This window comes from Streptomyces sp. SID13031, assembly GCF_010548305.1.
GTDB lineage: Bacteria > Actinomycetota > Actinomycetes > Propionibacteriales > Kribbellaceae > Kribbella.
Genome location: NZ_JAAGLV010000016.1, coordinates 115344 through 172011 on the forward strand (window position 1 = coordinate 115344; position 56668 = coordinate 172011).

Below are 56668 nucleotides of genomic sequence, written 5' to 3' on the forward strand. Positions count from 1 at the left end.
GGCGCCGTAGACAGCAGCGGCGATCACCAGGCCGGTGTAGACGGCCGACTCGAAGCCGACCGAGATACCGGACAGGATGACGGTCGCGGCACCGGTCAGCGAGGTACGGCCGACGTCCTGGACCGGCTTGTCCTCGGTACCGGTGAAGTAACCGGTCAGCGCCAGGATGATCGCGGCCAGCACGATGCCGATGATGACCGAGACGGTCGCGATGACCCGGGGGTCACCATCCTGCGCGGCGATCTTCTCGGTTGCGCCGGTCAGGTCGCCGAACTTGCTCGGCAGGTAGGCGAACGCCGCGACGGCACACAGCACCGCGGAGATCGCCGCGGAGATGTAGAACGCCCGGTTGATCGTCCGCAGACCGTTCTCGCCGGCCCGCGGCTTGGTCAGGAAGACGCCGATGACCGCGGTGACGGCGCCGATGGCCGGCACGATCAGCGGGAAGACCAGGCCCTGCTCGCCGAAGGCGGCCTTGCCCAGGATCAGCGAGGCGACCAGCATGACGGCGTACGACTCGAACAGGTCGGCGGCCATACCGGCGCAGTCACCGACGTTGTCGCCCACGTTGTCGGCGATCGTCGCCGCGTTGCGCGGGTCGTCCTCGGGGATGTTCTGCTCGACCTTGCCGACCAGGTCCGCGCCGACGTCGGCGGCCTTGGTGAAGATGCCACCGCCGACCCGCATGAACATGGCGAGCATGGCGGCACCGAAGCCGAAGCCCTCCAGCACGGTCGGGGCGTCACCCTCGAAGAGCAGCACCACCAGGGCCGCACCGAACAGGCCGAGGCCCACGGTCGCCATACCGACGGTTCCACCGGTACGGAACGCGACCCGCATGGCGGGCTCGCGGCCTTCGTCCCGAGCGGCCGCGGCGACGCGGACGTTGGCCCGGGTCGCGAGCCACATGCCCAGGTAGCCGATGGCGGCGGAGAAGCCCGCGCCGATCAGGAAGAAGACCGACCGGAAGATCTTCAGCGTGGTGTCGTTGTCGCCGTCACTGTGCACAGGCAGCAGGAACAGCAGCAGGAACGCCACCACGGCAAAGATCGACAGGGTCTTGAACTGGCGGGACAGATAGGCCGAAGCGCCTTCCTGGACCGCCTGAGCGATGATCTTCATACTCTCGGTGCCATCGTTCGCGGCAAGCACCTGACGACGGAACACCATCGCGATGGCGACCGCGAGGATCGCGATCACTCCAACGACGGCGACCAGCGTGGTGTTGCTCGACGAAAGATCCACCGCTTGTACAGCAAGCGACGCGGACATCCGTCCTCCTTGTAGGCAACCCCTCAGGGCTGAACGGCCCCCGTACTGCCGCACACCGAAGGGTTGAGAATTACGACACACGCGCCAATGGCCTGGCGCGGTGGGTCACTCTAACGGGTAAACGACCAGACCTGATGACAGGGTGGTCTACGCCATACCCGCGGTCGTCAGCCGGTACTTCACCGTCTGTGATCGCGGGGACACCTTTTCCCTTACCTCGCGATCGGTCCCGGACCGCCTCAGATGGCCGAGGCGACGTCCGGATGGATCTCGAACACCTTGGTCAGGCCGGTGATCCGGAAAATCTTCAGCAACCGCTCCTGGGTACAGACCAGCGACAGCGAACCGTCGTGGGTCCGGACCCGTTTCAGCCCGCCGACCAGGACGCCGAGGCCGGTGGAGTCCAGGAACTCCACCCGTTCCAGGTCGACGACGAGGTCGTAGGACCCGCCGTCCACCAGCGTGACGATGGTTTCGCGGAGCTTCGGCGCGCTGTAGACATCGATCTCCCCACCCACTTCGACGACGGTGCGCCCACCCTCTGTGCGCGTCGTCAGCGACAGATCCACTTCGGCCTCCGATCCCGTGAACTGTTGCATTCAACCATGTACGGACCGTGAGTAGGGCCGTGTGCGAAAACTCTTTCATTTCGGTGCATCCCGCGTCGAGCCAGCCGTCCAAACTGACGTGTGCATCCGCATTTGCACACGCTTTCCGCATCCGCGCGTGCACGCTGTGGTGAGTTCTGTCCACGGGCCTGACTAGGGTCGAGACATGAGTGGGGCAGCGGAGGTACTGAAGCGGCTCGCTGCCGGTCCCGGTCGCGCCGAGCGACTGACGCACGTCGAATCAGTGCCGCCACGATTGGGTCAAACGGGTGATTGGCCGCGCTGGGCTCCGCCCGAGGTGATCAGCCAGCTGGCCGATGCCGGCATCACCGCACCTTGGACCCATCAGGTCGCAACCGCCGAGGCTGCCTACAGCGGCAAGCATGTGGTGGTCGCCACCGGCACTGCGTCCGGCAAGTCCCTCGGCTACTTGCTGCCCGCCTTCGCCACCTTGAGCATCGCGCACACGGCGTCACCACATCGGCGTACTGCCTCTGTTCTGTACCTGTCCCCGACGAAGGCCTTGGCCCACGACCAGCTGCGCGCGGTGTCGGCCTACACGGTGCCGGGGTTGCGCGCGACGACGCTCGACGGCGACTCCGAGCGGACCGAGCGGGACTGGGCTCGCGACCACGCCACCTATGTCCTGAGCAACCCGGACATGCTGCACCGGTCAGTCCTGCCGAACCACCAGCGCTGGGCCAGGTTCCTGGGTTCCCTGCAGTACGTGGTCGTCGACGAGTGCCATCACTACCGAGGCGTCTTCGGCGCACACGTCGCCGGAGTACTGCGCAGGCTGCGCCGGGTCTGTGCGCAGTACGGGTCGCATCCGATCTTCGTCTGCGCTTCGGCGACCGTGGCGGAGCCTGCGGTCTCCGGCGAACGCCTGACCGGCCTGCCGATGGTGGAGGTCGTGGAGGACGGTTCGCCCCGAGGCGGCATCTCGTTCGGCCTCTGGGAGCCGCCCCTCACCTCACTCCGCGGTGAGAACGGCGCCCCGGTACGCCGGTCCGCCCCGGCCGAGGTCGCCGACCTGTTGACCGACCTGGTCGTGTCGGGAGTGCGGACGGTGGCGTTCATCAGGTCGCGCCGGGGCGCCGAGTCGGTCGCGATGACCGCTCGGGAGAAGCTCGCGGAGATCGACCCGGCCTTGAGCGAGCAGGTCTCGGCGTACCGGGCCGGCTACTTGCCGGAGGAGCGCCGACGGCTCGAGCGCATGCTGCAGAGCGGCGAGCTGACCGGAGTCGCCGCGACCAATGCGCTGGAGCTCGGCATAGATATAGCCGGACTCGACGCTGTACTATTGTCCGGCTGGCCCGGGACGCGCGCCTCTCTCTGGCAGCAGGCTGGACGGGCAGGCCGATCGGGTGGCGACGCACTGGCTCTTCTGGTCGCTCGAGACGATCCACTCGACACCTACCTGGTCCGGCACCCGGCGGCGATCTTCGGCCGACCGGTCGAGGCAACTGTCTTCAACCCGGAGAACCCATACATCCTCGGCCCGCAGCTCTGCGCCGCGGCGCAGGAGGTGCCGCTGACTCCGGACGACTACGAGATCTTCGGCGCCACCACCGAGACCGTCATCAAGCAACTCGTCAAGCAGGGCCTGCTCCGGGAGCGGCCGCATGGCTGGTTCTGGACCCGCCGCGACCGGGCGGTCGACGCGATCGACATCCGGTCGGCCGGTGGCAAGACAGTGCAGATCGTCGAGGACCAGACCGGGCGACTGCTCGGCACGGTCGACGGCGGCTCGGCGCACGCCAGCGTGCACGCCGGCGCGGTCTACGTGCACGCGGGCGAGTCGTATCTGGTCCGCACACTGGATCTGGAGAACCACGCGGCGATCGTCGAGCCGGCGTCGCCGGACTACACCACGTTCGCCCGCGACGTCACCGAGATCAGCATCCTGACCACCGAGGACACCCAGCAGTGGGGGGCGGCCGAGTTGTCCCGCGGTTGGGTCCAGGTGACCAACCAAGTGATCTCGTTCCAGCGCAAACAGCTCGTCACCGGTGACGTGCTCGACGAGCAGCCGCTGGATCTGCCCGAGCGGACGCTGCGCACCAAGGCGGTTTGGTGGACGATGCCCGACTCGCTGGTCGAGGAGCTCGGGCTGAGCGACGTACCGGGGGCCGCCCATGCGGCCGAGCACGCCTCGATCGGGCTACTACCGCTGTTCGCCACTTGCGACCGCTGGGACATCGGCGGCGTCTCCACCGCCAAGCACGCCGACACCGGCCGGCTCACCGTCTTCGTGTACGACGGGCACCCGGGCGGGGCCGGATTCGCCGAACACGGGTACGCCGCGGCGCGCGAGTGGTTGACCGCGACACGGGAGGCGATTGCACACTGTGAGTGCGTGGACGGCTGCCCGTCGTGCGTACAGTCACCCAAATGTGGGAACGGGAACAACCCGCTCGACAAAGGCGGCGCCGTCGCGCTGCTTACCGCACTCCTTCGCAGTGAGGCCTGAAACCTCCAGCACCAGGCTGCTGGAAGAAAGGCAGCGACCATGCTGGCTCTCGGAATCGTCTTGATCGTCCTTGCCGTCCTCTTCGGCCTGGGCGTCTCCGTCTCCTCCGGCGACTCGACCACGATGTCGGTGTTCGGCGTCGACTTCGGACTCTCGGTCCCCACCTTGTTCTTCCTCGGCGCCGCCGCCGGGATCGCCATCACCCTGGGCCTGTGGTTGACGAAGAAGGGACTGGGTCGCGGCTACCGCCGGCACAAGGAGGTCCGCCAGCTCCGCCAGCAGGTGGCCTCCGTCGACACCCCGGACTCCTCCACCTCCACCTCTGACGACACCGTCGGTGACCGCGAGCTCGAGGGCACGGCGCCGGTCGGCCGGCATGCCGCCGACCCGGATCTCGACGAGCCCGACAGCCGGACTGTTGACCTGTCGGCCGCCGATCGGCTCGCGGACGGGCGGCACACTGTTGCCGACGGCACCGATTCGAAGCAGCCGCACTGATCCCGGCCTGAATTGAAGTGGTTTCACCTTCCAGGGAAGGTGAAACCACTTCATCGGGGAACGTGCCCTGAAACGAAAATCGTAGTAACATCTCGATCCAGGCACAGCCGCCACTCAGCCGCGGCACGGCGACCACGCAGCCACATATCGATGCCTTGCGCAACAATTCCTCGCTGGCAGTTAGTTGCCATTGGCATCAAGTTCCCCCGGATCTCGATAGCCACCTCCGCCGGACCTGTGCACTACTGGTCGTGGCGTCAACGTCGCGTTGAGTCACCGCCGGCCTTCCGGGCCACACCGCCTCCTCATCGGGGGATCGACCCGCAACTCGCCCCACGCGCAAGTGGGCATCGTCGCGGTTCCCGGAGCCAGGTCCGGCCGCTCTCGCCTCGGGGTCCCGACGACCTGACGCCGCGAGATAGCACGACCTCTGGAGGTTGTCTTGATCATCCGTAGAATGTTGAGTCGCACCGGCGTGGCAGTCCTCGCCGTCAGCGTCGCTCTGGCCACTGCCATCCCCGCTCAGGCGGCGGCACCGGCACCGGCCGACCCCCCGGGCGTCGAGGTCGGCGTGGTGAAGCAGATCGCCAACCGCGCGGACACGCGCTACTGCCTCACCTTCGTCACGTCCAACAAGGTCCCGATGGCGGTGATGATGGCTTGCGCTCCCGGCAAGGAGGGCAAGACCCAGCAATGGGTCGTCACCGACAAGGGCCAGCTGCAGGTGGCGATGAGCAAGAGCGTCGGTGGCGCCCTTGCGAAGACAGGCGCCTGCCTGGACACCGGTGCGGACCTGGTCACCACGCCCAAGGGAGCGCCGGTCCTGGTGCTGCCCTGCCGCGACGGTGACGGCCAGAAGTGGAACTACGACCAGTCGTCCGGGTCCTTCGTCAACGCAGCGAACGGAATGGCACTCAGCTCGCTGCTCGGCAAGGGCGTCAAGAAGCAGGCTCAGCCGACCGGCGTTCAGTCGGCCAGCGGAGCGACGTACCAGGGCTGGAGCGCACTGCCGCTGCCGGGCCTGGACATCCTCGGCGCGGTGCTGGCACTCGTGAACGCACTGCTGGCATCGCTGGGCCTGGCCCTGCCGCTGCCGATCGCGAACGCCGCGGGAAGCCTGTTCAGCCTGCTTCAGGCGAAGACCCCGGTACCGGCGCAGATGACGACGCTGCCCAAGCAGATGATGCAGCTGGCTCAGAGGTAACGAGGAGGATCCTCAGCCACACAGAGGAGGGCCGGCCCCGACATGTTGTCGGAGCCGGCCCCTTCCTTTCGGTTCATGAACCGCGGTGGTCAGATTCTCAGTGGTAGGCGATCCGCTGCTTGCGCGTCAGCGGAGCAGCCCGGTCAGCGGCTCACCACCAGCAGTGGTGGTGCCAGTGGTGCCAATGGCCGTAGCCAAGAAGGTCGTCAAGCAGTCCGAGCAGCATGTCCGTCACCTCCGATCCGATGATCCGATCGGCACTGACGCTACCTCGCGCCTTCACGGTCTGTATCTACTCCACTACCCTTTGTGACTCAACCGCGAGCGGGCTTTAACTTTTCCGCAATGCTCTCCGCCCGGATCGGACTTGACAGCTACCGGTGGCCTCTGATGTATGCCGAGGGCAACCAGTTGAGGTTGGAAATTAACAACGTCTTCCTCTGCGCGTTCAAAAGTCTTCACAAAGTTCTCGCCGAGTGCCAAGGTGAACCGGCACTGGCTGAACTGACCCCGCAAGGAGCCCCCGTGATGCGACGTATCCCGCGCTTGTTCCGGCTGGCCCTGCTCGGCTCGGCCGCCTCCGTCTCGAGCCCGGCACGCGGGGCGTCGCGATGGTCTTCCAGGACTACGCGCTCTTCCCGCACATGACCGTCGCGGAGAACATCACCTATCCGTTGAAGGTACGCGACGGCGTGCTCATCGGCGTGACCGTGCCGGAGGAGGACGAGCCTTCCCCGGGAACCCCTGTCGTGCTGACTGCACCTGAGCAGCGGGTTCTCTTGTATGACAGGGAGAGCGGCGAACTGCTGGCCCGGCAACCCACCGTCGTCGGCTGATGGCGGTCACGACGTACCGGCAGCGGTGGACGCTGGACGACCGGGCTTCGTCGGTCTGGCACTCAATACCGGTCGACATCCCTGCTGGCTGCCCTGGGTTGTCGGTGACATTGACAATGCCTGACATCGAGGGCGCCGTGATCGATCTCGGCTGCGAGGGCGCCGGTGGCTGGCGCGGGTGGTCTGGTGGTGCACGGCAGTCCTTTGCGATCACCCCCACCGCGGCCACACCTGGCTATCTGGCCGGCGAGTTGGAGGCGGGCACCTGGTTCGTGGTGATCGGGTTGCATCGCGTACCGGTCGAGGGCGTCGAGCTGGTGGTCGAGGCGGTCACCGGGCCGGTCTCGGTGATCCCGGGACTGGACGAGTACGCCGCGTTGACGGGTGCTGTCGGCGTACCGGCTCGGCCGCCTCGCCGGGTGTTGCCTGCTGCCGACGGGCTGCGGTGGGTGGCGGGCGACTTCCATGCGCACTCGCTGCACTCGGACGGCTCGACACCGATCGCCAACCTCGCTTCGCTCGGGGTGTCGGCCGGGTTGGACGTCATAGCGATCACCGACCACAACACCGAGGCGCATCATGCTGAGCTCGGTGGGCTTGGCCGACAGTTCGGCATCGGGTTGATCCCCGGCCAAGAGGTGACCACCGACATCGGCCATGCGAACGCCTTCGGAGCCATCGGCGTCATCGACTTCCGCCAGCCGGCCTCGACCTGGGTCACCGAGGTAGCCCGCCGCGGTGGGCTGCTCTCGATCAACCACCCCCTGGGCGGCGACTGCTCCTGGCGCCACCCCCTGCCGGAACACCCACCACTGGCCGAGGTCTGGCACTCCTCCTGGCTCGACCACAGCTGGGGCGGCCCGGTCGCATGGTGGCAAGCCTGGGGCCTCGGATCGACGACCCCCATCGGCGGCAGCGACTACCACAACCCGACGTCCCTGACGACGCCCGGCATCCCCACCACCTGGATAGCCATCGACGCCGCCGCCGAGGGCCCTGACGAACTGGTCCCCGCCGTCCTGGAGGGCCTGGCCGTCGGCCGCACCGCCATCTCGGCCGGCTACGACGCCCCCGTAGTACTCCGCAACGGCAACGAACTGGTTGTCATCGACGCCCCCAACACTTTGCTGGTCACCGCCGATGGCGCGCACCACGCCATCCGCTCGTCCTACGAGACCCTCCCGGCCCCGATCGAGACCGGCACAGCCCTCATCACCCACGACAACCGCTTCCTCTCCCTCACCAACTGACATCACCCCGGCGTACTACCGAGGCAGGCGCGGGCTTGAGGTTCTTGGGCGCGGATTCTGTCTGGTCGCGATCGGGTCGCAATCTGGTAGAGATGTCGCGTTGATGTGGACGGAACGAGTTTCGGGCCTCCATGATCTGGAACCGAAAGCTGCTCATCTCCTCCCGGACGCACTTCCCCGGCGCCCGGACGGAACCCCCGGAGGCTCGTTTGCCCTACCGCATCCGGCTGCTGCTGGTCGACGACCAGATCCTCAGCCGAGGCGTGCTCAGAAGCGGTCTGGAACGCGAACAGGATCTGGAGATCGTTGCCGAGCTCAACCGCACCGACGACGTGGTCGGCGCGGCGAAACACCACCGCGCCAACGTCGCGCTACTCGACACCGCCGGCCCTGGCGCCAACAGCCTCAGCGTGACCACCGAACTCCGCAACTCGATGCCGGAGTGCCGCGTCGTCATGCTCACCACCTACGGCCGGCCCGGTCATCTCCGCCGCGGCCTCGAAGCCGGCGCCAAGGGTTTCGCCCTCAAAGGCAGCCCCACGCCGCAACTGGCCGACGCAGTGCGCCGGGTCCACCTCGGCCTGCGCGTAGTGGACGCCAACCTCGCGGCGGAGACCCTCCAGTACGCCGAGACTCCGCTCAACGACGGCGAGACCCAAACCCTTCGGGCTGCCCGCGAAGGCGGCTCGGTCGCGCTGATAGCCCGCAACCTCCAGGTCTCCGAACGCGTCGTCCGCACCCGCCTGTGGTCCGCCATCGGCAAAACCGGCGCCCGCACCCGAGCCGACGCAATCCAAACAGCCGAACGCAACGGCTGGCTCCTCGACTGACCCGCCACCCGGGCTCGCCTCAAGCAAGAGCCTTCTCCGGCTGGTAGCTGATAGCCCAGCCGGTGTTGCGCTGGGCAGGAGACTCGCGCTATCGCCGGTAGTCGCCGGCCTCGGCTCCGAGGACGCGAGGCCCAGGAGGGCAGGGCAGTCACCCCTAAAGCCAACGCAAGGCTCAGGGCGATAGCTGTCTCCAGAGCCAACGCCGGATCCGGGACGATAGTTGAACCCAGCAAACGCCGGGTTCAAGGCGGCAGTTGGTTCCGGGGCAATCCGAGGTCCAGGAAGGCGATTGGTCTCGGGGTGGTTCCGGGGTTCAGGAGGGTAATTGGTCCCGGAGCCAGTTGGGGCCTGTGGTTTGGGCGCCCAGGGGTTCTACTCGGGCGCGGAGGCCACGGTCTGCGGTCACCACGGTGATGGATCGGTCGTTGTCTTCGGCAACGGCCGCGGTGACTACGTCGACGATCGCGTCATCGCCCGAACCCTTCGCGAGGACGATCCGGAGATCACCGAAGGCCGGGTCTGCGTCACTCTCGACAGCGGCTTTCGCGGCACCCTCCAGTACGACGGCGATCTCGGTCGGGGCTTCGAGTTGAGACGCGAGAGTTTGGAGCTTGGCGAGGAGGCGGCGGGCTGCGCCGGGGCGATCGCGCCACCAGCCGTCGGGGCGTGAACCGACTACGTTCGCCGCATCCACCACCAGGAGGTGAGTCGAGTCATCCGTCACCCGGCCAGTCTCCTCCTCCGATCGGTCCGGCGCGGGCTTCGCCGGTCAGTAGCGGCGTGCCGAGCACGCCCAGGTGGAGTCTTAGGGTGACTGCCACGGAGACGGCTTCTCCTTCCGTTCGACAGGTCTTCAGCTCGACGCGATGAGTGTCGGCGATTCGTGCGGCCGTGGGGCAGGCATCAGCGGGGTTGGATTGCTGGGCCTGGGCCGCGCTGAGAGCCACCAGGTCTGCGGCAGCGTCTACCCGGTGGTGGCCGACCGAGACCGCTGCCCAGAGCACTCCTACCAGGCAACCGCCCAGCAAGACTGCTGCGATACCGAGCGCGAGCAGGGTCGCGCTGCCGCGGTCTGTTCGGTCAGCCATCGCTCGAGTCCGGTTCGGCTTGGATGGTTGCGGTGGCTCTTGGGCTCGACTGAGGTAACGCCGCCAGCAGGCCCGAGCGCTGGGGTGCAACGGCGACTACCTCGACCTGGATCGTCTGGTCTCGGCGAGTGACGGTGATAGTGGCGCCCAACGGTGCCGTACGTTGGCCGACTTGTTTGGCGCTTTCGACCGACTCACCGCGGGCGACGGCCCGCGCGGTGTCGCGGGCCGCGTCGATACAACGGATGTTGGTGATGACCGTTCCCACCAGCCAGAGGCCGACCGCCAAGACGGCCAGCAGAACCGGCAGTACGAAAGCGACCTCGGCAGTGACCGCACCCCGATCCGATCGTCGTGCCGTGACCGCGCGCCCGTCCGGACGTCGTTGATTGCGCATGCGTCAGGTCCTCCGCTCCAAGAGTGGCCGGCCGCGGCGACGAGGGGACACGCCGCGGCCGGAAAGCTGCATCGGTCAGAGCTGCACGCCGTCCACACCGGCGGCCTTCAGTGCATAGTTGACGATTGCCTTGAGCAACGTCAGGATCGCCGGCGACTTGAAGAGTGCGATGAGGATGCCGGCGAACCCGCAGGCCGCGACGATGGTCACGGCATACTCCGCGGTGGCGGCGCCCCGCTCGGTGCGCTTGCGGGGTCGGCGAGCGGATACCAGCGCCTTGGACATGGTGGAACCTCCTGATCTGCCACCCGGCTGCTCCGGATCGGCTTACTGACAAGGTGCCGTCATCAGAGCCCTTGCAGAAAAGGACTTCTCAACCTGGGGACAACTACCCCCGGCAAACCCCCGCGAGCCGATCCAGCTGCTCCGCAGACAGCCGCAGTCGCGCCGCAGCCACGTTCTCCTGCAGGTGAGCCGCCGATTTCGTCCCCGGAATCGGCACCATCACGGGCGATCGATGCAGCAACCAGGACAGCGCCACTCGAGTGGAGGTCGCCCCCAGCTCGCTCGCGATCTCGGCCAGCACTTGCGATGACGCCCCATGATCGCCCTTGGCGATCGGCAACCACGGCAGGAACGCAATTCCTTGCCTTAAGCAATGATCGAGTACTGCGTCGCGTTCGCGATCGATCAGGTTGTACCGGTTCTGCACACTGACCCCCTCGATCACCTGCCGCGCCTCCTCGAGCTGTGCCACCGTCACCTCCGACAAACCGAGATGCCTGACCTTCCCCTCAGCCTGCAACTGCGCCAACGCACCCAGCTGATCCTGCAACGGCACGGCCGGATCGATCCGGTGCAACTGCAACAGGTCGATCCGCTCGACCCTCAGCCGCGTCCAGACGCCTCCGGTCTGGCAAGTAGTGCACGAGTGGCAAGATCAGTGCGGCGGATAGCCGATCTGGTCGACTCTTTCGGAGTGAGATCAGTGCGGTGCGTTGGCAACGAGCAGTATTAGAACACTGCGCAATTGCCCGCTGTCGACGGGAGCGGCCGCACACCCCGCCAACATGTACTGCCCGGTGGTGGGCGGGTGTGCCCGCGCGGGCCTGACCCCATGTACGGGAGGTGTCCGGAACAGGAGTCGCCTGTCAGTTGTTTTGGAGTCGGCTCGCGGATGATCTCAGCGGCGCTCGTGATCGTGTCGCGGGCAGTACAGTTCGCCGGTGATCAAGACCGAACATATCGATGGCGTGCGGCTGCTGCGGCACCGGGATCAACAGGAGCACACCGACGTCACCCTGACCTTCGCGGTCGGAGCCCGGGACGAGACGCTGCGCACCGTCGGAGTCGCGCACACCGTCGAGCACCTGGTGATGAGCACAGTGCGGCAGTTGCCGATTCAGGTCCAGGCCGAGGTCGATCTGGAGTCGACCACCTTCGCGGCGTCGGGATCGCCCGCGCGGGTCGGCGAGTTCCTCAACCGGCTCTGCGCCGCGCTGGCCGACCCGCCGGTGGATCGGCTCGCAGTCGAGGCCGGGGTACTGGCCGCCGAGGACGGCTGGGCCGCCCATCCGATGGCCGCGTTCCTGCTGTTCGCCCGGTACGGCGCTGCCGGCCCGGGGTTGGCCTGGCTGGAAGGCGCCGGGTACGACGGCCTTACGGCACAGCACGTCACCTCCTTCGCGCGGAAGTGGTTCATTCCTGGCAACGCAGTACTGCAGGTGAGTGGGCCGCTGCCGGATGGGCTGGAGCTGAAGCTGCCGCAAGGACCTGCGCCTATCAGGGAGTATCCGGCCGGGCGATTGGTGGATGGACCGTCAGCGGTGGGCTACGGGATCCCAGGAGCCGCAGTACTGCTCACTGTGCCGCTAGGTGATGCTGCACGCGCGCCCATGCTGGCCATGAGTGTGCTGGAGAACAGGATCGAAGAGCAGTGTCGCCACGTCGCTGGGCACAGCTACGTCGTCGACAGCCAGCTCGTGGGTAGGGACTTCGTCGTGTTCGCCGAAGCCCGCGAAGGCACCGAGGAACCGGTAGTGCGGGCGGTGGGAGAGGCACTGACCGATCTCGCCATCCATGGGCCCAGCGAGGAAGAGTTGGCGCTCGCGGTTGCCCGTCTGGAGGAGGGCCTCGCCACTACCGATAGAGAGCTGGCCTCGGCGTTCGGCGCCGCGATGCTCCAGTTGATGGGTGACCCGCCGCTGGCACCGACTGACATAGTTCTGGCCAAGCAGGTACGGCCGGCTGACATCGCGGCTGTACTGCGGGATGCCCTGCCTTCGGCAATTGGGTACGCCGAGCAGGAGGTGCTGAACGTCTGGGAGGCGCACGGGTTCCGTCCCGAGACGCACTGCCGAGTGATTCCCGAACTGCCGGCCGGGAAGGTCTACAAGCCGTCCCTGGCAGCAAGGACATTCTTCAAGGACGCTCGCTCGCTCGTGCTGGTGCAGACCGGGCAGGGACTCGCCTTGCGCGACGAGGATGGCGTACACGAGATCCGCTGGGAAGAGGTGGCCGGGGTGATGCGCACGGACAGCCCTACCGTGGTCCTTGGCATCAACGGCTGCGCGATCCCAGTGGACCCGCAGATGTTCCGCGGCTCAGGCACCGCCCTGGACGAACTGGCGCGCCGGACCGATCCCGGCCTGTGGTTCGATGAGTCGGCCTTCACCCGCAACCAGGACGACCACTAGCCGCTCTTGGAGCCCCACAACTACAGAGGTCACGTGCGGCCGCACTTCCCGCATCGGACACCGTTGCATCTAACACAACATCGATGCGTCGTGGCTAGAGGCAACCGCCAACTCAAGGCCGCAACTACTCTCGGGGCGAGCCTCGGCCCTCCCCTCATTCCTCTGCATCAGTACCAGGAAGTGTCGGAACGTCTTCCGGCTGCAGCTCTGCTCGATACCGGATCAGGCGCAGCGGATGCCGGTAGTGGCCGGCCTGTAATGCTGCGTCTGCGGCCACTTCGACCACCAACTTCGGATGAACCTTGACGATCGTGTCTTGCTGCCCCTACCCCAGTGAGTGCTGATCTGGTCTGGCCACGGATGGCGAGCGCCGGCGGGCCTGAGTAGCGGCCCGATGATGGAGTCCTGGCCGCTGTTGAGCTTCACCGTTCGGCCGACCACCAGCACTTCCGGTCGATCCAGCGACACGGCCACTGCGCCAACGATCGCCTCGACGCTGTGCCTGGTCTTCCCGCTCCATTTTGGGTCCAGCGCCACGAAGCCGGACTCATTGAACGCATCGCAGAGCCTGGCTGTAGTTAGTGCATCGTCGGCGAGTACTCGGCGGTTTGGTCAACGAGTACGAACCTGCGGCAGCCTGAAGCGCAGGTCAGACCGTTGGGCGTAGTTTTGGCACCCCGTAGGCCACGGGCTTGAACCTACGCGTTCACGAACGTCCTGGTCTTCCGCTTGGCAGGCCGCCATCATCTGGCGGACATGCTCGACTTCAGTCGGATGATCTATGCGATGACCAATTGTTACAGTGCTGCTCGTGATCTTCTCGGGCAGCCGCAAGGGGCGCATCATTTTCTTGAACGGTGCCTCGAGCTCAGGGAAGAGCAGCATTGCGGTGCAACTCTTGTCGGTGCTGGACACTCCCTATTTCAACATGGGCGTCGACGTCATCAACGGCCTGAGGGCGAAGGAACGCACGCTCGAGCTCGGTGAGGACGAGATCCGTGAGGTGCTCGTCCACACGAGGGCCGGCTTCCACCGAGCGGTGGCAGGCATGGCACATGCGGGCAACGACGTTGTGGTGGACCACGTGCTGAGCGAGCCCTGGAGGCTGATCGACTGCCTTGCGGTCATGAGCGGCCTGGATGTTGTTCTGGTCGGGGTGTACTGCGACCTCGAAGAGTTGCGCCGTCGCGAGAACGCCAGGGGCGACCGGGAAATCGGCCAAGCGGAGAGGCAGCTTGCAAAGGTGCACGCGCATGGCCTTTACGACGTCGAGTGCGACACTGGTGTGCTCAGCTCACGCGCGTGCGCGTTGCGGATCAAAGACTTCCTGGCACGTCCTGCGGGAACTCGTGCGTTCGACCGTTTGCGGGAAAGGGCCGTCGCGGCCGGCACGCTCGGACCCGATCAGTTGGGTGTGAAGTAGTGGCTTGATGACAGCCGATCGGTCCCGCTTTGAGAACTCGCGCAAAGCCGATCGGCGGTGTCCGGTTCGGAGGTCCCCCAGTCCATTCCAGAAGGCCGTGCAGGAAATCACATCGGACCGGCCGGCGACATCCCGTACCCGCTCCCGTTTTGCAGGGCGTCGGGCCTGATCCCCGGTAGCAGTTCTCGGTCCAGTAGTCGGAGGTGTCTCACAGCACCTGAGCGCATTGCGAGCAGGCGGGCTGGTCACCCCGCATCGGCTTGGGCGGGTTGTCCTGTACGCCCGCACTTCTGCGGCGGAGTCGCTGCTCGCGGCGGCCGAACGGCCCGGAGCGGAAGCGGCCGGTACGTCGGGCTAGCGTGAGCGGCATGTTTGTCCTGGAGCTGACCTATACCGCACCGCTGGAACGCGTTGACGGGTTCATCGCAGAGCACATGTCCTGGATGAAGACGCAGTACGAGGCCGGGCTGTTCGTCGTGTCGGGGCGGAAGGAACCGCGGGACGGTGGCGTGATCATTGCCCTCGGCGATGATCGGGCGGCGATCGACGAGTTGGTGGCCGGCGATCCGTTCTCCGTTGCCGGGGTCTGCGAATACCGGGTGACGCAGTTCTGGGCGACGACTGTGGTGGCCGCGTTGGAGGCGTACAAGGAACAGCCCTCAGCCTAGGAACCCGAGGAGGCCGGACAGGGAGCCGGCGATCGTGGGGATGATGCCCAGGAGGATGAACGCAGGCAGGAAGCAGAGGCCTAGCGGGACGACTGAGCGGGATTCGACCGCGCGGGCCTGCTCCTCGGCGGACCAGCGGCGGGTTTGACGGACATCGTTGGCTTGGTGTTCGAGGATCTTCGCGAGCGGGGCGCCGGAGCGGAGGGCTCGTTGGGTGGCGCGGGCGAATGCGGCGCAGGCTGGTTCCTTGAGGAGACAGGACCAGGCGTCGATCGGGTCCGCGCCGAGGTTCATCCGGCGTTCGACCTCGAGCAGGAGGTCCGCGAGTGGGCCGCCGAGAGACTTGGCGACCACGCCGATCGCCGCTTGAGGTGGGCGGCCGGCTCGGAGGCAGGCGGCAAGTAGGTCTACTGCCAGTGGCAGGTCGGCGGTGAGCTGCGCCGCACGCCGTCGAGTGGCCGCGGGCTCTAGCCGGCTCAGCGCTATCGGGGTGGCGACGAAGGCGACGGCTGCGGGGATCAAGCCGGCGGTCAAGCCGAGCACGAGGAGTAGGCCGGCCGCAGCGACGGCGGCGACCGCGAGGTGAAGACGTCGAGTGGCTCGTGGGACCTCCTTCGCCGTGACAAGGCTGAACGGCCAACGGCTGCTGAGCAACGGGCGATGCCTCGCCAACCGGCGACGCCCCGGCGGACTGGGCAAGAACAGCACCACCGCAAGAGCTACCGCCGAGGCGGACAGCACCTGACTCGACACAGGCATTGGGTGAGTAGAGCCAGGCACAGCGACCAGCGCGGTGAGGAGCGAGCTCGACATTGCGGTTGAGCGAATAGGCATCGTGATCAGCTCGGGTGACTAGTGGGTGGGTTGGCGTGGGGATTGGGTGAGTGGGTCGGGGCGTGGTGATCGGGGCGGTGAGGGGTGGGGCGGCATGGGTTAGGTGGGTTGGTTGGAGTGGCGGGATTCCCAGGGGGGTTTGGTTTGGGCTTCGGTCCAGTGGAGGCCGAGGGTGGAGAGGGTCAGGCCTAGGGCCAGGCAGAGCCAGCCGGGTGGGGTTTTGGTGAGGAAGGCGAGTGGGTCGGCGCCGATGGCGTAGCCGAGTGCGGTGCCGAAGGCGGGAAGGACTGCCAGTAGGCGGGCGGTTGCCCGAGTGCCGGCGATGCTGGCGGTGATCTGGCGGCGGATGGTTTCGTCGGCGCGGAGCGAATCGGCCAGGCGTTCGGTGATGAGGGCGAAGGCCGCGCCGGATTCGTCGGCTACTCGCCAGGCTGCGGCGAGGGCTCGCAGGCCTTCGGCTCCTGGTGATTCGGCGATGAGTTCGAGGAGGGCTGGGACGTCGCCGCCGAGTTTGGCCGCTGCTGAGGCCACCTCGAGATCGGGGCAGACCGTGGCAGCGCCCTCCAACGCAGTTGCTGGTGGACGGCCTGCGCTCAGCTCAGCAGCCAGTACGTCGCAGGCTTCGATGACCGCCGCTCGTCTGGCAGCAGCAGTCCGTTGTCGCACAGAACGCCTCCATTGGCCGATCGCCACCATCGCGATGACCCCCAGAGCCAACGCGATCACCACCACGGACGGACCGGTCGCCGTCGCGATCAAGATGCCGATAGCAACAACCGCGGCGAGCACTCCGAGCCGTCGCCCGGTCGATCGCGCGAACTCACCACCACCCGCGGAGAGTTGGGATTGGCCACGAGGCCGCGGGGGCGGCGAATTGAGGCGATGAAGGGCTCGCGTCGAAGTCGGAAGCAGCGCGAGCACCGTGACCAGAGTCAGCAGAGCTGTCAAGGCTCGCATCGGGCCGCTCCAGAGAGGCCGCAAACAACAAACGCAGTGGTCATCAAGGCGCTCCAGGAAGGGCGAGGCTGGGGTGAGGGAGGGAGAGGTGGGGCGGGGGCAGAGAGCGGCGGGGTCAGGCTGCTCGTTTTAGGTGGGGGGCGAGGAGGGTGGCGGCTTGGTGGAGTTTCGGGGGACCGGTGGGGGGAAATTCGATGGCGGGGACTGTGATGGTTTGGCCGGTGGGGGTGGTGGTGAATGCTCGGATTTCTGCGATTCGGCGGGTGCCGGTGGGGGTTCGGGTCAGGTGGATCACCGCTTGTAGGGCTGAGGAGATTTGGCTGTGGATGGCTTCTCGGGTGAGGCCGGCCATGGCGCCGAGGGCTTCCAGCCGGGCTGGGATGTCGGCGGCTGAGTTTGCATGGACGGTGCCGCAGCCGCCCTCGTGGCCGGTGTTCAGGGCGCTCAGTAGGTCTACGACTTCGGCGCCGCGGACCTCGCCTACTACCAAGCGGTCCGGGCGCATTCGTAGCGCTTGGCGGACGAGGTCGCGCAGGGAGATCTCGCCGGCACCTTCGACGTTGGGCGGTCGGGCCTCGAGGCGGATGACGTGGGGATGGTTGGGGCGGAGCTCACTTGCGTCTTCGACCAGGACGAGGCGTTCCGATGGGTCCGCCAAGGACAGCAGGGAATTGAGCAGGGTCGTCTTGCCCGTGCCGGTGCCTCCGCTGATCAGAAACGCGACGCGGGCCTGCAGGAGATCTCGGAGTACGGAGGCGCCGCCGGGCGGAAGGGAGCCGGCAGCAACCAACTCTTCGAGGGTGAAGACTTTGCGCGAGGGGACCCGAAGGGACAGGCAGGTCCCGGTGGCTGCGATCGGTGCGAGCACAGCGTGGAAGCGAGTGCCGTCGGGCAGCCGGACATCGACGTACGGCGTCGCGTCGTCGAGACGGCGACCGGCAGCCGCGGCGAGGCGAGTCGCCAGGCGGCGGACGGCGGGCTCGTCTCCGGTGTGGAGAGCGATGCGTTCGAGGCCCGAACCGCGATCGATGAAGACCTCGTTCGGGCCGTTCACCAAGATGTCGGTGATACCGGGCTCCGAGAGCAGGACGTCGAGCGGGCCGGCGCCCATCGCCTCGCGGCGCAGGGCTTCGACGACGGCGAGCACCATCGCGTCGCCGCAGACGGTGCCGTTGGCGCGCAGAGCGGCGGCGACTCGCGCAGGCGTCGGCCCGGATCCCTGCGCAGCAAGGATTCCGCGCACGCGCTCGACCAGCTCGGCCGGGACGTTCATGCCGCGAGCAATCCGTAGAGGCCGAACAGATCCAGTACTTCGCCCGCGGCCCGCCCCAACGCGCTCCGCGGTCGCGGATCGAACCGCCCCTCGTCGAGCGACGACGGCAGATCCCGCTCGGACCCGAGCTTGGCTGCCAGCGGAAGAGACAGATGATCCGCGACATCGAGAGCGGACAACCCGTTCAGGCCAGGCTCGCGGGCGACCACCCGCAGGTCGTGGGCAACCTCCCGCAGCGGCGCCACCAGCCGTGCGGCCGCAGCGCAGGAGCGGACATCGCGAGGAACGACCACCAGCGTCGAGGTCGCCCGGACGAAGGCCTCCTCCGCGGCGGGATCGGGCCGGCGCGGGAGGTCGACGACAACCAGGTCGCTGCTGCGTTGGGCAGCGCCGAGAACCGACCTCATCGCCTCTGGGGGCAGGGCTGTCACGTCTGATTGGTCCCAGGACAGCACCGCCAGTCCGTCTACTGATGGGAGCGCGGCTCGCAATGCGCTGGCGCTGACGCGGCCTGCCGCGTTCAGCAATGCGGGCCAGCGGGATCCTTCGTAGGTCTCGGTGCCCAGGACGAGCTCGATGCCGCCGCTCAAGGGGTCACCGTCGATCAGCATGCTGCGCAGGCCGCGGCGGCCGGCGGTGATCGCGACGGCAGCCGCCAGTGTGGTGGCGCCGGCACCACCACAGCCGCCGACAAAGGCCAGCGTGACGGCCGTTCGCACACCGCCGTCGAGAGCATCGGACAGCTTGTCGCCGAGGGCCGCCTCGTCGGTAGGCAGGACGAATACACCCTCGGCGCCGATCGCGAGCGCATGCCGGTAGGCATCGGAATCGCCCGGCAGCGCGGCCCACTGGGGATCGGGGGCGGGTGGAGGCGTGCTGCGGGGTGGGGTTCGGGGCGATGCGCGGGTGGCTAGTAGGACGCCGGAGCGGCGGGTTGGTTGGGTTCGGGCCAACGGGTCGGCCAGGTCTTCGCCGACAACGACCAGGGTGGCGGTCTGCCAGTTGCGGCGGAGGCCGAGCAGGTCGTTCTCCACTCGCGGCGCCACCTCCGCCGCCGCGGCGAGGCGGAGCAGGTCGTCCAGCAACAGCTCGTCGGCGGTGGCCAGCAGCACGGCCGGCGGCGGCATCGAAAGAAGGTTCTCCATGCCTTAGAAGATGCCGTCGTTCCGGGCCGGAGCCAGAAGAAAGACCAAGCCTGTGGAGAACTGTCGGATATCCGTCACCAGCGGCAATCCGCCATCGCGACCCGGCGACCTGCGCGCGGCGAAGAGCTACGGTTCGTTTCGAAGCGTCCTTAACTAAGTTTCTCTCAGAACGCTCCACCAGCGTCCACTCGTGGACACCAGCTGGACACCCGTGCACTGCCCAGACCGGGGCGGTGGGGCGGGGACCGAATTAAAACCGCTCCAAAGTGGAGGACCCGCCCCATGAGTCGAATGCGCAGCGTTGCCGCGGCGGCCACAGTGGCCGCAACAGCCCTGATCGCCGTTGCCGGAATCTCGGTCGCGACCGCCGGACCACCCGCCCCCGATGCCCAACCGAAGGCCCTGGCCGCCAGCAGTGGCGGCGTGAAGACGGCCTACTTCACCCAGTGGGGCATCTACCAGAACGCGTTCTACCCGAAGAACCTGATCACCACCGGGGTCGCGAGCAAGCTCGACTTCCTCAACTACGCGTTCGCGAACATCCACCCGACCAGCCACACCTGCTTCATGGCCAACCAGGCCGCCTCCCAGGACGAGAGCAACCCGAACGCCGGTGACGGCGCGGGTGACGCGTTCGCGGACTACGGCAAGTCGTACGGCGCGGACATCAGCGTCGACGGCGTCGGCGACGTCTGGAACCAGCCGATCCAGGGCAACTTCAACCAGCTGAAGAAGCTGAAGGCCAAGCAGCCGAACCTGAAGATCCTGATCTCGATCGGCGGCTGGACCTACTCGAAGTACTTCTCCGACGCGGCCTCCACCGACGCCAAGCGCAAGGCCCTGGTCACCTCCTGCGTGAATATGTTCATCAAGGGCGACCTGCCGCTGGTGGACGGCTTCGGCGGCGCCGGCAGCGCCGCGGGCATCTTCGACGGCATCGACATCGACTGGGAGTACCCGGGCTCGCCGGGCGGTCACACCGGCAACCACTGGAGCGCCGCCGACAAGGGCAACTTCACCCTCCTGCTGGCCGAGTTCCGCCGGCAGCTGGACGCCTTCGGTAGCGCGAACGGCGGCAAGAAGATGTGGCTGACCGCCGCGACACCGGCCGGCCAGGACAAGATCAAGACGATCGAGACCGACAAGATCGGTCAGTACCTCGACTACAACAACGTGATGACCTACGACATGCACGGCGGTTTCGAGCCGACCGGTCCGACCAACTTCCAGGACCCGCTGTACCAGGCCCCGAACGACCCGAGCAACCCGATCCCGCCGGGCACGAAGAAGTACTCGGTCGACGGCGCGGTCCAGGCCTGGACCACCGGCGACCCGGCGTACGGGATCCCCGGCGGCTTCCCGGCCAACAAGCTCACCATCGGATACCCCTTCTATTACAGGGGTTGGAAGGGTGTGCCGGCCACGGCCAACGGCAAGTACCAGACGGCTACCCAGCCGGCCGACGGTCACGCGCTGAGCGGCAACGTGCCCGGCGTCTCCTTCTACAAGGAGCTCACCGGATTCGTCGACAACCCGGCCTCCACGTTCTTCGACGACGCCAGCAAGTCGTCCTGGTTCTACAGCAACGGCACCTTCTGGACCGGCGACAACGCCCGGTCGATCAAGGAGAAGGCCGACTACGGCCACTGCAAGGGCCTGGCCGGCGCGATGATGTACAGCCTCGAAGCGCTGGACCCGGGCGTCACGTTGTTCAACAACGTCGTCAACTCGGTCAATGCTGAGACCCCCGGCTGCAGCGGCCCGCCGACCACCCCGCCCACAACGCCGCCCACCACTCCGCCGACGACGCCTCCCACGACGCCGCCGACCACTCCGCCCACGACGCCGCCCACGACTCCCCCGACGACACCTCCCACCACGCCGCCGACCACCCCTCCGACGGCAACCCCGTGGACTGCGTGGACCACCTACCCGACCGGCGCGCTGGTGTCCTACCAGGGCCGCACCTACCGCTGCGTCCAGGGCCACACCACTCAGCCCGGCTGGGAACCGCCGAACGTCCCCGCACTCTGGGCACCGGTCTGAAACCGGCCTGAATTCTGATCACCCTTCCGCCCCCTGGATCGGAGCAACATGAAACGCAAGCGCTTGAGTGTCGCCATCGCGGCGATAGCAGCAGTGGTGATGTCCGTCCTCTTCATCCCCGCGGCCTCGGCCGCACCGGTGAGCGCGGCCTTCACAAAGGTGTCGGACTGGGGTAGCGGGTTCGAGGGCAAGGTGACCGTCACGAACGGCACCAGCGCCTCGATCAGCACCTGGTCGGTCGCCCTGGACTTCCCGTCCGGCTACAGCATCAGCAGTTCGTGGGACGCCACCCGCACCAGCAGCGGACTGACCCACACGTTCGTTCCGCCCAGCTGGGCGGGTCCGCTCGCTCCTGGCGCCAGTGTCACCTTCGGCTTCAACGGCGCCCCGGGCAACTTCCCCGGTATCGCCGCCTGCCGACTGAACGGTGGCTCCTGCACTGGCGGTGGCGGCGGGACAGTACCCGGCGCACCCAGTGGACTAGCCGGTACTTCCACCGCGAACTCGGTCAGCCTCACCTGGTCGGCGGCTAGCGGCGCCACCAGCTACAACGTCTACCGCAACGGCACCAAGGTCGGTACGCCGAGCGGCACGTCGTACACGGACTCAGGGCTGTCGGCCAACACGGCGTACAGCTATCAGGTCAGCGGCTCCAACAGCGCTGGCGAGGGACCCAAGACGGGCGCCGTCTCCGTGACGACCAAGACAGGTGGCGACCCGCCGGTCGGCACCCGTAGGGCAGCGCCGTACCTCTACATGGGTTGGGGCAACCCGCCGAGCCCGGCCACGGTCATGAGCGCCACCGGCATCAAGTGGTTCACGATGGCCTTCATCCTGTCGTCCGGCGGCTGCAACGCGGCCTGGGACGGCGCGAGGCCGCTGCAGGGCAGTGCCGACGCCACCGCGATCTCCCAGATCCGTGCGGCCGGCGGAGACATCATTCCGTCGATCGGCGGCTGGAGCGGCAACAAGCTCGGCCCGAACTGCAGCACGCCGGAGGCACTGGCCGGCGCGTACCAGCAGGTGATCAGCGCCTACGGCCTGAAGGCGATCGACATCGACATCGAGAACTCCGACGAGTTCGAGAACGAGGCCGTCCAGGACCGGATCCTGAACGCGCTGAAGATCGTCAAGCAGAACAACCCCGGGATCCAGACGATCCTGACCTTCGGCACCTCGACCACCGGCCCGAACTACTACGGCAACCGGCTGATCGAGCGGTCCCAGGCACTGGGCGCGAACATCGACGTCTTCACCCTGATGCCGTTCGACTTCGGCAGCAGCAACATCTACAACGACACGGTCGGCGCGTCCACGGGTCTGAACAACAAGCTGAAGTCCGTCTTCGGCTGGACCACCGCGCAGGCCTACGCCCACCAGGGCATCTCCGGGATGAACGGTCTGTCCGACCAGCAGGAGATGACCACGACGGCGACCTGGCAGAACATCACCACCTGGGCCAAGAACAACGGCCTGGCCCGGCTGGCCTTCTGGTCGGTGAACCGTGACCGCGGTTGCGCAGGCGGCGGCGTCGTCTCCAACTGCAGCGGCATCGCCCAGGGCGACTGGGACTTCACCCGCATCACCGCAGGGTTCTGACCGGTACTGCGGCGGGCCAAGCCGGCCCGCCGCAGTGCTCGGTACAACTCAGCCGGCCTTGATCGCCTGGACGATCAGCTCGTTGCGGGCGTCCTGGCCGTACGGGACCGAGGTGTGGATGCCCTGCCGCAGGTAGGTCCCCAACCGGCTCGGTTTGGCCGCCAGCCACTCCGCCCAGCGGACGATCCGCAGGTTCGAGTGGCGCCGCTGCGCATCGGCCAACTGCATGTTGACCCACGCGCTGTTGCGCTGGTCGGCCAACTGCAGGGCGGCCCCCAGTCCGGTGCGCGCGACCTGGGTATTCACCCAGAACACCGTGGTCCTGCTCCCGACGATGCTCATCGCCCGGTCGATCTGCGCCGCCATCGCGGGCGGCGTGAAGATGTCGTTGGTACCGCTCGACATCAGCACCCGCCGGGGCAGCCCGTGATCGGCCTTCCACTGTGCCAGTGCGTCGACGGTTTCCTTCGTCGGCCGCCCCGACCAGTTGTTCACGGCCAGGTCCAGGTTCAGACTGCTCAGCAGCCGCAGGGACAGCGCCTTGCCGTCCTGCACACCGAGGCTGTCCCCGAACATGAACACGCCGCCCGCGGCGAGCACCCGTTCGATCGTCGCCGGGGTGGCCACGGCCTTGGTCAGGCCCTTCCACGCTGCCAGGTCTCCCGATCCATACCCGCCCGCAGCGGCCGTACCGGTCGTCGCCACTGTCGACGCCGCCACCGCCGCCCCGGCCAAGAACACTTGTCGCCGATTCGGCCTGCCCGCACTCAAAAGCTTCCTCACGGAGCAGACCTTATATAAAGGGAGGGTTTTTCAAACTTCAGACGACCGTCTTGTACGTCCGTCTGCCGCTACGTTTTCCGGGTGACGACTGCACCGGCTCGCGGCTACCGACCTGGTGAGGCGGGCTATCGCAGGCTGTCAGTGGCGTTGTTCGCGGCCGGGCTGGCGACTTTCGCGATGCTCTACAGCACTCAGGCCCTGCTGCCCGAGCTGGCGCGGGTGTTCCGGGTCTCCCCCAGCCAGAGCGCCTTCAGTGTGTCGTTGGCCACTCTGGGGCTTGGTATCGCGCTGCTGATCGCAGGCCCGGTCTCCGAGGTCATCGGCCGCACCAAGCTGATGCGATGGTCGGTGGCGGCCGCGGCCGCGATAGCCGTCCTCTGTGCCCTCGCACCGAACTGGCAGGTCCTGCTGGCCCTCAGAGGTCTGCAGGGCGTGGCGCTCGCCGGGCTCCCGGCTGTTGCGATGGCGTACCTCCGCGAGGAGGTCGCAGACGACAGTCTCGCCAGGGCGAGCGGCCTCTACATCGCGGGCACAGCAGTAGGTGGCATGACCGGCCGGCTCGTAGCCGGCGGCCTGGCTGACCTGGGAGGGTGGCGAGCTGCCCTGACCGGCATCGCTGTGCTCGGCGTGGCCTGCGCAGTACTGGTCGCCATCCTGCTGCCCGACTCGCAGAACTTCGTCCGTGCGACTGGTAGCCGCCAGACTCGCAGAGTGCTCAAAGACCCAGCACTGCTTGCCCTCTACGGCATAGCCGCCACCGCGATGGGCGCTTTCGTCGCCGTCTACAACGCTACGGGCTTCAGACTCGCTGCAGAGCCATACGGTCTCGGGCCCGGGCTGGCCGGGCTGGTGTTCGCCGTCTACCTGGTCGGCTCCGCAGCATCAGCGGTCGCAGGCAGGTTGGCCGACAGCTACGGCCGCCGCGCGGTGGTGCCGGTCGGCTGTCTGGTGACACTGGCCGGCGTCAGCCTGACACTCGCGACACCACTCCCACTGGTCATCGCCGGGCTCGCAGTGATGACAGCGGGGTTCTTCGCCGTCCACGGAGTCGCCAGCGGGTGGGTCGCCGTACGGGCTCATGCAGGTGGCGGTGGTACTGGTCAGGCGGCCAGCTTCTATCTCTTCGCGTACTACCTAGGCTCCTCCGTCTTCGGCGGCCTGGCCGGTACTGCGTGGACGCGCGCCGCCTGGCCCGGAGTAGTCGTCGAGGCGGGTGCTCTACTCCTCATCACGTTACTCCTGGCTCTCCTGTTGCGGCGCAGTGCCAAACTGACCACCTGACGCGAGCAACCGATGCGGCATGACAGTGAACGCCGAGGACTTGCTCAAGGCCCTCGACGCCACGGTCTCGGACGTCACCGACTAGGTCAGCAGTCCTCGCTGACCTGCTCTTAGACCCGCTTGGAAGCGGGTGGTCGCGTCTAGCGCCTTCAGGATCCGTTGCATCCGGCGCTCGACCGTTCGCTGGGCTACGCCGAGTCGGCGGGCTATCGCCTGGTCGGTCAGCCCAGCGGCGGCCAGAGCCAGCAACTGCTGGTCCTCGAAGGTCAACGGCCCGTCCGAAGCTTGCGGTGACAGCGGAGTCGCCTGCTGCCAGAGCAGCTCGAACAACCGCAGTAACGCGTCCAGCAAGGTCGACGGCCCGATCTCGACGAGCTCCTGCCCGGTTTGCAGCAGCCCTGTCCGCCCATCGGCGACCACCAGCTTCAGCGGTACGTCCCGAAGCATCCGGCAGCTCGGCCCGGCACTACGCGCAGCAGCGATCTCCGCAGGCTCCACGAGAGCAGCCATGTCGTAGATGGTCCGATAGGTCACTCCATGAGCCCGTCGAGGCTCGATCGGCAGTACGACGAACGGCGGCTTGTCCAGCACCAGTACCTCGGTCTGCGCACTCTGCTGAGCTTGGTAGAACCGTTGCGCCATCGCCTGCGCCCCACGGATCACCGTGAACGGCCCAGCATCGTGCCGAGCCCGGAACTCCGAAGTGAGCGCGGCGGCGCCGAGACGCGCCTGGACGATCGCTGCCTGCTTGCGAAGCGCCAGGAGCTCCACCGCGGCCTCGGGCACCGCCGGGGTGTAGCGGGCCGGGCGCCCCGGAGTACGGGAGGCCAGGCCCAGTGTCAGGAGCGAGCGGAGGTGCCGGGCCACCCGTGCGGTGGCCCAGCCTGTGTCAGTGACCAGTTCGGTCGTGGTTGCCTCTGGCCGGGCCAGAAGCACCCGGTAGAGCTGCTCGTCCTCCGAGCAAACACCGAGCGCCTCCAGCACCGGAGCAGGCCTGTAGTTGTGCATTAGGGGAGGGCGTGGACGTGGGAGCCGACCTGGTTGGAGAACGCGTTGCCGTTGAGTGCGTCCCAGTTGGTCGACCAGGTCATGGCGCCGCGCAGCGTGGGCCAGGTGGTACTCGGCTTGAAGCTGCCGCAGTTGGTGCCCCTGGCGAGGCAGTCCAGCGCGTTGTTGACGATCGTCGGCGACACGTAGCCGCTACCGGCTCCCCGGGTCGACGCCGGCAGACCGAGACCGACCTGGTCGGGCCGGAGCCCGCCCTGCAGCAGGATGCAGGCCTGCGCGGTGATGAAGTCGACCGAGCCCTGCGAGTAGACCTGCCCGTTGCAGCCGTTCATCGAGCCGGAGTTGTAGTACTGGACGTTGACGATAGTCAGGATGTCCTTGATCGCCAGCGCCAGCTTGAAGTACTCGAACGTCGGCGCCTGCATGTCGATCGTCTGCGGCGCCATCGTGATCACCAGTCCGCTGCCGAAGCTGCTCCGCAGGCTCTGCAGCGCCTGACCCATGTACTGCGCGTTGACGCCGTTCTCCAGGTCGATGTCGATCCCGTCGAAGCCGTACTCGCGCAGGATCGACAGCGCACTGCTCGCGAAGTTGGCGGCCGCGGTCGCGTTGGCGACCGAGACGGTGCCGTTCTGGCCGCCCACGGACAGGATGACCTTCTTACCGGCCGTGTGCTTGGCGGCGATGTCCGCCTTGAACTGCGCGACGGTGTAGCCGTTCAGGCCGGCGCTGTCGAGGGTGAAGGTGATGCCACCCGGCCGGGACGCGTCCGTGTCGGCGAAGGCGACCGCGATCAGGTCGTACGCCGCGGGCACGTCGGAGATCTTCTGGACCGTCGCACCGTTGTTGAAGTTCTGCCAGTAGCCGGTCAGGACGTGCTTGGGCAGGTTGCCCGTCGGCGGATTGGTCGGCCCGCTGGACGTCGTACCGGAGACCGTCGCCCCGTACGCCGAGCAGTTGCCGGCCGCGTCGCAGGCGCGCACCTTGAAGCTGTACGTCGTGGTCGGGTTGAGGCCCGTCGCCGTCCAGCTGGTCACGTTGCCCACGCTCTGCGGGGCGTCGGAGCCGCGAACCACGTCGTACCGGCTGACGCCGTTCGCGTCCGAGGCGGCCGACCAGTTGAGCTGCAGTGAGCTCGACGTCGGGCTACCCACCGTGAGACCGCCCGGTGTGGTCGGCGGCGTCGTGTCCGGCGGCGGGCCGGTCCCACCCGGTCCATCCAGTACTACGTCGTCCGCCTGGTACGGCGGCAGGCCGTACCAACCGTGCAGGTAGACCGTCACGGTGGTGGCCGAGGCGCTCGTCGTGAAGGTCGTGGTCAGCTGGGCCCAACCGGTGCTCGAGGTCCAGGTGCTCGTGCCGCCGTCGGCGCCGAGGTACACGTTCGAGCCCTTCACCCAGGCCGACAGCGTGTACGTCGAGCTCGGCTTGACCGAGACCGACTGGCTGCAGCGGGCGTTGTCGTTCGACGTCGGCGTGCCCTGCAGCTGGTAGGTGCCGCCGTGGGCCGAGCCACTGACGGCGGCTCCGGACCCGGCGGTGCAGGACCAGCCGGCCAGGGTGCCGGTCTCGAAGGTCCCGTTGGTGACGAGGTTGGTCGCCGCGGAGCTGGTCCCGGTGGTCAGGAGCACTCCGGCGAGGGCGAGAAGCAGGGCGAGCAGGACGGGGATGACCGCGGAGTGGGGGCGGTTGGTTCGCGGGTTCATGTGACACAAAGTGTGACGAGTCAACTACATTGTCAAGACCCTACATAAAGTGGGAGCGCTCCCACGCTCAGTAAAACTGAAAAATATGCTGGGTTTTAACACCAAACCGGCCTATACCCCACGGTTTTGCCCGAAGAAGGGCAGGAAGCCTGCAAAGCGGTAAGCGCTTGCAGCCAGTGCCGAATTCCTCCCGGGAAGGGCTCCACCGGGAGGAATTTCCGCAAAAGGAAAGGCGACGGCCCCCGGCGGGGGGGTGACCGGGGGCCGTCTTCGGCCACGGGCTCGGGGGGAGGAGCCGGGGGCCGATCAGGAGGCGACAGTCTGCCACTGTCGAGAGGTATGTACCCCCCGAATCCGGAAGTCACACATCTCAGTTTTATTGCAACCGAGTGCCCGAACTACCGGCACCTGGACCTCGATCAGAGGCTTCCAGGCCAGTGCCACTGTCACACTGCTCATCAGTCTAACGGGAGACCCGGCTACACGAAAGGCCGGGCCCCTCGGCGTTTCGCCGACCACCCTATGCTCGACCCCATGGAACACCCGTCGGCGTCCCGATCAGCCGCCTTCTTCGACCTCGACAAGACGATCATCGCCCGCTCCAGCACGCTGGCCTTCTCCCGGCCGTTCTACGCCGGCGGACTGATCAACCGGCGGACCGTCCTGCGCAGCGCCTACGCCCAGTTCATGTACCTGCTCGGCGGCGCCGACCACGACCAGATGGAGCGGATGCGGGAGTACCTGTCCGCTATGTGCACAGGCTGGGACGTCCAGACGGTCCGCGCGATCGTCGCCGACACCCTGCACCACATCGTCGAGCCGATGATCTACGACGAGGCGGTGACGCTGATCTCGGAGCACCATGCGGCCGGCCGGGACGTGGTGATCGTCTCCTCGTCCGGGGCCGAGGTGGTCGAGCCGATCGGCGCGATGCTCGGCGCCGACAAGGTGATCGCCACCCGGATGGTGGTTGCCGATGGCAAGTACACGGGTGAGATCTCGCAGTACGCGTACGGCCCGCACAAGGCGACCGCGATCACCGAGCTCGCCGCCGCGGAAGGCTATGACCTGAAGGGCTCCTACGGCTATTCGGACTCGATCACCGACGAGCCGATGCTGGCTGCGGTCGGCCATCCGTTCGCGGTGAACCCCGACAAGGCGCTGCGCCGGCTCGCGGTGGCGCGCGACTGGCCGGTGCTCGACTTCACCAAACCAGTGGCACTGGAAGAGGGCAAGAGGTTCCACGAGGTCCGCCGGCCGGCCATCGCCGCGACCCTCGTCGGCGCGGCCCTGACCGCCGCCGGACTGCTGCTCTACGCCGCCCGCCGGCGCTCGAAGCTCAACGAAAGTTGAGGCGGGCTCCGTTCTTCACAGCTTCATGAAGGTCTCGTTAGCCCTTCCCAGGAAGGGATCCGGGGAGTACAAAGGAAGCACAAAGGATCTTCGGATCCGGTAGAGAATCGCACGGCAGCCAGGCACCCACGCGGCGACCAGCCCATCCCAACCGGGCAGCACGACCCCAGACTTCGGCCAACGCCGAAACCATGGGGCGGCAGACAAGGTGCACGCTTGGTAACCAGGATGACGTGCTCGCGACGGCGCTCTCTTCGGAGAGCGCCGTTCGCAATTTCTTTAGTGGGTGGAGCCTTTACTGGGTAGAGAGATTGAGCGGTGAGCGTTCCGCCGAGAGCGCGATCACTTCACAACTCCTCAGTAACCAGGCCTGTACGCCGACCAGCCCACCGTCGGCGTAGTCGCGCAGACCCTGGGCGTAGGAAGCACGCAGCTCGAAGTGCCCGATCTCCGGCACCGTGACCGACAACGGGTCGATGCCCTTAGCAACCAACACGGCGCGCTCGGCGGCCCGCGCGACCAATCCGTTGGCGGCCGGAAAGGGCCGCAGCACCGCTAGTTCCGCGTGCACGATCGCGGCCACCACCAGCCCCGGCGCCTTGGTCGGGCGGGCCAGCGCCTGGGCCAGCCCGTGCAGGCGCTCCCACATCTCGCCGGCGGGCGGCGCCGGCGGCAGGCCGGGGATGTCGTCCGGCAGCGGCTCACGGCTGGTCCGCAGGTGACCCAACTGGTCTTCACTACCGAGTTCGACCGCCGCCAACTGGTGAAGTCTGGTCCAGACCTGTACCGGCGCGGTGTCCATCCGCGGCGCGAGGCTCATCAGCTCGCCGGTCATCCGGACGGCTCCGGCCGTCCAGGCGTCGCCGCCACCCCGGCGTACCTCCTCCAGCGTCGCCTGGCTGCCCGCCAGCACGGCGGAGGCGTGGGCACCCCGGAGCAGCGCCTCGGCGGTCATGTCCGCACTGACCTTCCGGAGCCCACGGTCGCGCAGTACCACGTCGACCGCATCCCGGGCCGCACGGGCCGCCGAGCCGACCCCTTCGAGTCCCACCAGCGGTTCGAACACATCAGCGCTCATGAACCGCACTCTAAGATGCAGTCTCATGGCCGCCAGCACCGACTCCGCCGGGGTCCCCAGGTTCAGCATCGTGGTCCCGTGTCATGCGTCACGGGCCTGGCTGCGGCCGTGCCTGGATTCGGTCCTCAGCCAGTCGTGTGCCGACTTCGAGGTCATCGGGGTGGACGACGCGAGCCCGGACGGCAGCGGCCGGATCCTCGACGAGTACGCCGCCGCCGACCCGCGGCTCCGGGTGCTGCACCTGAGCGAGAACGTCGGGCTCGGGCTCGCCCGGAACGAGGGCCTGAAGGAGTGCAGCGGCGACTACGTGCTGTTCCTGGACGCCGACGACGTCTTCCTGCCCGGCGCGCTGGCGGCGATCGCCACCCGGATCGACGCGACCGACCGGCCGGACATCGTGATGTTCGACTACGAGCGGGTCTTCTGGGACGGCCAGGTGGTCCGCAACCAGCGGCACGACGCGTTCGCCCGCGAAGGCGCCGGCGTCTTCACCGCGGCCGAGCGGCCGGTCTTCCTGACCTTCCTCGAGGTGGTTTGGAACAAGGCGATCCGGCGCGACTTCCTCACCCTGCACGGCTTCGTCTTCACCGCCGGGTTCTACGAGGACGCACCCTGGACCTACTCCACGATGCTGACCGCGCAGCGGATCGCGACGCTGGACCAGGTCGTCGTGCACTACCGGCAGCACCGGACCGGCGGCAACATCCACGCCACCGCGACCCGGCAGCAGTTCGACATCTTCGACCAGTACGACCGGGTGCACGCGTTCATCACCTCCGCCCCGGAGCTGGCCGGCTGGCGGCGGTTCGCCTTCGACCGGTCGCTGGACCACATCCTGGCCGTCCTGGACAAGCCCGAGCGGATCGATCCGGAGCAGCGGGCCGAGTTCTTCCACGCCGCCGCGGCCTTCGCCAAGCGCTGGAAGCCCGAGGGGTACGTCGTCGACAAGACCCGGCGCGGCTTCCGCCGGTGGCAGATCGTGCACGACGACTACGCGACGTACACGACCTTCAAGCTCAGCGCCAAGATGCTCAACGTGCCGAGGCCCCTCAAGGCAGTCGGCAAGCTGCTGCAGCGCGACCTGGATCCGAACCTCGCTCTGTACGGCGCTTACTGGTTCAAGCAGTACGCGTGCAACCCGCGAGCGATCTACGAGAAGGCCGCCGAACTGGCTCCCCAGCTCCGGGGGATCTGGGTGATCGACGCCGACCACATCGGCGCGATCCCGGAGGGTGTCGAGTACGTGGTGGCCGGCTCCCCGGCGTACGAGAAGCTGGTCGGCAAGGCGACGTACTTCATCAGCAACATGAACCTGCCGAAGGAGCTCGAGAAGCGCGACGGGCAGATCCACCTCCAGACCCAGCACGGCACGCCGCTGAAGACGATGGGCACCGATCTGCGGCATTACCCGGTCGCAGCGAAGGACCTCGACCTGGACGAACTGATGCGCCAGGTCGACCGGTGGGACTTCAACCTGTCCTCGAACCGGTACTCGTCGGAGATCTGGGAGCGCACCTACCCGGCCCATTTCGAGGACCTCGAATACGGGTTCCCCCGCAACGACCGGCTGCTGAACGCGACGCTGGACGACGTCCGGGCGATCCGGGCGTCCTTCGGATTCGACGACTCGCACCTGGTGGTCTTGTACGCGCCGACCTTCCGCGACGGCGTCGACTCGGTCCGTACGCCGACGGGCCTGGTCGATCTCGGTGGCGACGGGATCCACCTGGACCTCGACCAGCTGGCCGCCGCGGCCGGTGACCACGGGCGGGTCCTGGTCCGGACCCACTACTCGCTGTCGAAGCATCCGTCGGCGCGTTCCGAGCGAGTGGTGGACGCGTCGGACTACCCACGGGTCGAAGACCTGATGCTGGCGGCCGACGTGCTGATCTCGGACTACTCGTCGATCAGCTTCGACTACGCCAACCTCGACCGGCCGACCGTGCTGCTGGTCGACGACCTCGGCGCCTACGACAACACCCGCGGGACGTACTTCGACATCACTGCCTTCCCGCCTGGCCTGGTGGCGCGCTCGTCGGAGGAGTTGCTCTCGGCGCTTCAAACGGGCGCGTTCGCGAAGGCTGAGGCGGCCAAGCACCGGCAGTTGTTCCGCGAGAAGTTCTGCGAGTTCGACGATGGCCAAGCGGCCGAGCGGGTGGTCCGCCGGATCTTCCTCGGCGAGACCGAGCTGCCGCCGATCACGCCGCTGGCCGACCGTCGGCCGGCGCCGTCGCCGCACCAGCTCTGACCGAACGGCTGCGAGATTTCGCGGCCGGTTGTGCATAATGGTGACCATGTCGACCAGCCCGGTGATCGCGAGCGCAGTGCGCGATCGCTTCGGCCTGCGACGACGACGCACTGTCTGAACACCTCAGCCCTGTTCCGGTGCCTCGTTCCCAAGGACTTCTGCCATGTCCGCAGTGCTGTCTGCCCTTGCCACCCAACTGTCCAGCGCCGTCACGGCCGCCTTCGGCGCGCAGTACGGCGTACTCGATCCTGAGCTCCGGGCCGCGACCAGACCCGAGTTCGGTCACTATCAGACCAACCTGGCGCTGCGGCTCGCTCAGCCCCTCGGGCAGTCGCCGCGTGCCGTCGCCGAGCAGTTGGTCGCCGCGCTCGACCTGAGCGGGTTGTGCGAGCCCGTGCAGATCGCGGGGCCGGGATTCATCAACCTCACGCTGCTGCCGTCGGTCCTCGCGGCCGGCGTCAACGAGCCGGTCGTCTTCGCGCCGCGGGGTGAGCGCGTGGTGGTCGACTACTCGCAGCCCAACGTGGCCAAGCAGATGCACGTCGGGCATCTGCGGTCGACGGTGATCGGCGATGCCTTGTGCAACGTGCTGCGGGCCGTCGGGTACGAGGTGATCCGGCAGAACCATGTCGGCGACTGGGGTACCCAGTTCGGGATGATGGTCGAGCAGGTCCTGTTCGAGGGCCTGGTGGTGGAATCCCTCGATATCGAAGGGTTGCAGCAGCTCTACCAGCGGGGCCGGAAGCATTTCGATGCCGAGGGCAACTTCGGCGACCTGGCCCGCGCGCGGGTGGTGTTGCTCCAGTCGGGTGACGAGGAGACGCTGGCGATCTGGCGGCAGATGGTCGAAGTCTCACTGGTCGAGTTCGACCGGATCTATGCGCAGCTCGGGTCGCCGTTGACGCGGGCCGACGTGGTCGGCGAGAGCGCGTACAACGACCGGCTACAAGCCGTTGTGGACGATCTGACGGTTGCCGGGCTGCTGACGGAATCGGGTGGGGCGTTGTGCGCATTCCTGCCCGGGTTCGCCGGGCGGGACGGGTCGCCGCTGCCGGTGATCGTGCGGAAGTCGGACGGCGGATTCGGGTACAGCGCGACCGATCTGGCCGCGGTCCGGCATCGGGTCGACGACCTGCACGCGAACCGGATCGTGTACGTCGTCGATCATCGGCAGGCCTTGCATTTCCAGCAGATCTTCGCGCTCTGCCGGGCGGCCGGCTGGCTGCCGGCGACCATCCCCGCAGAACATGTTGCCTTCGGCACCGTCCTGGGGAAGGACGGGAAACCGTTCAAGACCAGGGCCGGTGACACGATCAGATTGGCGTCCCTGCTGGACGGCGCCACCGCGCGGGCGCAGGCCTTGCTGGACGAGCGGGAGACGCTGGAAGAAGGAGCGCGCGCTGCGGTCGCGGCGGCGGTAGGCATCGGGGCGATCAAGTACGCGGATCTGTCGAGCGACCGGATCAACGACTATGTCTTCGACCTCGACCGGATGGTCGCGATGACCGGCAACACCGGTCCGTACCTGCAGTATGCGCACGCGCGGTTGTCCCGGTTGCTTTCCAAGGCGGGCGAGACTCCTGGTCTGGTGACTGTGCTGGAGCAGCCGGCCGAGCAGCGGCTGGCCTTGCTGCTCAGCGGGTTCGGCGACACCGTCATCCAGGTTGCCGTGACCCTCCAGCCGCATCGGTTGTGCACCTATTTGTTCGAGGTTGCCGCAGCGTTGTCCACCTTCTACGAGACCTGCCCGGTACTGACCAGCGAAGGAGAAGTACGGGCCAGCCGGATCGCGTTGTGCGCGGCGACCCGGCGCGTGGTGCACGATGGCCTGGGCTTGCTGGGCATCAGCGCGCCCGACGCAATGTGAGAGGGGCTCGCCGATGTTGCCATGGTCCACGGAGCTGGCCGGACGGCTCGACCAGTCGATCTTCGACAGCGCGTATCTGCGCGGCAACCCGCTCGGCGATCCGCACGAGCGGCCGGTGCTCGTCTACCTGCCACCGGGGTACGACGAATCGGATCAGCGCTACCCGTCGATCTACGTGGCGATCGGCTACACCGGGCATCTCGGGACGTGGTTCAACCGGCCCGCGTTCCGCCAGCCGTATCCGGAGTTGCTGGATGCGATGTTCGCGACGGGTGACGTGCCGCCGGCGATCGTGGTGTTCGTCGACGCGTGGACGAAGTACGGCGGCAGTCAGTACCTCGACTCGCCGGGAACCGGGCAGTACCACTCGTATCTCTGCGACGAGCTCGTGCCGTGGGTCGACGCACGGTACCGGACCATCGCGGACCGCGACCATCGCGCGATCACCGGCAAGTCCAGTGGCGGGTACGCCGCGATGGTGACTCCGCTGCTGCGCCCGGACGTCTTCGGGGCGCTTGCGACGCATGCCGGGGATGCCTCGTTCGAGGTCTGTTTCCAGCCCGTGTTCCCGCTGGTGGCCCGGCGGCTGCGGGACCAGTACGACGGGTCGTACGAGAAGTTCTTCGCCGACCTGGAGACGCGGCCGGGCCGGTTCACCGGGCAGGATGTGGAGTTCCTGGAGATGTACGGGTGCGCCTCGGCATACTCGGCCGAGCCGGACGGGACCGTGCTGATCCCCCACGACGAGCTCGGCCGGATCGTCCCCGAGGTCTGGGAACGCTGGCTGAGCCGCGACCCGGTGCACATGGTCACCACCGAGCCCCGGTACGCCGAGGCGCTGCGGTCGATGCGTGCCGTGTGGATCGACGCGGGCAAGCAGGACGAGTACTACCTCGATGTCGGTGCGACTGCCTTCCATCGTGCCGCGCTGGCGGCCGGAGTACCGGAAGAACGCTTGTCCTTCGAGCTGTTCGAGGGAACCCACGGCGGGATCGAGTATCGCTATCCGCTCGCCGTCGAGTGGCTCTGCCGGAAGCTGGCTGCCTGATCGGGTAAATGGGGTGCCGGGTCGCCGGGCCGGCTCTACCGTTCTCGGCATGGGGACGTTTCCGGAGTGGGTCGAGGCCCGGCCGATCGAGAAGACCGACGCCAGCGAGTGGGCGGCGCTGCTCAACGACGTACAGGTGGCTGATCAGAACGGCGAGAACTACGAGGCCGAGGATCTGGTCGAGGAGCTCAGCGATCCGAAGGTGAATGCCGAGCGGGACACCGTCGGTCTGTGGATCGACGGCGTGATGGTCGCCTACGGCGTCGTCTACTGGCGCAAGAACCTGGTCGACGTGGACCGGCTCAACACCGACTCCGCAGTCCGGGCGACCTGGCGCCGCCGCGGCCTCGGGCGGGCGTTGCTGACCTGGATGATCAGCCGCGCTCACGAGCTGCATGAAGAGCACCACCCGGACGTCGCCGACGCAGAGCTCAATGTCAACGCAATCAGTACGAACCTCGGCGCCGCTGCGCTGTTCACCGGGCTGGGCTTCGAGGAGTGCCGGTATTCCTTCACGTTGCAGCGCCTCTTCGACACCCCGATCCCGGCGGTCGGCCTACCGGACGGGCTCCGGCTGGTGTCCTTCGAACCGGCGTACGACGAGGCTCTGCGGCTGACCCACAACGAGGTCTTCCTGGACCACTGGGGTTCGACGCCGAAGGACGAGGAGACCTGGAAGGTGTGGTTCACCGGGTCGCGCGCGTTCCGCGCCGGACTGGCGTTCCTGGTCCTCGACGGCGAGCAGATCGTCGCCTACGCGATCGGGTACGAGTACGAGGCCGACACCGCGGTGACGGGGATCCGTGAGGTCTACGTGGGGCAGGTCGGCACGGTCCGATCGCACCGTGGTCGCGGGCTGGCTGCCGTGGCGCTGTCTGCCCTGATGACGCAGGCAGCCGAGACCGGCTTCAAGCGGGCGTCCTTGGGCGTCGACACACAGAACCCGACCGGGGCCCTCAGCCTCTACGAACGCCTCGGCTTCCAGCAACACACGAAGTGGACGACCTACCGCCTGCCACTCACCTGATCGGCAAGCGGTAGGCGGTAGGCAATAGGTGGTGCCGGATCAGACGTGGGAGTCGACCACGACCGGTTCGGCGGCCACGTCCGGTACGACCTGCTTGCGCCGGATCCACGGGCGGACGCTGAGGACGATGACGGCCAGCGTCAGAGCCGCGTAGACGGCCGAGCCGACGAAGGCTGCGTGGACGCCGTCGGTGAGGATCTCGCGAGCCCGCTCGGCGGGGATCCTCGACGCTGCGTCCGAGTTGCGGCTCGCAGTACCGAAGATCGTGACCAGGATGCCGAGCCCCAGGGCCCCGCCGACCTGCTGCAACACGTTCAGCATGCCGGACGCGGCACCTGCATCCGACGGCTGGACGCCGGCCAGTGCGCGGCCGGTCAGCGGGATGAAGAGCATCCCGGCGCCGAACCCGAACAGGACCAGCGGGCCAACGACGCCACTGAGGTAGCTGCTGTCCTCGGAGAGCCGGGTCAGCCAGAACGTGCCGGCCAGGACCAGCAGTGAACCGCTGATCATCAGCCTGCCGCCGTCGATCCGGCCGAGTAGCCGCGGCACGATCCGGGACGAGGTGAACAGCAGACCGGTCATCGGCAGGAAGGCCAGGCCGGCCTGCAACGGGCTGAAGTTCAGCACGCCCTGGAGGTACTGCGTGAGGAAGAAGAACATCCCGAACATCGTCCCGATCACGAGCAGCATGGTCGCGTACGCCGCCACCCGGTCGGGGTTGCCGAACAGCCGCAGCGGCACGATCGGGTGGCTCACCCGGCGCTCGATCAGCACGAACGCGGCGAGCAGGACGACACCGGCGGCGAACGCGCCGAGTACCTCGGCCGACGTCCAGCCGACCTCGGCGACGCGGATGAAGCCGAAGACGATCGAGGTGATGCCGAACGTCGACGTCAGCGCGCCGGCGACGTCGAACTTGCCCTTCTCGGGCGGCGTCTCGGACAGCACCTGCCTGGCTGCGAACACCAGGCCGATACCGATCGGGACGTTGATGAACAGCCCCCAGCGCCAGGAGACCCAGTCGGTCAGCATGCCGCCCACGACCAGGCCGACGCTCGCGCCGCCGGAGGAGACCAGACTGTAAAGACCGAGAGCCTTCATGCGTTCCGGGCCTTCGCGGAACGTGAGCATGAGCAGGGTCAGGGCCGCCGGAGCCGCGATGGCCCCGCCGATGCCCTGCAGGACACGCGCCGCCAGCAGCAGCTCGGCGGACGGGGCGAGCCCACCGAGCAGGGATGCGACAGTGAAGACGCTGATACCGGTGATGAACACCCGGCGGCGGCCGAGCAGGTCGCCGGCCCGGGCGCCGAGCAGCAGCAGGCCGCCGAAGGCCAGCGCGTAGGCGTTCTGGACCCAGGACAGGCTGGACGGGCTGAAGTCGAGGGCGTGCTGGATCTTGGGCATCGCGATGTTCACCACGGTGCCGTCGAGGATCACCATCAACTGGGTAATCAGGATGACTGCGAGGACTACCCCCGGCCGCCGCGCGGGCGGACCGGTTCGGGCGACGGCCGGGCCTGCGGATGTTGCCGACATAGTGTGACTTGCTCCTTACCCCGAAGGGGCTAGAGTGGATTCCAATGAAGTGGAGTGCTCCTCCGGATTACCATACGGAGGCCACCTCCGCTTTTCAAGTGATTTACCGTGCGACTTTGTGTGTGCACGCGACTACGCCTCGACAAGGAGGGCCGGATGACCTCGACACCACTCCCGACGACCCGGCCTGCCCGGGCCGACGCCGCCCGGAACTACGACCTGCTGGTCACCGCCGCGCGGGAGGCGTTCGCCGAGCACGGCACGGATACCTCGCTGGAGGAGATCGCCCGCCGGGCCGGCGTCGGGATCGGCACGTTGTACCGGCGCTTCCCGAACCGGACCGCCCTGCTCGAGGCGGTCTACGTCGACGAGATCCAGTCGGTCTGCAACCGCGCCTACGGCTTCGCCGAGAAGCTCGGGCCGTACGAGGCGCTGGCGGCCTGGCTGCGCAGCTTCGTCGGCTACAGCATCTCGAAGAAGAGCCTGGCCGGTGAGTTGACGGTCGCGCTGGGCAAGGACTCAGAGTTCTTCACCGCCTGCAAGACGAATGTCCGGGATGCGGGCGACCTGCTGCTCGACGCGGCGAAGGCCGACGGCTCGGTTCGCCAGGACCTGCAGTTGATGGACGTCCTGCGACTCGTCGGCGGCATCACGATGGGCCGCGACATGGCTCCCGACCAGGCCGACCGGCTGCTCGAGATCGTCCTGGCCGGCCTCAAAGCCTGATCGGCGTCACCGCGTCCAGGTACGGCGCGGTCGCGTCAGCCTCGACATACTGCATCCGATCCTTGGGCAGCGGCCACGGCACCGCGACCTGCGGATCGAAAAGGTTCAGCACCGTCCGTGGCGCATCCGGCGTCCAGTGCGCGGCGAGCAGGTAGGTGTAGACCGTGTTCGGCTCGAGCGTGCAGAACGAGTGCCCACAGCCTTCCGGCAGGAAGATCGCCTGCCCTGGCGTCAGCTCGAACGTCTCCAGCCGGCCGAACGTCGCACCCTCCCGCAGATCCACGATCGCGGTGAAGAGCCGTCCGAGGGCCGGCGAGATGTACCGATCCCAGGCCTCCGCATGGATCCCGCGGGTGATGCCGACCTCGGTCGTGTAGGCCAGGTTGTTCTGCACGAACTCGACCTCGGGGAATCCCTGGTCCACCAGCTTCGCCTGGTGGAAATTCTCCTTGAACCACCCCTGCGGAGTCTCGAGCACGTCGAGCTCGATGTGCAGAAGGCCGGGGATGCTGGTCGGCTTGACGCTCGGCATGCGCCGCAGCCTATCGGCGGACCTGAGGACGCGCCTGCAGCTGGGCTTGATCCGCTGCCGTCAGGCCCGCGGCCCAGCCGGCGCCGTTCGTGATCCTGGTACGCCGCGTGACCGTATCCGGGAACAGCTTGATGAACAGCGCATCGACCTGCTCCTCACGCCTCGCCAGCACGGGCAGCAACCGATCAGCATCAAGAGCCGGTACTGCGGCTTGCGTCGCCTCCGTCGTCGCCTGCAACCGTTCACCGATGCGTTGCGCGTAAGCCATCAGGAACGACTGCCGAAACGACCTGGTCCGCGACTCGCCGCGCTGGCCAATATGCTTGCCAGCAGCAAGCATTGCGCGATTCGCCTGCACCAGCAGCGAAGTACTGAGCAACTCGGTCAACTGCAGGTCGAGCTCCTCGCCGACAATCGTCACGACGGCGAGCTGCTCCATCGAGACCGTGCGGCAACGGTTGGCCGAGGCAACTGCTCCGACCAGCTGCGCTTTCGCTGATACATAAGGGGTTTCGACCCAGATCCGCCGGGCGCCGGAGTCATCGGGGAGGTCCAGCCCGGGATCCGCGTCCACCAACGCCTGATCCAGCGAGAACTTGGCCATCAACTCCTGCGCCTTGCCCGACAACGCCTCGGCCTCATCCGGGAAGTCCGTCGCCTCCGCCTTGGCCAGCAGGGCTCTGATCCGCGCAAGCATCTTGTCATTCGGCACCGCAGACCCGGCCGCACGCGCCCGCACCGGCGTACCGGGCAGCGGGAACAGCCTGGCGAGCCCAGGTAACGACTGGAGGAAGCCTGCAACCGTCAGCGCCGTATGCAACGCCAGATAGCGCCCGAGTCGCTGAGCTGTCGCCCACGCGGTCAACTGCAACTCGGCGTACGGCGCCTCGATCCCGACGTCGATCAGCTGATCCAGCCAGCGCGGATCGATCTCCTGGTAGGCCCGGTGCTCGGACGCGACCACCGCCAGCAGCAACGGCTCCATGCGAGGCTCCAGCCGACGTCGAGCATGCTGGACAACGTCGGCCGGAGTCCATCCCCGCTCCCACGCCGAGCGGACCAGCGTCCGCAGGAACTCCTGCAGGACCCGATCCACCTGACCTTGGTCGCATTCGTCGTGCCCGCCCAGTTGGGCCAGCAGACCGTCCGCGCGCCAGTCATCGAGCACGACGGCAGCGGCCGCCGTCGGCAGCAGGTACAGGATCTCGGCATCACTCACGCGGACGAGTTTGTCACCCGAAGCCAATCTCCCGCAGGCCGCGCGGTCATCCCTGTGGATAACGGTCGATCGGCAAGAGGAGGGTCCTCCAGTAAGTTCGCTGTCACTGGTACTGACAGCGCCGGAGTACCGAACTCATCTCTGCGATGAGTTCCGGTGTTCCGCGCGGTCTTAAGTTGTGACAGCAAGCTTCGAAGGAGCAGCCATGAGCGCAGCAGTGATCCGTTACCAGACCAAACCGGAAGCGGCCGACGAGAACCAGCGCCTGATCGAGAAGGTCTTCGCCGAGCTGGCGACCGCAGCCCCGCCAGGCCTGACCTACAGCAGCTTCCGCCTCGCCGACGGAGTCACCTTTGTCCATGTCTTCGACGGCGAAGGCGTGACCGACCTGGCCGCTTTCCAGGAGTTCCAGCGCACCCTCCCCGACCGCCTCGCGGTCGCTCCCGTCCTCGAGGACGCCACCCGAGTCGGCTCGTACCTGGCACGATGACCTGCCCCAAAGGCTCCTGTCACCGCGGATTCTGATCAGCTCGAGGCGGCGCCGTCGATCACCAGCACCTGACCGTTCACGTTGGTCTGCTCCAGCAACAGCATCCGGACGACGGGGACGACCTCCTCCGGCTCGGTCAGGTGGCCGGTGGGGGTCCGCCGGACGATCTGATCGAGCTGGGTCTGGCCGAGCACCGCCGACATCTCCGAGGCGAAGAAGCCGGGCGCGACGGAGTTGACCAGCACGCGGCCACCCAGTTCGCGAGCCATCGACCGGGTCGCGGCGTCCATCCCGCCCTTCGTCGCGGAGTACGCGACGAGCCCCGGATACCCACGCTGTGCGCAGATCGAGGTGACGTTGACGATCCGGCCCTTCAGTCCCTTGGCGAGCATCCGGCGCAGGACGAACCGGGTCAGCACGAGTGGCGAGGTGAGATTGGTCTGGATGATGCCCGCGAGCTGCTCGGCCGACGTGTGCACGTGCAGGGAGTCCTGGCCGACCGCGGCGTTGTTCACCAGGCCGTCGACCGGGCCGAGCTTCTCCTCGACCTCCTTGACGAACACCTGCGTCGCCTTGGCGTCGTTCACGTCCACTGAGCCGACGTGCAGCTGTTCCGGGTACTTCGTCGCCAGCGCCGTCAGTTCGGCGGTCACGGTCCGCGCGAACGCGGCCACCTTGACGCCGGAGTCCAGCAGATCGGTGACGATCGCGAGCCCGAGCCCGCGCGAACCACCGGAGACGAGCACCACCGAGGACGGCCCTACCGAGGACGGCAGAGCCGCGGTCTGGTCAGACATCGCTCTTCAACGTCTCCTTCTGCGGGATCTGGTCGAGAAACTTGATCCGCCGCGGTACGCCGTAGTCCGGCAACCGGTTGGAACACCACTGGACCAGATCGTCGTCGGTGATCGGCCCGATGCTCGAGTTGGCCACCACCTCGGCGGCGACCATCCTGCCGACCAGCGGCGCCTTGCGCGCGAACACTCGCGCCCACGCGACGCCCGGGTGGGCGATCAGTACGTTGCGGACCAGGCCCGCCGACACCTTCGAGCCCCCGACGTTGATCTCGTCGGTATCCAGCCGGCCGGTGATCAGTACCCGGTCGCCGGCGAACTCGACCCGGTCGCCAGTGCGGACGGCTCCGTCCATACCGGCTCCGTGGTGCGGCGACGTGATGATCAGCTCGTCGCCGTCGACGGAGATGATCGGGCGCTCGTCATCGGCGGCGGGCTCGCGATCGAGCCAGGCCTTGGGGAACCCGGCCTGACCGTCATGGACGACGATCGACGCGCCGACCTCGGACGAGGCGTAGATCCAGGAGACGCGCGCCTTCGGGAAGATCTCGCGCAGCCGGTCGAGGATCGTCTGGTCCACCGGCTCGCCGCCGAGGGTGATCTGCTCGAGCGGCACCTTGGCGAGCGCCTCGGTGTCGCGGTAGATCGTCTGGCGCCAGAAGGTCGGCGTACCGGAGGCCGCGGTGACGCCGTGCTCGGCGGCGATCGACGGCCAGATCTCCAGCTCGGACGGCTCGATCACGACCAGGCCCTGGTCGGCCTGGGTCAGCGAGAGCATCACGACCTGCCACCACGCGTAGGTGCCTGGTGAGTAGGGCAGCAGCCACGTCCGCGGCTGCTGCTGGGTGGTGACGGTGGTCAGCGATTCGAGGGTATGGCCGATCCGCGTCGGGCGGCCGGTCGAGCCGGAGGTGAGCAGCCAGGCGCGGCCGGATTCCTCCACCCGCTTGAGTTTCGCGGGCTCGACGGAGTGCTCGTCACCTTTGGCGATGACGATCGCGAAGCCGGAGTCGCCGAGTTCCTCGCGCATGCTCAGGTCGACCCGCGAAGTGGTGGCGACGAGCAGTTCGGTGCCGTGGACCGCGTGATGCCGTACTGCGGCCAGCGCGTCCGCGCCGTTGTCGACCAGGACCGCGGCCGGTGACGGCAGCTGCGGCAGTTTGTGCAGAGTTCGCCACGTCACGGTCTTGCCGCCGGCGACGACGGTGTTGTCGTCCCCGATCAGGGCGGTGGACCGGCGCCGCGTGGTCACGCCGACTGGAGCTGCTCGATGAAGTCCAGCACGTCGCCGACCTTGGCGATCTGGCGCAGACCGGGAGCGTCGAAGTTCAGCTCGTCCCCGATCTCGTCCTCCACCCGCAGCGCCAGCTCGGAGAAGTCCAGCGAGCGGAAGCCGATCTCCCGCAGGTCGGCACCGTCGTCGGCCGGCAGCGTCTTGCCCTGCGCCTTCAGCACCGCTCCCATCAGGTCCCGGATCTGCTCCCGCGTCAGCTCAGCCATGACCACAGAGCCTAGCGGCTGTGGTGCGGGCGGTGACACGGTCTACTGCACCTCCGGAGCTGGGTCGACGGCTGCTTCCGGGGCGGAGCTGGAAAGTTTCTGCCGCAACCGCCGGACGCGGTCCCGGATCTCCCAGCCGATCAGCGCGATCATCGGGGTGGCAGCGGCGATCGCGGCGAGCAGAATCTCCTCGACCGGCAATCCCGCGATGTGCTGGGCAGGCAAGCTCGTGACCTCCCGTGCGCTGTGTGACGGACCAGGGAGAGTTCGCCTACTCAGTGTAGGCGCGTGCCCCCACTTGGTAAACGGCTCATACACTGTGACCGTTTGTCAGCAGTAGTTGTGACAGCAAGCGAACTTTTCGTCGTCCGGGGCTCTCTTCCGTGTGCAAGGACGCGACCGAGAGGACCGGTATGACGAGACCAGGACGGGCGATGGGGCTTGCCTCGATGGTGAGCCTGCCCGTGCTTCCGCTCGCCTGGTTCATCGCGCTGCAGGACCATGCGCCGTGGATGTCCGGCGCGTACCTGGGCTACCTGCTGGTCGTGATCGCGGTCCCTGGCACGCTGTTCTGGCGCCGGCTGACCGGTGGTACCGGCTGGTTCACCGTCGACGCCGCGCTCGGGACGTCGTTCGGGCTGGCGGTCGAGGCGCTGATCTACCCGATCGGCCGGTACTTCGACATCCCGCTGGCGGCCCTGGTGATGCCGGCGCTCGCGGTGGGCGTCTACCGCGCGGTGCCGCGAAGCAAGCTGCCGGTGAAACCGACGCCCTGGTGGGCGATGGCCGGCGTGATGGTCGCCGTCGGTGTGGTCGCGGCCTGGTTCGTCCGGGTCGGCTCGCAGCTCATCCCCGTCGACGGGCCGGCGGCGCTGCGCTCGGACTCCGACGCGGCCCGCAATCTGTCACTGGCCGCTGAGCTGACCCATCACTTCCCGCCGGAGATCCCCTACGCCTCCGGCAGACCGCTGACCAGCCACTTCGCCGTCTACGACCACCTGGCGTCGGCGCACTGGATCACGAGTGTCGAGCTCGACGTACTGACGCAGCGGATGGCGCCCTTCGCCTTCCTCCTCCTGACGGTCCTCGGCGCGGCAGCCGTCGGCGTAGTACTGACCGGTCGTGCAGTGGCGGCTCCGATCGCCGCTGGGCTCACAGTGGCCGCTGGGGATCTCTCAGGCTGGCCGTGGGCCGTCGATGCGCGGTTGTTCAATGACAGCCCGTTCTCGATGGTCCAGCTGACCAACCCCTCGCAGGCGTTCTCCACCGTGCTGGTGCTGCCGCTGATAGCCGTCACTGCACTGTTGCTCCGCCGGAAGCCCACGCAGACGCGTGCACAGGTCATCGGCATGCTGGTAGCGGCCGCCGTACTCATCGCTGCCGTCTCCGCGACCAAGGCGTCCGCACTCCCCGTGTACGCCGTTGGGCTGGTCGCCGCCTGGGGCTACCTCACCGTGCAGGCCCGTCGCCTCAACCTGCGCGGCCTGGTGCTCGGGGTGGGCGTCGCCGCTTGCTATGGGTTCACCTTCCTCGTCGTACTGCGCGGCAAGGAGTCCAACGTCGAGTTCCATCCGGCCCGGACCTTCCGGCACATGATGGACGTGATGACCGCACTCCACACCACTGCTGCCTTGGTGGTGATCGCAGTAGTGGTGGTGATCGGCTGGCTGCTGCCGGCGGTCGGTGCTCTGCTCATCCGGCGGCGACTGCCTCGCGATCCGATGGTGCTGTTGCTGCTGGTCAGCCTGGTCAGCTCGGTCATTGCTGCCGGCCTGCTGTACGACAGTGGTCAGACACAGGTCTTCTTCGTCCGCACCGGCTTCATCTACGGCGTCCTGCTCGCGACCTGGGGTCTGGGGTCACTCGACCGCAAGCAGTACTACGTCGCCGCGCCGGCACTGCTGATCGGAGCCGCGGCGATCTACTGGGGTCGCTACCGCTCGGAAGACTCGTGTACCAGCGCGAACTGCTTCGCGCAGCCGATGGTGGTCGCCCTGGTCATCGCTGTCATCGGCGTTGGCGCCCTTGGGTTGTTGTTGCGCTTGAAGCGGCAGTTGTGGGCGGTGCTCGCAGTCTCGGTGGTGCTCGGGTTGACGGTGTCGCCGACGCTGGGGTCGCTGAAGGAGTTCGCCGCGCCCGCGCTGACGGCGTACGAGTCGATCGCACCGGGTGGGATCGAGGCAGCCCGCTTCATCCGGCGGAACTCGGGACCCGACGATCTGATCGCCACGAACATCCACTGCCGCCAGGCGGGGGCGGATCGCTGCCTCACCGGGTCCTACTGGCTCGCCGGGTACGCCGAGCGGCGGGTGCTGGTGGAGGGCTGGGCCTTCACCCAGCGGGTCGACGACAGCTATGCGGGTGACGAGAAGACCCAAGGGGCCTTCTGGAATCCCGAGCGGCTACGGCTCAACGACGAGGCTTTCACCGCGCCGACCAGGGAAGTACTGGAGACGCTGCGCACGCAGTACGGAGTGCAGTGGCTGCTGGCAGACGAGCGAGTCGGGACACCACCGGAGGCCCTGGAACGCTTGGCGGAGTTGCGCTTCCACTACGGCACAGTCCGCGTCTACCAGCTCTACCCACCACCGACCGCCGGCCCGTTCCCCTCCCAATCCCCCTGTCCGACCACCACGCCGTCACAGACTCCAAGCGGCTTCCCGTCCCAGACCCCAAACTTCCCCACCCAGACACCATCCGGTTTCCCGACGCAAACACCCAGTGGGTTCCCGACGCAGACACCGAGCGGTTCTCCGACGCAGACGCCTACTCAGACGCCTTCGCCGTGTGTGTCACAGACACCGAGTGGTTCTCCGTCCCAGACACCATCCGGTTTCCCGAGCCAGACACCCAGCGGGTTCCCGTCGTCGCAGACGCCCAGTGGGTTCCCGTCCTCGCAGACGCCCAGTGGGTTCCCGTCCTCGCAGACGCCCAGTGGGTTCCCGTCCTCGCAGACGCCCGGTGGATTCCCGTCCTCCAGCTCCACCCCGTAGCCCACCGACCAGCGGCAGTTTCCAGCCCACCGCCTGCACGCTATTTCGGCGGTTCACCCCTCCGGTTGCGGGAGCGGAAGGACGGCTCTGACGCCCGACCTCGCCCGGCGGGGCCCGTCCTCGCCAAGCGCGTCTGAGGGGTCAACCCCGCAATCGGTGGGTTGCCCCGCCAGATCCCGACGTGGCAACCCACCGTCTGAGGGGTTGACCCCTCAGACGTCTCGCGATAGGTCGGGCGTCAGGCGATCGCTGGGAGCGGGAGGCTCTGGTTCGACGCGCGGTCCAGGGCTGTTACCGAGTACAGGTAGTGGTGGCCCTTCACTGCGGTGGTGTCGGTGAAGGTGGTGGTGCGTTGGGTGGTTAGGAGGTTGCGGGCGTCGTTGTCGGGGCACCAGTCGCCGGCGGTTAGGTCTCGGCGGTAGATCGCGTACGACGTGGTGTCGGCCGAGGTGGGCTTCCACTGCAACCGCACGCCATCGCCCGCCCGGGAAGCGCGCAGTGCGTGGACCGGCAGCGGCGCACGCGAGTCGAGCGACGGCATCGCCGGTACGAGCGCCGGCCGCGTGTACCAGGTGCTGTTGAGCAGGCTGGTCGCACCGAGCCGGTCAGCGCGTACATCCTTGGCAGAGAAGAAGATGTCGCCCTTGACCTCGGGGATCGTGGTGTTGAAGGCCAGGTGGTCGCTCAACTCCGCCGGATCCGACCAGTCGGGCGACTGCGTCGACGTACCGACCTTGTAGGTCGCCTGACCGATGTAGAGATGCACGTTGGTACCGCGGACCTGTTCGGCCCACCACGGCACGATCTTGTTGTAGTCGGCCGGAGCGAACCCACCAGCCCAGTAGACCTGCGGCACGATGTAGTCGATCCACTCCTCGCGTACCCAACGTCGGGTGTCCGCAGCGAGATCGTCGTACGTCTGCACGCCCGCAGTGGTGTCAGAGCCGAGCGGGTCGGTCCCCTTGTTCCGCCAGACGGCGAAGGGCGAGATGCCGAACTTCACCCACGGCTTGGCCGCCTTGATCCGGTGCTGGAGCTCCTGGATCAACAGGTTGATGTTGTTCCGCCGCCACTCGGCCACAGTCGGGAAGCCTGCCCCGTACTGCGCATAGGTGGCCGCGTCGTCGAACACTTGGCCCGCCACCGGATACGGGTAGAAGTAGTCGTCGAAGTGCACACCATCGAGGTCGTAGTTCGAGACGGCGTCCATGATCGCGTCCTCGACCAGCTTACGAGCCGCCGGGATCCCCGGGTTGTAGTAGAGCTTGCCGCCGTAGGTGACCACCCACTCCGGATGCAGCCGGGCCGGGTGCGTCGGGATCAGCGCATTGAGGTTCGTGCCCATCGAGAGCCGGTACGGGTTGAACCAGCCATGCAGTTCGAGGTTGCGCTTGTGCGCCTCGGTGACGGCGAACGCCAGCGGGTCGTAGCCGGGGTCGCCGCCCTGAGTGCCGGTCAGGTACTGCGACCACGGCTCCACCTTCGACGGCCAGAACGCGTCCGCGGTCGGCCGGATCTGCAGGATGACCGCGTTGTGGTGCTGCCGGACGGCATCGTCGAACCAGGTGAGCAACTCGGCCTTCTGCTGCTCGGCCGTCAGTCCGGTCCGCGACGGCCAGTCGATGTTCACCACCGACGCCACCCAGCTCGCCCGGAACTGCCGCAGCGGAGTACTCGGATCCGCGGCGCAACCGGACGAAGGCACCACGGCAGCGTCCGCGGCGGGTCGTGCGGCGCTCGCAGTACCGGTGAAGGCACCGGCCAGCAGGCAGGCTGACGCGCTGAGAAGACCCACGATCCGCCAGACTCTCATGTCACTCTCCGACCGAGTTCGTAGATTAGGTCGAAAGATAGTTACACAGTTGGGCCGCGCGCAGAAGAGGTCGGTACGGTTGGGCCATGCTGCGCCAGGCGACGGACGACGACGTCGACACCATCCGGACCCTGCGCAACCAGCAGGCCAACCGCGACGTCAGCATCACCACGCACGAGATCTCCGCCGAGGAGCACGCGGGCTGGTGGGCCAAGGCGAGCGTCGACCCAGCCCGCCGGGTGCTGATCTACGAACGCGACGGCCGGACCGCCGGAGTGGTCAACTTCTTCGACCTCACCCGTACTACCGGCAGCTGGGGATTCTTCCTCGACGCCGACGGCCTGGCCGAGACCGGCGAGACGCTGCCCGCGTGGATCGAGGTGATGAAGGAAGCCACCGGCTACGCCTTCGACACCCTCGGCCTCGACGAGCTGACCGGCGAGGTGCTCGAGCACAACACCGCAGTACGGCAGATGAACCGGCGCTTCCGTTTCGTCGAGGGCGAGCCGGAGCTCCGGTACGCCGATGGGCGCGACCTCACCGTGTTGCCGATCAAGCTGGCCAGGGAAAACCGCCGCAAGCCGAAGGAGCCCAGATGAGCGCGACCAGGACGATCGACTTCGGCAGCGTCCCGATCGGCCCCGAGCACCGGCCCTTCGTGATCGCTGAGATGTCGGGCAACCACAACGGCGACTTCGAACGCGCCAAGGAGATCGTCCGCGCGATGGGCGACACCGGCGTCCAGGCCCTGAAGCTGCAGGCCTACACCGCGGACACGATGACGCTCGACGTCGACCTGCCCGCGTTCCGGCTACCTGGCGACCACAAGCTGTGGGCCGACCGGCACCTGCACGAGCTGTACGAGGAGGCGCACACGCCGTGGGCCTGGTTCGAGCCGCTGTTCGAGCTGGCGAACTCGCTCGGCATGGTCGCGTTCGCGTCGCCGTTCGACCTGACCGCGATCGAGTTGCTGGAGAAGCTGGGCGTCCCGGGCTACAAGGTCGCGTCGAACGAGATCGGCGACCTGCCGCTGGTCCGCGCGATGGCGGCGACCGGGAAGCCGGTCATCATCTCGACCGGTTCGGCGACGCTGACCGATATCGACGCCGCCGTCCGCGCGGCCCGCTCGACCGGCAACGAGCAGCTCGTCGTACTTTCCTGCACGGCGAGCTACCCGGCCCCTGCCAATCAGTCGAACCTGCGCGGAATCCCGGTACTACGTGACGCGCTCGGCGTCCAGGTCGGCCTGTCCGACCACACGATGGGCATCGGTGCCTCGATCGCCGCGGTCGCCCTCGGCGCCACCGTGATCGAGAAGCACGTAACCCTCTCCCGCGACGACGGCGGCGTGGACTCGGCGTTCTCGCTGGAGCCGCACGAGGTCAGAGCCCTGGTCGAAGGCACCACCATCGCGCACGAGGCCTTGGGCGAGCCGGTGATCGGCCCGAAGCAGGCCGAACAGAACGTCCTGCGCTTCCGCCGCTCCCTCTACGTCACCCGTGACGTCAAGGCCGGCGAGAAGGTCGCCCCCGACAACGTCCGCTCGATCCGCCCGGCCGGCGGACTCCAGCCAGACGCCTACTCCACGGTCGAAGGCCGGCCGTTCCGCACCGACGTACCGGCCGGAACCCCGCTCACCTGGGAAGTCCTGTAACAGGAGTCGCGCGGACGAACCAGGCCCGCGAGTCTTCGGTTGCCCAGAGCAACCAAAGCGCGGAGAGCTCGAAGACCAGCGAGACCGCCTGTACTGCGATCACCGCGGCGCCGTAGCCCGGCAGCTCGTGCAGAGTGATGGGCAGGCTCGCATGGGCGAGCAGCTGGATTCCCAGCAGGACGGTCAAGAAGATCCGGGTGCGCGACTTGCGAGACTTCAGCGCCTTGGCCCGGAATGCGAGCAACAGCGGGATCAGTACGTGCGGGATCGCCGACTGCAGCACCAAGCTGTGCGTCTGATCGTCGACCTGATCCGCGGACCAGCCGGGGTTGTCCGCGAGCACGGTGCCATGGATGACGTCACGATGCGTCAGCAGCAGAATCAGCGCGACCAGATGCACCAGGATCACCACCCCGACCGCACGCTGGACCAGTTTCAGACTGCGGGGCAGCTCGTTCATCGTCGATCCTTCCGCTCGTTCTTCTCTTGGCCCGGAACCGGATGGCGCCAGCGCGGACGACGGTCGGGTGCCGGTTTGCCGCGGGCCTGCTCGCCCCGCTCCTCCCAGTCGACGAGAAGGCGCTGCAACAGGCTCGACAAGGTGCTGATGTCCTTCTGCGACCAGTCCGCGACCACCTCGCCCAGGACAGCTCCCCCCACTGCCCGCAAAGTGGCCAGCTCACCACGTCCGGCTTCGGTCACCTCGAGCAAACAGGTCCGGTGATCCTCGGGATCGGGCTCAACACTCAACTGCCCGGCATCCTCAAGCGCCTGCACATGCCGCGTCACCGACGAGGGCGCCATCCCCACCCGCTTGCCGACCTCCCGAGGCCTCAACGGCCCCTCAGCGGCCACCGCAGTCAACACCGACACCCGTGCCAGATCGAAGTTGGCAGTCATCCCCCGCTGAGCCGCCCCCACGAACCCGACGACGACTCCCGCCAGCTCAACTGCCGCATCCGTTCGTTCCATGAAGGAATGATACCATCGCGCGCTGATACCCGGCCAGAGCGGCATCGGTGGGACAATCCCTTTGGCGGTTCGCCGGGATCTCCTCCGGAAAGGGTGGGCAGTGCTCGTTTCAGTGGTCGTGCCGTGTTACCGGTCGGCCGGGACGCTGCCCCGACTGGTCGAGGCCCTCACCGAGGTTCTGCCGGGGGCGACGTCCGGGTTCGAGATCGTGCTGGTGGTGGACGGGAGTCCGGATGACACCTGGCAGGTCGCGAGTGAGTTGGCGAACAAGTACGCCGATGTCAGGGCGATGCGGCTCGCGCGGAACTACGGGCAGCACAATGCGCTGATCGCCGGCGTGCGGAACGCGCGGTACGAAGTGGTCGTCACGATGGATGACGATCTGCAGCACCCCGCCGATCAGGTGCCGGTGCTGTTGCGGGCGCTGACGGATGACGTCGACCTCGTGTACGGCGTACCGGCCGAGGAGGAGCACGGGTTCGCGCGGAGCTTCTCGTCGCGGCTGGTGAAGGGGGCGCTGGCGTCCGCGATGGCGGTGCGGGACGCGCGGTCGATCAGCGCGTTCCGGGCTTTCCGGACCTTCCTGCGGGACGGGTTCGACGGGCTGGACGGGCCGCATGCTTCGGTGGACGTGGCCTTGTCGTGGTCGACGACGCGGATCGCTCAGACGACAGTACGGATGGAGCCGCGCGGGGCCGGGCAGTCGAACTACACGACCTGGATGCTGATGAAGCACGCGCTGACGCTGATCACCGGGTACTCCGTGGAGCCGCTGCGGCTGGTCGGGTACCTCGGGTTCATCTGCGCGGTGTTCGGCGTCGGGCTTTTCGGCGTGATCATCGTCAAGTACGTGACGGGCGCGACGACGGTGGCCGGGTTCACGACGATCGCGTCGATGGTCGCGTTGTTCTCCGGCGCGCAGATGCTCGCGCTCGGCGTCCTGGGTGAGTACGTCGGGCGGTTGCACTCGGGGTCGATGGGCCGGCCGACGTACGTGATCCGCGAGCGGACCGATGTGGACGCCCACCCCGACATCAAGAGCGAGCCCGACATCCAGCGTGAGGCCGACTGACATGGAGTACCTGCTGTTCCCCGGGCGGCACCACGTGCTGACGCGCTTCCAGGCGGAGTTCCTGCGCCGGTACGACGCGACGATCGTCTGGGCGGTGACGTCGGCCAACCACCACACGACCAAGCGCAACCCGGTGCCCTTCGACCGGCGCGAGGCCGCGATCGAGCGGCTCAGCGTGGCGGTCGGGATCCGGTCGCTGGTGATCGGCGTGGTCGACACGCCCCCGACCGACGACTTCGCCGACGTCACGATCAAGGCGGTCGAGGCGGGGACGGACGACCAGGTCCAACTCGATCCGGGCAACACCGTCGTCGCGTGCTCCACACCTGAGGTCGCCAAGCTGTACGAGCAACTGGGCTACCAGGTGATCGGGGTCGAGCCCGAGGATCAGCACCGGCCTTGGGACGTACTGCTGATGGTTGCTGAAGGCAATGACGAGTGGCGGCGGCTCGCGCATCCCGCGACCGTCGACGTCTTCGACCGGTACCACCTCGATGCGCAGATCCGGCGCTGCGTCAACGATCCGGTGGTCGGGGACGATGGCGGGTTGACCACGACGCGCGACTACAAGACCTACGCGGATGCCTTCGAGACAGCGGCCGACCGGAAATGGCGGCAGATCAAGGATTTCGTCCGGCCCGGGCGGATTCTCGACATCGGTTGCGCGACGGGTGCGACGCTGCAGCTGGTCGATGCGGATCCGCGGTTCCACGAGTCGGATCTGATCGGAGTGGAGGTCGCGCGGCATCTGTATGCCGAGTGCGTGCACAAGAAGGAGCAGGGACTCTTCCACAACCCGAACGTCTACTTCTATCAGCGCAACATGCTCGGCTCAGCCGTCTTCCCGGCACGGTCGATCGACACCACGCTCACGCTGGCGTTGACGCACGAGATCTGGTCGTACGCCGGTGGGTCGCGGCCGGCCACCGTGCAGCGGTTCGCGGAGGCGCTCTTCGCGCACACGGCGCCGGGTGGGGTCTGGGTCAACTCGGATGTCTGCGGGCCGGGCGAGCCGGAGCGGAGCGTAGTACTGGCTCTGGATGACAGCGATGGCGAAAACCCTGCCGCGCCGACTGAGCTGGAGGCGTTGGCGGAGCCGGCGGCGTACATCTCCCAGTTGTCGACGAGGGCGCGGTTCTTCCAGTTCGCGCAGGACTTCCGGCGGAATGCGTCGGTACCGTTCGAGTACTCCGAGCGCCACGGCAAGCTGGTGCTCCGGCTGGCGGACGCGATGGACTTCCTGACCCGCAAGGACTATGTCGACAACTGGTTGAGCGAGACGCACGAGCAGTTCTGCGGGCTGAACTTCGCCGGCTGGTCGGAGGTCGCTCAGCGGGCCGGTTTCACCATCGACCCGGCGTCGAAGGCGTTCCGCAACGACTGGGTGATCAGCAACCGGATTGCTCCGGTGGCGTCACTCAGCACGCTCACCGGCGAGGCCGTCGACTGGCCGGACACGCACCAACTGCTGATCGCCCGCCGCTAGCCGCCCCAAGCCCTTACGTCCGAAGAAGTGCCTACCACGTCCCTCGAGTTCTTCGGACGTAAGGAGCTAGAAGCGGTTGCCGAGCTTCTTTCGGAGGCGGCGTTTGACCTTGTAGGCGAATTTGCGGGGGTTGCGGATCAGCGCCGCCTTGCGGATCAGGGTGGCTGCGGCGAACGCGCGGGAGTTGCGGAAGCGGGTGCGCTCGGCGTTGGTCTTCTGCACCTGAAGCCGCATCTCGCGCAGCCGCGTCTCCCGCGTCTTGAGCGCCTTGTCCCGGAACCCGAGCGTGCGCTCCAGCCCGAATACGTGCCCTTGCAGCTCGAACAGCTCCTGCTTGGCCCGCTCAGCATCAGCAAGAGCAGTCCGTACGTCGGGCTGCTGCGTCTCCCCGGTCCCCAGCGCAACCGCCAGCGCGGCCGCCAATTCCTTGCCCCGAGCAACATCTGTCGGCGCACCGGACATCGCCAGCCAGGCGGAGACGAGGTCGTCACCGATCATCCACGGCGGCCAGGGGTGGCGACGGTGGTTGCCGATCAGCCGGTCATGGAACCGCTGCCAAGCGGCTGCGAGCAGGTCGGCGCGGTCGGCCTCAGCCACCCATCCCGAGACTCCGAAACCAAAGGTGTCGCCGTCGAGAGTGATGTCGTCCCACCGCAGGATCACCTGCCCGGTCTGCGCAAGCGCCCACTCCCCAAGCCTCCCAGCAAGCGCCCGGAAAGCCGGCACATCCTCAGCCGCCGCCAACCGGAAAAGCACCGTCTCGACGCTACTCGCCCCAGAGACGACAGAAGGAACAGCAGAAACGTCAAAGAAGACATCACGGACTGAAGGGAAGGCGGGGGCCGAGTCGAGGCCGTCGCTGTGCGTACCAAGGACACCGTGGCCGCCGTGCGTGCCGGAGGCACCCGCGGTGCCGGAGGCAGCGGGTGTGCTGGAGGTGGCTGGGGGGTTGGTGGCGGTGATTGACCAGCCTTCGGTGGTTGCCGTGGCCGTCAGGACGGCGGGGCCGGTCTTGGTGTAGATCGCGCCTTGGGGGGAGGCGCCGGTGATGGCGAGCCAGCCAGTTGCGGTTGAGGCCAGGAGGCCCGCCCGGGCTGCTGATTCCGTCCTGTCGGCGATGGGTGCCAGGAGCGGGACGTCAGCGGTCTCCAACGCCTCGGCGGCCAGGCGGGCAGGCAACGAGCCAGGACGGGCAACTGCGGCTACATCCACTGCCAGCAACGTCTTGTCCTCGAAGGAGGAATAGACGGTTTGCAGCGGCAGGCCGACTCGGGCCAGTTCGGAGGCTAGTTGGACGGCGGAGACCGGGCGGGCCGGGTCGTCGTGGAGGGGGCGCCAGTCGTCGTCGCCGTGGCGGTCCGAGGGGGGCCTGCGGTCCAGCAGGCTGGTCAGGGAGAACTCGTTCTCCAGGGCCAGCACCAGGACCGTCGATGGGGTGCAGAGTGCGGCCAATGCGTCGAGGCGCTCCGGCCAGGTGAGGTTGTCGCTGTCGTAGCCCAGGACGCGGTCCAGCCCGTCAACGGCGACCACGGTTTCGTACGTCGTACCGGTGAGGCCGTCCAGTGCGCCTGCGATGACCTGCAGGTCCGGGAACTGTTCGGCCAGGGAAGACGCGTCCGAGACCGAGCGGACGAGCATGGTCGCGGACGAGGCCTTGTCCACCACGACAGAGACGAGGTCGGCCGTGTGGGGGCCGAGGATCAGGGTGCGTGCCCCAGCAGGCAGTACGTCGTTCAGCAGGGCCCGGAGCACCGGACCCCCGACAGCCCCACGCTTGCCGTTGTAGTCGCTCCACGGCTGCATCTCACCGCGAACCACCTCGACGGCCAGCTGGTTGTCAGACACGCTCTCTCCAATCGAACAACATCCGCAGTTCGTCCGCCGGCATCATCCACGGCACGCCCAGTTCCAGATCGGTGGTCGCCCGCGCGGCCGCCAGGTCGATCTCCTTGCCGAGCAGCTCGGGCCAGAGCCGCGCGATCCGCGCCTCGCCGCCGAAGAGCGGGTTCTCGCCCGCCATCTCCATCGGATCGCCGTACACGGCCGGCTCGCAGCCCGCCGCGATCCCGTAGAAGACCGCCGTGGACAACCGGTTCGCCGCCACCCGCTTGTGCTTGCGCAGCTCCGCGAGCTGCTTGTAGAGGAACTTCGGATCCGTCCCCTCGTAGGCGAAACCACGCCGCCCGAACGACACCACCCGGAACCCCGCGTCCTCGTACGAGCGACGGATCTCCGGCCGGTCGTACTCCGTGTAGTACAGGCTGAACGTGACCGGCCCGGGCTCGGTCTCGCGGATCTCGTCGATCAAGCGCTTGTGATCGCCCTCGATCTTGCCGCCCTCCCAGCCGTGGAAGAGGAACCACAAAGTCCCCTCCCGTTCCTCCTCCGGCACAACGCCCAGCGAAGGCTCCTGGTCGAGCAGGTAAAGGAAGGGCGCCCCGATGCTGTGATAGTTCCGCCGCCCGAGCGCGTGCCCGCGTCGCCGCGGGGCATCGCTCCACGTGAAGCGCCACGCGCCGTCGTAGAACTCGTGCACCGGGTTCCAGCCGTCGCCGATGTTCCATCCGTGCTGCAGGTAGCCACGCAGCCGCGGCGGATACTCGGCGTCCAGCCCGGCGTAGCGGGCCAGGATGTGCGCCTGCCCGTAGTAGTGGTTGTGGTGATGCATCAGCGAACCTCGACGTGAAGAGTGCCGGCGTGCGGCCGCACACCCAGCACGTGGCCATTCTGCTCGATCACCAACGGCAACCGGCTGGCCAGGAACGGCTCGCACTGAACAGCCTGCGCTGAGCCATCAGCAGAGACCGCGAAAAGCACCCAGTCCGCCAGACTTGCCAGCGGATCGACCGCATGCGCGACCGGATTGGCAGGGATCAACGATGGCAGCTTCACCGAAGCCATCCAGTGCCCATCCGACAACCTACTCCGGCAGGCCACGTCCAGGTGGTCGTCCGAGTCGTCCAGGTACCGCCGCCAGCTGAAGCTGTGAGTGATGTCGGTCAACGGCCCGCTGATCCGCAATTCATTGCTCTCAGCAACAACCGCCACCCGCTCGGCGACCAGCCGGGCCGGGCCTTCGTGCAGGTTGACGTAACCGCCGGTCGAGCGGGTCAGCGACACCAGCCGGCCTTGTTCGAGATGGTTGGCGGCCTGTTCCTCGGCCGTCCACAACAACAGCTTCTCGGCTCCGTCGCTGCCCACCATCCGGAAGGCCCAGGTGGTCCGCTGGCTGAACGGGTCGTCCGGGTTCTTCTCCGCGATGATCGGCGCGAAAGGGATCCGGACGCTGAACCGCTGGTCGCTCGACAGCTCGACCGACAACACCTGATCCTGGCCGGACAGCGGTCTGGTCAACTGCAGCCGCGGGTTGTCCAGCGCGGCC

The 56668-nt window shown here is 67.4% G+C and carries 52 protein-coding genes and 1 pseudogene (2 of these 53 only partly in view); 24 read left to right on the top strand and 29 right to left on the bottom strand.

The genetic code is table 11. The annotated features are described in order from the left end of the window. Both G3I17_RS28715 and G3I17_RS28720 read right to left on the bottom strand, forming a co-directional pair. A protein-coding gene (locus tag G3I17_RS28715) for a sodium-translocating pyrophosphatase (RefSeq protein WP_164600734.1) crosses the window boundary here: on the bottom strand, positions 1–1272 show its 5' portion. Its footprint begins 1035 nt before the window's first position; only the first 1272 of its 2307 coding nucleotides appear in the window; it begins with the start codon at positions 1270–1272; its stop codon lies beyond the left edge, outside the window. 239 nt (positions 1273–1511) lie between these two features. Beyond that, positions 1512–1841, bottom strand: coding sequence for an STAS domain-containing protein (locus tag G3I17_RS28720; protein ID WP_164600819.1), 330 nt, complete (start codon positions 1839–1841; stop codon positions 1512–1514). A 205-nt stretch (positions 1842–2046) separates the two neighbouring features. Between G3I17_RS28720 and G3I17_RS28725 the strand changes: the two genes are divergently transcribed. The 6 genes from G3I17_RS28725 to G3I17_RS28750 all read left to right on the top strand — a co-directional run bounded on the left by G3I17_RS28725 (position 2047) and on the right by G3I17_RS28750 (position 8971). Further along, positions 2047–4353 carry a DEAD/DEAH box helicase gene (locus tag G3I17_RS28725; protein ID WP_164600735.1) on the top strand — a complete coding sequence of 769 codons (2307 nt, stop codon included), beginning with the start codon at positions 2047–2049 and terminating at the stop codon, positions 4351–4353. A 39-nt stretch (positions 4354–4392) separates the two neighbouring features. Further along, entirely contained in the window at positions 4393–4851 is a 459-nt protein-coding gene (locus G3I17_RS28730) for a hypothetical protein (protein ID WP_164600736.1), read from the top strand. 457 nt (positions 4852–5308) lie between these two features. After that, the gene (locus G3I17_RS28735; RefSeq protein ID WP_164600737.1) at positions 5309–6055 is read left to right on the top strand and encodes a ricin-type beta-trefoil lectin domain protein; all 747 of its coding nucleotides are present in this window, start codon (positions 5309–5311) and stop codon (positions 6053–6055) included. Positions 6056–6666: 611 nt separating this feature from the next. Next, complete coding sequence (locus tag G3I17_RS28740) at positions 6667–6891, top strand: hypothetical protein (protein ID WP_203590893.1); 225 nt, start codon at positions 6667–6669, stop codon at positions 6889–6891. A gap of 116 nt (positions 6892–7007) precedes the next feature. Beyond that, positions 7008–8141, top strand: coding sequence for a CehA/McbA family metallohydrolase (locus tag G3I17_RS28745; RefSeq protein WP_203590894.1), 1134 nt, complete (start codon positions 7008–7010; stop codon positions 8139–8141). 131 nt (positions 8142–8272) lie between these two features. Beyond that, complete coding sequence (locus G3I17_RS28750) at positions 8273–8971, top strand: response regulator transcription factor (RefSeq protein ID WP_203590895.1); 699 nt, start codon at positions 8273–8275, stop codon at positions 8969–8971. Positions 8972–9284: 313 nt separating this feature from the next. Here the strand turns inward: G3I17_RS28750 and G3I17_RS28755 are convergent, their stop codons facing one another. From G3I17_RS28755 to G3I17_RS28775, 5 genes are all read right to left on the bottom strand, one after another. Continuing rightward, a complete protein-coding gene (locus G3I17_RS28755; RefSeq protein WP_164600739.1) occupies positions 9285–9695 on the bottom strand; it encodes a hypothetical protein in 411 nt (136 codons plus the stop codon). Then, the gene (locus G3I17_RS28760) at positions 9685–10059 is read right to left on the bottom strand and encodes an Rv3654c family TadE-like protein (protein WP_164600740.1); all 375 of its coding nucleotides are present in this window, start codon (positions 10057–10059) and stop codon (positions 9685–9687) included. Before G3I17_RS28760 ends, G3I17_RS28755 begins: the two co-directional genes overlap by 11 nt. Further along, on the bottom strand, positions 10052–10456 hold the full coding sequence (locus G3I17_RS28765; protein WP_164600741.1) for a TadE family protein: 405 nt from the start codon (positions 10454–10456) through the stop codon (positions 10052–10054). The genes G3I17_RS28760 and G3I17_RS28765 overlap by 8 nt, the downstream gene beginning before the upstream one ends. Before the next feature lie 75 nt (positions 10457–10531). Continuing rightward, positions 10532–10741, bottom strand: a complete 210-nt coding sequence (locus G3I17_RS28770; RefSeq protein WP_164600742.1) for a DUF4244 domain-containing protein — start codon at positions 10739–10741, stop codon at positions 10532–10534. Between the two features lie 103 nt (positions 10742–10844). Further along, positions 10845–11348, bottom strand: a complete 504-nt coding sequence (locus G3I17_RS28775; RefSeq protein WP_203590923.1) for an aldo/keto reductase — start codon at positions 11346–11348, stop codon at positions 10845–10847. A gap of 334 nt (positions 11349–11682) precedes the next feature. Between G3I17_RS28775 and G3I17_RS28780 the strand changes: the two genes are divergently transcribed. Together G3I17_RS28780 and G3I17_RS28785 are read left to right on the top strand one after the other, a co-directional pair. Then, positions 11683–13152, top strand: a complete 1470-nt coding sequence (locus G3I17_RS28780) for an insulinase family protein (protein ID WP_164600743.1) — start codon at positions 11683–11685, stop codon at positions 13150–13152. 802 nt (positions 13153–13954) lie between these two features. Beyond that, the gene (locus G3I17_RS28785; RefSeq protein WP_343238446.1) at positions 13955–14575 is read left to right on the top strand and encodes an AAA family ATPase; all 621 of its coding nucleotides are present in this window, start codon (positions 13955–13957) and stop codon (positions 14573–14575) included. A gap of 208 nt (positions 14576–14783) precedes the next feature. Here G3I17_RS28785 and G3I17_RS28790 read toward each other — a convergent pair whose 3' ends face one another. Beyond that, positions 14784–14945, bottom strand: a complete 162-nt coding sequence (locus G3I17_RS28790; RefSeq protein ID WP_164600744.1) for a hypothetical protein — start codon at positions 14943–14945, stop codon at positions 14784–14786. Here G3I17_RS28790 and G3I17_RS28795 point away from each other — a divergent pair. Beyond that, entirely contained in the window at positions 14944–15243 is a 300-nt protein-coding gene (locus G3I17_RS28795) for a YciI family protein (protein WP_164600745.1), read from the top strand. The two genes, G3I17_RS28790 and G3I17_RS28795, sit on opposite strands and share 2 nt — an antisense overlap. On the opposite strand, the gene G3I17_RS40080 is transcribed toward G3I17_RS28795, so the two are convergent. From G3I17_RS40080 to ssd, 4 genes are all read right to left on the bottom strand, one after another. Then, complete coding sequence (locus G3I17_RS40080) at positions 15235–16002, bottom strand: type II secretion system F family protein (protein WP_203590896.1); 768 nt, start codon at positions 16000–16002, stop codon at positions 15235–15237. The genes G3I17_RS28795 and G3I17_RS40080 overlap by 9 nt on opposite strands. 174 nt (positions 16003–16176) lie before the next feature. Next, positions 16177–17034, bottom strand: coding sequence for a type II secretion system F family protein (locus G3I17_RS28805; protein ID WP_164600746.1), 858 nt, complete (start codon positions 17032–17034; stop codon positions 16177–16179). 115 nt (positions 17035–17149) lie between these two features. After that, positions 17150–18307: a TadA family conjugal transfer-associated ATPase gene (locus G3I17_RS28810; RefSeq protein WP_164600747.1), complete on the bottom strand. Its 1158-nt coding sequence runs from the start codon at positions 18305–18307 to the stop codon at positions 17150–17152. Continuing rightward, entirely contained in the window at positions 18304–19452 is a 1149-nt protein-coding gene (gene ssd, locus G3I17_RS28815; RefSeq protein WP_203590897.1) for a septum site-determining protein Ssd, read from the bottom strand. Before ssd ends, G3I17_RS28810 begins: the two co-directional genes overlap by 4 nt. 282 nt (positions 19453–19734) lie before the next feature. On the opposite strand from ssd, the gene G3I17_RS28820 reads away from it, so the two are divergent. Then, entirely contained in the window at positions 19735–21498 is a 1764-nt protein-coding gene (locus G3I17_RS28820) for a glycosyl hydrolase family 18 protein (RefSeq protein ID WP_203590898.1), read from the top strand. 48 nt (positions 21499–21546) lie between these two features. Then, positions 21547–23097: a cellulose binding domain-containing protein gene (locus G3I17_RS28825; RefSeq protein WP_164600748.1), complete on the top strand. Its 1551-nt coding sequence runs from the start codon at positions 21547–21549 to the stop codon at positions 23095–23097. A gap of 48 nt (positions 23098–23145) precedes the next feature. Here the strand turns inward: G3I17_RS28825 and G3I17_RS28830 are convergent, their stop codons facing one another. After that, on the bottom strand, positions 23146–23880 hold the full coding sequence (locus G3I17_RS28830; protein WP_203590899.1) for a hypothetical protein: 735 nt from the start codon (positions 23878–23880) through the stop codon (positions 23146–23148). An 81-nt stretch (positions 23881–23961) separates the two neighbouring features. Here G3I17_RS28830 and G3I17_RS28835 point away from each other — a divergent pair, with 81 nt between their 5' ends. Further along, on the top strand, positions 23962–25161 hold the full coding sequence (locus tag G3I17_RS28835; protein WP_203590900.1) for an MFS transporter: 1200 nt from the start codon (positions 23962–23964) through the stop codon (positions 25159–25161). Positions 25162–25242: 81 nt separating this feature from the next. Here the strand turns inward: G3I17_RS28835 and G3I17_RS28840 are convergent, their stop codons facing one another. Both G3I17_RS28840 and G3I17_RS28845 read right to left on the bottom strand, forming a co-directional pair. Next, positions 25243–26169, bottom strand: a complete 927-nt coding sequence (locus G3I17_RS28840; RefSeq protein ID WP_164600749.1) for a helix-turn-helix domain-containing protein — start codon at positions 26167–26169, stop codon at positions 25243–25245. Then, positions 26169–27875: a glycoside hydrolase family 18 protein gene (locus G3I17_RS28845; RefSeq protein WP_164600750.1), complete on the bottom strand. Its 1707-nt coding sequence runs from the start codon at positions 27873–27875 to the stop codon at positions 26169–26171. The genes G3I17_RS28840 and G3I17_RS28845 overlap by 1 nt, the downstream gene beginning before the upstream one ends. A gap of 522 nt (positions 27876–28397) precedes the next feature. Between G3I17_RS28845 and G3I17_RS28850 the strand changes: the two genes are divergently transcribed. Beyond that, positions 28398–29228 carry an HAD family hydrolase gene (locus tag G3I17_RS28850; protein ID WP_164600751.1) on the top strand — a complete coding sequence of 277 codons (831 nt, stop codon included), beginning with the start codon at positions 28398–28400 and terminating at the stop codon, positions 29226–29228. A 295-nt stretch (positions 29229–29523) separates the two neighbouring features. Here G3I17_RS28850 and G3I17_RS28855 read toward each other — a convergent pair whose 3' ends face one another. Continuing rightward, on the bottom strand, positions 29524–30306 hold the full coding sequence (locus G3I17_RS28855; RefSeq protein WP_164600752.1) for a cell filamentation protein Fic: 783 nt from the start codon (positions 30304–30306) through the stop codon (positions 29524–29526). A gap of 25 nt (positions 30307–30331) precedes the next feature. Between G3I17_RS28855 and G3I17_RS28860 the strand changes: the two genes are divergently transcribed. The 4 genes from G3I17_RS28860 to G3I17_RS28875 all read left to right on the top strand — a co-directional run bounded on the left by G3I17_RS28860 (position 30332) and on the right by G3I17_RS28875 (position 36496). Further along, on the top strand, positions 30332–32554 hold the full coding sequence (locus G3I17_RS28860) for a bifunctional glycosyltransferase/CDP-glycerol:glycerophosphate glycerophosphotransferase (RefSeq protein WP_164600753.1): 2223 nt from the start codon (positions 30332–30334) through the stop codon (positions 32552–32554). Positions 32555–32717: 163 nt separating this feature from the next. Beyond that, positions 32718–34421: an arginine--tRNA ligase gene (argS, locus tag G3I17_RS28865; protein WP_164600754.1), complete on the top strand. Its 1704-nt coding sequence runs from the start codon at positions 32718–32720 to the stop codon at positions 34419–34421. Between the two features lie 13 nt (positions 34422–34434). Next, positions 34435–35469: an alpha/beta hydrolase-fold protein gene (locus G3I17_RS28870; protein WP_164600755.1), complete on the top strand. Its 1035-nt coding sequence runs from the start codon at positions 34435–34437 to the stop codon at positions 35467–35469. A 49-nt stretch (positions 35470–35518) separates the two neighbouring features. Beyond that, on the top strand, positions 35519–36496 hold the full coding sequence (locus G3I17_RS28875) for a GNAT family N-acetyltransferase (protein WP_164600756.1): 978 nt from the start codon (positions 35519–35521) through the stop codon (positions 36494–36496). Positions 36497–36535: 39 nt separating this feature from the next. On the opposite strand, the gene G3I17_RS28880 is transcribed toward G3I17_RS28875, so the two are convergent. Beyond that, complete coding sequence (locus G3I17_RS28880) at positions 36536–38035, bottom strand: MFS transporter (RefSeq protein ID WP_164600757.1); 1500 nt, start codon at positions 38033–38035, stop codon at positions 36536–36538. Positions 38036–38191: 156 nt separating this feature from the next. Here G3I17_RS28880 and G3I17_RS28885 point away from each other — a divergent pair, with 156 nt between their 5' ends. Then, on the top strand, positions 38192–38761 hold the full coding sequence (locus tag G3I17_RS28885) for a TetR/AcrR family transcriptional regulator (RefSeq protein ID WP_164600758.1): 570 nt from the start codon (positions 38192–38194) through the stop codon (positions 38759–38761). Here the strand turns inward: G3I17_RS28885 and G3I17_RS28890 are convergent. Both G3I17_RS28890 and G3I17_RS42275 read right to left on the bottom strand, forming a co-directional pair. Continuing rightward, on the bottom strand, positions 38751–39293 hold the full coding sequence (locus tag G3I17_RS28890) for a dTDP-4-dehydrorhamnose 3,5-epimerase family protein (RefSeq protein WP_164600759.1): 543 nt from the start codon (positions 39291–39293) through the stop codon (positions 38751–38753). The genes G3I17_RS28885 and G3I17_RS28890 overlap by 11 nt on opposite strands. Positions 39294–39303: 10 nt before the next feature. Continuing rightward, the gene (locus G3I17_RS42275; RefSeq protein ID WP_203590901.1) at positions 39304–40512 is read right to left on the bottom strand and encodes a DUF2786 domain-containing protein; all 1209 of its coding nucleotides are present in this window, start codon (positions 40510–40512) and stop codon (positions 39304–39306) included. A 205-nt stretch (positions 40513–40717) separates the two neighbouring features. Between G3I17_RS42275 and G3I17_RS28900 the strand changes: the two genes are divergently transcribed. After that, a complete protein-coding gene (locus G3I17_RS28900; protein ID WP_164600760.1) occupies positions 40718–41002 on the top strand; it encodes a hypothetical protein in 285 nt (94 codons plus the stop codon). 35 nt (positions 41003–41037) lie between these two features. Here the strand turns inward: G3I17_RS28900 and G3I17_RS28905 are convergent, their stop codons facing one another. From G3I17_RS28905 to G3I17_RS28920, 4 genes are read right to left on the bottom strand one after another with little or no spacing between them, the layout of a single operon-like run. Continuing rightward, positions 41038–41799: an SDR family NAD(P)-dependent oxidoreductase gene (locus tag G3I17_RS28905; protein ID WP_164600761.1), complete on the bottom strand. Its 762-nt coding sequence runs from the start codon at positions 41797–41799 to the stop codon at positions 41038–41040. Continuing rightward, positions 41792–43048, bottom strand: coding sequence for an AMP-binding protein (locus tag G3I17_RS28910; protein WP_164600762.1), 1257 nt, complete (start codon positions 43046–43048; stop codon positions 41792–41794). The genes G3I17_RS28905 and G3I17_RS28910 overlap by 8 nt, the downstream gene beginning before the upstream one ends. Next, positions 43045–43296 carry an acyl carrier protein gene (locus G3I17_RS28915; RefSeq protein ID WP_164600763.1) on the bottom strand — a complete coding sequence of 84 codons (252 nt, stop codon included), beginning with the start codon at positions 43294–43296 and terminating at the stop codon, positions 43045–43047. The genes G3I17_RS28910 and G3I17_RS28915 overlap by 4 nt, the downstream gene beginning before the upstream one ends. A gap of 42 nt (positions 43297–43338) precedes the next feature. Beyond that, positions 43339–43521, bottom strand: coding sequence for a hypothetical protein (locus G3I17_RS28920; RefSeq protein WP_164600764.1), 183 nt, complete (start codon positions 43519–43521; stop codon positions 43339–43341). Between the two features lie 188 nt (positions 43522–43709). On the opposite strand from G3I17_RS28920, the gene G3I17_RS28925 reads away from it, so the two are divergent. Then, positions 43710–46289 (top strand): hypothetical protein, encoded by a 2580-nt coding sequence (locus G3I17_RS28925; protein WP_203590902.1) that lies wholly within the window; start codon positions 43710–43712, stop codon positions 46287–46289. A gap of 586 nt (positions 46290–46875) precedes the next feature. On the opposite strand, the pseudogene G3I17_RS28930 reads toward G3I17_RS28925, so the two are convergent. Beyond that, a pseudogene (locus tag G3I17_RS28930) lies at positions 46876–48102 on the bottom strand (family 10 glycosylhydrolase); the annotation flags it as partial. An 86-nt stretch (positions 48103–48188) separates the two neighbouring features. Here G3I17_RS28930 and G3I17_RS28935 point away from each other — a divergent pair. Together G3I17_RS28935 and pseI are read left to right on the top strand one after the other, a co-directional pair. Beyond that, on the top strand, positions 48189–48701 hold the full coding sequence (locus tag G3I17_RS28935) for a GNAT family N-acetyltransferase (RefSeq protein WP_164600766.1): 513 nt from the start codon (positions 48189–48191) through the stop codon (positions 48699–48701). After that, positions 48698–49756, top strand: a complete 1059-nt coding sequence (gene pseI / locus G3I17_RS28940; RefSeq protein WP_164600767.1) for a pseudaminic acid synthase — start codon at positions 48698–48700, stop codon at positions 49754–49756. Before G3I17_RS28935 ends, pseI begins: the two co-directional genes overlap by 4 nt. Here pseI and G3I17_RS28945 read toward each other — a convergent pair. Together G3I17_RS28945 and G3I17_RS28950 are read right to left on the bottom strand one after the other, a co-directional pair. Beyond that, entirely contained in the window at positions 49737–50216 is a 480-nt protein-coding gene (locus tag G3I17_RS28945; RefSeq protein WP_164600768.1) for a hypothetical protein, read from the bottom strand. The two genes, pseI and G3I17_RS28945, sit on opposite strands and share 20 nt — an antisense overlap. Further along, on the bottom strand, positions 50213–50773 hold the full coding sequence (locus G3I17_RS28950; protein ID WP_164600769.1) for a MarR family winged helix-turn-helix transcriptional regulator: 561 nt from the start codon (positions 50771–50773) through the stop codon (positions 50213–50215). The genes G3I17_RS28945 and G3I17_RS28950 overlap by 4 nt, the downstream gene beginning before the upstream one ends. Before the next feature lie 55 nt (positions 50774–50828). Here G3I17_RS28950 and G3I17_RS28955 point away from each other — a divergent pair, with 55 nt between their 5' ends. Continuing rightward, positions 50829–51800 carry a glycosyltransferase family 2 protein gene (locus G3I17_RS28955; RefSeq protein ID WP_164600770.1) on the top strand — a complete coding sequence of 324 codons (972 nt, stop codon included), beginning with the start codon at positions 50829–50831 and terminating at the stop codon, positions 51798–51800. A 1-nt stretch (position 51801) separates the two neighbouring features. Continuing rightward, a complete protein-coding gene (locus G3I17_RS28960) occupies positions 51802–53286 on the top strand; it encodes a class I SAM-dependent methyltransferase (RefSeq protein WP_164600771.1) in 1485 nt (494 codons plus the stop codon). 66 nt (positions 53287–53352) lie between these two features. Here the strand turns inward: G3I17_RS28960 and G3I17_RS28965 are convergent, their stop codons facing one another. The 3 genes in view from G3I17_RS28965 to G3I17_RS28975 are tightly spaced (each overlapping or abutting the next) and all read right to left on the bottom strand, a layout consistent with a single transcriptional unit that may run on beyond the window. After that, entirely contained in the window at positions 53353–55131 is a 1779-nt protein-coding gene (locus tag G3I17_RS28965; protein ID WP_164600772.1) for a hypothetical protein, read from the bottom strand. Continuing rightward, positions 55124–55954: a hypothetical protein gene (locus G3I17_RS28970; RefSeq protein WP_164600773.1), complete on the bottom strand. Its 831-nt coding sequence runs from the start codon at positions 55952–55954 to the stop codon at positions 55124–55126. Before G3I17_RS28970 ends, G3I17_RS28965 begins: the two co-directional genes overlap by 8 nt. Further along, a protein-coding gene (locus G3I17_RS28975) for a glycosyltransferase (RefSeq protein WP_164600774.1) crosses the window boundary here: on the bottom strand, positions 55954–56668 show its final stretch. The gene runs 1607 nt beyond the window's last position; 715 of the gene's 2322 nt are visible here — the last part of the coding sequence; its start codon lies off the right edge, out of view — the gene reads right to left on this strand; the stop codon is at positions 55954–55956. Before G3I17_RS28975 ends, G3I17_RS28970 begins: the two co-directional genes overlap by 1 nt.

Excerpts from the sequence above, each read along its gene's own strand:
- ssd (WP_203590897.1), bottom strand. The coding sequence starts at position 19,452 with ATGGAGAACCTTCTTTCGATGCCGCCGCCGGCCGTGCTGCTGGCCACC.
- G3I17_RS28805 (WP_164600746.1), bottom strand. The coding sequence starts at position 17,034 with ATGCGAGCCTTGACAGCTCTGCTGACTCTGGTCACGGTGCTCGCGCTG.
- G3I17_RS28850 (WP_164600751.1), top strand. The coding sequence starts at position 28,398 with ATGCTCGACCCCATGGAACACCCGTCGGCGTCCCGATCAGCCGCCTTC.
- G3I17_RS28770 (WP_164600742.1), bottom strand. The coding sequence starts at position 10,741 with ATGTCCAAGGCGCTGGTATCCGCTCGCCGACCCCGCAAGCGCACCGAG.
- G3I17_RS28870 (WP_164600755.1), top strand. The coding sequence starts at position 34,435 with ATGTTGCCATGGTCCACGGAGCTGGCCGGACGGCTCGACCAGTCGATC.
- G3I17_RS28950 (WP_164600769.1), bottom strand. The coding sequence starts at position 50,773 with ATGCCGCTCTGGCCGGGTATCAGCGCGCGATGGTATCATTCCTTCATG.
- G3I17_RS28890 (WP_164600759.1), bottom strand. The coding sequence starts at position 39,293 with ATGCCGAGCGTCAAGCCGACCAGCATCCCCGGCCTTCTGCACATCGAG.
- G3I17_RS28970 (WP_164600773.1), bottom strand. The coding sequence starts at position 55,954 with ATGCATCACCACAACCACTACTACGGGCAGGCGCACATCCTGGCCCGC.
- G3I17_RS28740 (WP_203590893.1), top strand. The coding sequence starts at position 6,667 with ATGGTCTTCCAGGACTACGCGCTCTTCCCGCACATGACCGTCGCGGAG.
- G3I17_RS28905 (WP_164600761.1), bottom strand. The coding sequence starts at position 41,799 with ATGTCTGACCAGACCGCGGCTCTGCCGTCCTCGGTAGGGCCGTCCTCG.
- G3I17_RS28745 (WP_203590894.1), top strand. The coding sequence starts at position 7,008 with ATGCCTGACATCGAGGGCGCCGTGATCGATCTCGGCTGCGAGGGCGCC.
- G3I17_RS28960 (WP_164600771.1), top strand. The coding sequence starts at position 51,802 with ATGGAGTACCTGCTGTTCCCCGGGCGGCACCACGTGCTGACGCGCTTC.
- G3I17_RS28810 (WP_164600747.1), bottom strand. The coding sequence starts at position 18,307 with ATGAACGTCCCGGCCGAGCTGGTCGAGCGCGTGCGCGGAATCCTTGCT.
- G3I17_RS28845 (WP_164600750.1), bottom strand. The coding sequence starts at position 27,875 with ATGAACCCGCGAACCAACCGCCCCCACTCCGCGGTCATCCCCGTCCTG.
- G3I17_RS28900 (WP_164600760.1), top strand. The coding sequence starts at position 40,718 with ATGAGCGCAGCAGTGATCCGTTACCAGACCAAACCGGAAGCGGCCGAC.
- G3I17_RS28820 (WP_203590898.1), top strand. The coding sequence starts at position 19,735 with ATGAGTCGAATGCGCAGCGTTGCCGCGGCGGCCACAGTGGCCGCAACA.
- G3I17_RS28790 (WP_164600744.1), bottom strand. The coding sequence starts at position 14,945 with ATGCCGCTCACGCTAGCCCGACGTACCGGCCGCTTCCGCTCCGGGCCG.
- G3I17_RS28885 (WP_164600758.1), top strand. The coding sequence starts at position 38,192 with ATGACCTCGACACCACTCCCGACGACCCGGCCTGCCCGGGCCGACGCC.
- G3I17_RS28730 (WP_164600736.1), top strand. The coding sequence starts at position 4,393 with ATGCTGGCTCTCGGAATCGTCTTGATCGTCCTTGCCGTCCTCTTCGGC.
- G3I17_RS28825 (WP_164600748.1), top strand. The coding sequence starts at position 21,547 with ATGAAACGCAAGCGCTTGAGTGTCGCCATCGCGGCGATAGCAGCAGTG.
- G3I17_RS28860 (WP_164600753.1), top strand. The coding sequence starts at position 30,332 with ATGGCCGCCAGCACCGACTCCGCCGGGGTCCCCAGGTTCAGCATCGTG.
- G3I17_RS28945 (WP_164600768.1), bottom strand. The coding sequence starts at position 50,216 with ATGAACGAGCTGCCCCGCAGTCTGAAACTGGTCCAGCGTGCGGTCGGG.
- G3I17_RS28760 (WP_164600740.1), bottom strand. The coding sequence starts at position 10,059 with ATGGCTGACCGAACAGACCGCGGCAGCGCGACCCTGCTCGCGCTCGGT.
- G3I17_RS28750 (WP_203590895.1), top strand. The coding sequence starts at position 8,273 with ATGATCTGGAACCGAAAGCTGCTCATCTCCTCCCGGACGCACTTCCCC.
- G3I17_RS28840 (WP_164600749.1), bottom strand. The coding sequence starts at position 26,169 with ATGCACAACTACAGGCCTGCTCCGGTGCTGGAGGCGCTCGGTGTTTGC.
- argS (WP_164600754.1), top strand. The coding sequence starts at position 32,718 with ATGTCCGCAGTGCTGTCTGCCCTTGCCACCCAACTGTCCAGCGCCGTC.
- pseI (WP_164600767.1), top strand. The coding sequence starts at position 48,698 with ATGAGCGCGACCAGGACGATCGACTTCGGCAGCGTCCCGATCGGCCCC.
- G3I17_RS40080 (WP_203590896.1), bottom strand. The coding sequence starts at position 16,002 with ATGCCTGTGTCGAGTCAGGTGCTGTCCGCCTCGGCGGTAGCTCTTGCG.
- G3I17_RS28875 (WP_164600756.1), top strand. The coding sequence starts at position 35,519 with ATGGGGACGTTTCCGGAGTGGGTCGAGGCCCGGCCGATCGAGAAGACC.
- G3I17_RS28925 (WP_203590902.1), top strand. The coding sequence starts at position 43,710 with ATGACGAGACCAGGACGGGCGATGGGGCTTGCCTCGATGGTGAGCCTG.
- G3I17_RS28915 (WP_164600763.1), bottom strand. The coding sequence starts at position 43,296 with ATGGCTGAGCTGACGCGGGAGCAGATCCGGGACCTGATGGGAGCGGTG.
- G3I17_RS28735 (WP_164600737.1), top strand. The coding sequence starts at position 5,309 with ATGTTGAGTCGCACCGGCGTGGCAGTCCTCGCCGTCAGCGTCGCTCTG.
- G3I17_RS28880 (WP_164600757.1), bottom strand. The coding sequence starts at position 38,035 with ATGTCGGCAACATCCGCAGGCCCGGCCGTCGCCCGAACCGGTCCGCCC.
- G3I17_RS28725 (WP_164600735.1), top strand. The coding sequence starts at position 2,047 with ATGAGTGGGGCAGCGGAGGTACTGAAGCGGCTCGCTGCCGGTCCCGGT.
- G3I17_RS28855 (WP_164600752.1), bottom strand. The coding sequence starts at position 30,306 with ATGAGCGCTGATGTGTTCGAACCGCTGGTGGGACTCGAAGGGGTCGGC.
- G3I17_RS28935 (WP_164600766.1), top strand. The coding sequence starts at position 48,189 with ATGCTGCGCCAGGCGACGGACGACGACGTCGACACCATCCGGACCCTG.
- G3I17_RS28795 (WP_164600745.1), top strand. The coding sequence starts at position 14,944 with ATGTTTGTCCTGGAGCTGACCTATACCGCACCGCTGGAACGCGTTGAC.
- G3I17_RS28765 (WP_164600741.1), bottom strand. The coding sequence starts at position 10,456 with ATGCGCAATCAACGACGTCCGGACGGGCGCGCGGTCACGGCACGACGA.